Here is a 56759-nt window from a genome sequence, read left to right as displayed (position 1 = left end):
GCCCATCAGCGCATACTGCGCCAAATGCTCGGGCTTTGCGTCCATATTCGCGCCCAGATCCAGGGCCAGCACGCCAGCTTCGTCAAGCGTCGGGATCATGGGAGCCAGAGCCGGACGCTCAATCCCTTCCATCCGTCCGACAACCAGCAATCCGGTCGTCATCAGCGCTCCCGTGTTGCCTGCCGAAATCATGGCTTCCGCCTGCTTCTCCTTCAGCATCCGTCCCGCCACGACCATGGAAGCATCCTTTTTGCGCCGGACGGCTTTAACCGGTTCATCCTCGGCTTCGATTACTTCACCCGCATGATGGACCGTCAGATTGGAGGGAACCGTCCCTCCGCCTTGCTTCAGGAGCGGCAGCAACCGCTGCTCGTCCCCGACCAGAACGATCTGCGTATCTTTCCATTCGGCGGCGGCAGCCAAAGCTCCTTCCACGTTGCACTCCGGCGCATGGTCACCGCCCATGGCATCAATGGCGATCCGCATACTGTACTCCTCCTTCGCTGTTATCCTCGCCCGTCGATCTGTATATCAGAAAGTTCCCCTGGAACACCATTTCCTCGCCCACATACGTGAACACCTCAACCTTGGCCTTCCCCTTCTGGCCGGCCATAGACCGGACATAAGCTTTGGCGATGCACTTCTCTCCCAGATGTACCTGCCGCAGAAACCGGATGTCTGCCGATGCGGTCAAGGCAATCTCGTCGTTAATGAGAGCAACTGCCAGCGAGTTGGCCTGGGCGAACACATAATGTCCGCGGGCGATATGGTTTCGGGTGAACACATGTTCTTCCCGTATTTCAAAAATGGAAATGCCGCTCTTGTCCAGCTGCAGATCCACGACATCCCCGACAACCTCATCAAGCTGCAAGGAGCGAACTTGATCATAGGAGTGCTCTGCCATCTGCTTCATTCGTTCCCGCAGTTCCGGGATGCCTAGCTCCATCCGGTCAAGCCGGATCGTCTGAATGCTGACCTTCAGCTCACGCGTCAGTTCGCGGTCGGTCACAAACGGATTTTGTTCGATAATCTTCAAAAGCTGCTGATGCCGCTGCTTCTTGGGCAACCGTTCGATGTGAGGCACCTCCCTGTCATGTCTTGTCCGTCCATGAATGTGGAACACAAACAGTCTATGAAGTTCGTCAATAGAATTCACAGGAAAAAAGAATCAATCCGGACAGTTTTCATTAGAACCTGGTACTAATGTAGTATAAAGCATGACGGGTCAAAAAGAAAGTGACAAAAAAAATAGCACCTCACCAAAGATGAAGTACTACTTGATTGTTTTTGGCATTACTGCGAAATGATTTCTCTTGATTTATACGTTCCGCACACTTTGCATACGTGGTGAGCAAGCTTCAATTCTCCGCATTGTTCACATTTCACCATGCCCGGCACTGCCAGTTTAAAGTGAGTACGACGCTTGTCACGACGTGTCTTGGACGTTCTCCGTTGAGGTACTGCCATGTTCCCACCTCCTTATTTCAATCAACCGGGGTCCCGAAGGGCCCGGAGGAATGCATTCATGCTCATTTGAAAAAGTCTTTTAGCGCTGCAAGCCGTGGATCTACCACTTCATTGTTACAGCCGCAGGCACCTTCGTTCAAGTCTCTTCCGCACGTAGGGCACAGGCCTTTGCAGGATTCCTTGCACACGACGGTCATCGGAAGATTCAGGATAAAGGATTCCTCCACGTAAGGGACGAGCTCCACAGTCTCGTTGTCCACATATATGGTTTCATCTTCTTCGTCCTCGGCTTCCTCAGGCTGCTTCTTAAGCTTGAACTGCTCGTGGAATGGAATATCCAAATGCTCATGCACCGGTGTCAGACAGCGTGAACAGGACATGTCCAGCTGTACGGATAACTCGCCTTGAACATCCACTGTATCGGGACCGACATACGAGGCTGTAAGTTCCGCTGTGAGCGGTCCGTCGGCCTTGATGTCACCCAGTCCTTTAAGCAGCGGACTTACATCCACTTGCTGACGGAGCTGCAGCGGCTCGCTGCTGGCTGCCATTTTCCTGAATTGAAAGTGCATATACATCACTCCAAACAAACAAAAATTATTATACCGATTTCCGGGGAACTTTGTCAATAGTTTCACCTTGACCTTACGTTCCCCCTTATTGTGACTGGATGCCATTCGTTTTATGATATATTTTATAACAGCCGTTAACCACGGGTGCCCAAAATGAAACGATGGAGCTGAAGACCATGTCCGCAGTCGGCCTGATTGTCGAATATAATCCTTTACATAACGGCCACGTCCACCATTATACCAGAGCCAAGGAAGTGACGGGTGCCGAGCATGCCGTCGCGGTGCTGAGCGGGCCGTTCCTGCAGCGGGGCGAGCCGGGGCTCGTCAGCAAATACGCCCGCGCCGAAATGGCGCTGGCCATGGGTGCCGACCTGGTAATCGAGCTGCCGGCCGCATATGCCGTTCAGCCTGCCGAATGGTTTGCCTACGGCGCCGTCGCGCTGCTGAACGCCACCGGTGTCGTCGACAGCGTCTGCTTCGGAACCGAAAGCGGGACGCTGGAAGTGCTGCAGCCGCTGGCCCGCATGCTGGCGCATGAAAGCGAAGAGCTTCAAGGCCATATCGCGCACTATTTGGGCCAGGGGATGAGCTACCCTTCCGCCTACGCGGCAGCCGCCGAGGCTCTGGCGGGAAGCGGCGGCTGGAAGGAGGATATTCTCCAGCTGCTCCATAAGCCGAACCATACGCTCGGCCTGCATTATTTGATCGCGCTCGAGCGCCTTGGCAGCCGTATGCGCCCCTACACCATCCCGCGCATCCACGCGGGATATCACGATGAAGTGCCTGGGCATACGAATATAGCCAGCGCCACCGCGGTGCGCCGCATGCTGCTCGGCCCGGCCCCTGACGAGGCGGCTCCGTATGTGCCGGCCACGACGCTCGCGATTTTGAAGCGGGAATTTGCCGCCGGACGCGGGCCGATCACCTGGGAATCGTTCCGGCAGCCGCTTCTGCACCTGCTGCTCACCACGCCTCCCGAGCAGCTCGCGGCCCTGCACGAAGTGACGGAAGGGCTCGAGCATCGCCTGGGCAAGCTGCTGCCGGCCCTGACGGGAGCCGATGTGGCCGGCCTGCTCGCCGCCTTAAAGACAAAGCGCTATACCCATACGAAGCTGCAGCGGATGCTGGTGCATATTTTGCTTCGACACTCGAAGGAGCAGCTCGCTCCTGCGCGTCTTGCGGAAGGCCCCGGCTATTTAAGGATCCTGGGATTCAACAAGACGGGACAGGCTCTGCTCAAGCAGATGAAAAAGACGGCCTCCCTACCGGTGGTAATGAAGCCGTCCGCCTTCTCCCATGACCAGCTGGACCTGGACCTCCGGGCGGCGGCAGCATATGCGAACGCGTACGACGCGCCGTCGCCGGACGATTGGTACCGCGACTATAGGCAGCCGCCGGTCATGATTTAGCCTGCAGCTGGTTCATATAGTCCATCGCCTGCTCGAGGGTATTGACCTGAACCAGCTTCATTTTCGTTTTAATCTGATCCGCTTTGGCTTTCGCCTCGTTATAGTTATCTTTCGGAACGAAGAAAATATCAGCATTCTCCCGATCCGCCGCCACAATCTTATGCTGGACGCCTCCGATCGCCCCGACCGTACCGTTCTTGTCGATCGTGCCTGTGCCTGCGACCCGGTAGCCCTTGGTCAGATCCCCGGGCGTCAGCTGGTTGACGATTTCCATCGAGAACATAAGGCCGGCGGAAGGCCCTCCGATCCGCGTATCCTTGAACTGGACCTGATGGCCCGGATCCTTCGTCTTGACCGCCTGCATCGTCGCTATGGTGACCCCGAGGCCGGCCCGGGTGCTTCCCGTTTTCTGATCCTTGATCGGAATCAGCTTCAGCTTCTGCTCCAGCGTTTTGCCGCTCCGAAGCAGCTTGACGGTGACCTCATCGCCCACGTTCATCGGTTTCAGAATGCCGGCGAGCGCCGTATTGTCCGGGACCGGCTTGCCGTTGACTTCCTCAATGCGGTCGCCGGGCTTGAAGTATTTGTTGTTCACCGAATCGTCCGGCGTCGAGAACACAAACAAATACTCAGGAACGATGCTGAACGGCACCTTGGCTTCCCGGTAAGCCGCCTCCATCGCGGAGGACTGGGAGTCGCTCATCATGTAGACCTGCTCCGCCGCATACTCATCCTCGCTCATATCCCCGAGTCTCGCCTGCTTCTTGGCGACCTCATCGTTCGGGTTGAACACCGACATGACGAGCATGGCGATATTGGCATAACTTGCCGCCACCGTCGTCATCATGAAGGTTCCGCGCTCCTCCGTATCCCCTTTGGCAATCGACAGCATCGGCTTCACCTCGTTGGCGCTGCCCGGCTGATAAATAATGTATGGTGTCGGCATATATACGCACACGTACACCATGACCGCCACCACGAAAATGTACAGCAGAAGGCGCAAGCCCTCTCTTCTGCGCGGCCGTCTCATATTGTTGCCATCTTTCATTCCCATCCCTGCTCCCTGGTCTTATGGTTGTCTTCCCCGCATAGATTGGGTACTAGCTATGTTTACTCTTAAGAGGTGAAAATCATGAAAAAAACGACGCAGCGTCCTTCTCCCAAAGCCATGACGCTTATGCTGGGAGCGTGCGCAGCAGCTCTCGTGGCCGGTATCGTCAGTTCCCCTGCCCCCGCTTTTCAGGCTTCCCTTCAAGGCCTGAACCTATGGTGGAAAATCGTGTTTCCCGGGCTTTTGCCTTTTCTCGTCCTGTCGGAAATTCTGATCGCTTACGGCTGGGTGAGTGCCCTAGGCGCTTTTCTGGAGCCGCTGATGAAGAAGCTGTTCCGGCTGCCCGGCACCGGCGGATGGGTCATGGCTATGGGGCTGACCACCGGTTTTCCGGGCGGTGCCCAGGCGGTCCAGCAGCTTCATGCCCAGGGCAGTCTTCAGGCCGAAGAAGCGGGCAAGCTCGCGGCCCTATCCCACTTCTGCAACCCGGTGATGATTCTCGTCGTGGTAGCCACCGGTCTGATGCACGATCCGGCCCTGGGCTACGGCTTGATCGCCGTTCATTGGATCGCCGGCATCCTGGCCTATCTGACCGTCCACCGGCGCATCAGAACGAAAGGAGCCGCCCCTGCGTCAGACAAGCCTCGGCAGCAGCGGCTGGAGGGCAAGCCTGCCCCGCTGCCTGCCCGCGTTCTTCAAGCGGCGGAGGAAGCCCGCGCCAAAGACGGACGCAGCTTCGGCCGGCTGCTTGGCGACTCCGTCACGCATGCCGTCCAGGTGCTGATGATGATCGGCGGCTACATCATTATTTTCTCCGTTGTCATCCAAATTGCCGGCCGGGTGACGACCGCCCGGCTTCCGATTCCGGATTACGCATTATCAAGCCTCTTCGAGGTTCATTTGGGCGCCCGGGACATCAGTGCCGCCGCGTTTGCTTCCGGGGGGCTGCAGTGGTCCGTTCTGTCTGCTCTCCTCGGATTCAGCGGCATCAGCGCCCTGCTGCAGTCCATGTCCCTGATCCGCAAAACCGGGGCTCCGCTTATGCCCATGGTCTGGACCCGGATTCTTCATGGGGCGTATGCCTTTGCCCTGACATGGTTGACCTGGGCTCCGCTCGCCGCATTGTTGGGCCGTATTCATCCCGTTTATTCCGAGAACGGCCCGTTCAGCGGCAGCCGCGGCCCGATAGAGGATCTGTGGGTACTGATGCCCCAGGTGCTGAAGTGGCAGGGACTCTTGCTCGCCTCCATCCTCGGCGCCTTGATCGTCCTTCTGATTGTGGTTCCCCGTCGCGCCAAAACGGTCCGGCGTTAAAATTTACTGCGCAGCGCCTTCTCCACTTCCGGCGGAACCAGATCCGTCACGTCTCCGTGATAGGCGGCGATCTCCTTGACGATGCTTGAGCTGAGATAGGAGTACTTCGGATTCGTCATCATAAAGACGGTCTCCGCCTCCGGGTTCAGCTTATGATTGGTCGACGCCATCTGCATCTCGTATTCAAAATCGGTGACGGAGCGAATGCCGCGCATGATAGCCTGGGCATTTTTCTGCCGCACATAGTTGGCCGTCAGGTCGCGGAAGCTGTCCACTTCGATATTCGGGATATGCCCGGTTACCTGCCGGATCAAATCCATCCGCTCTTCTACCGTAAACAGCGGGTTTTTGCTCCGGTTGTTGAGTACAGCAACGATCAGCACGTCAAACTGCTTCGCAGCCCGCTGGATGATGTCGAGATGCCCCATGGTTACCGGATCGAAGCTGCCCGGATATACGGCAATGCGCTGCTTGCTATTCGTTTCGCTCATCTTGCCCTCCTGCCCGCGAATCGTCGTCGGACGAATCCGCTGTATGTTCTTCGTATCTATAGATCGATACGGCCGTTTCACCGTACACCGCATGCCGGACGCAGGTAAACGAGCCGAACTCGGCGGGGTATTCGTAGCCTGACTCATGCTCCAGAACAATGACCGCGCCTTGCCGCAGCATATGCTTGTCCTGCATAAGGAGCATGAGCTCGTCCCCATTCTTCATCCGGTACGGCGGATCCAGAAAAACAGCGTCCAGGACCAGCCCCCGCTTTTCCAAAGCCTTCAGCGCCCGGACCGCATCGTTCCGGTACACTTCCGCTTGTCCCTCCATCTTGGTCGCCTTGAGATTCGCCCGAATCGTCTCAATGCTCTTCAGGTCCATGTCGACGAGCACCGCCCGTTCCATGCCCCGGCTGAGCGCCTCGATCGCCAGTCCCCCGGTTCCCGCAAATAAATCGAGAACGGTCCCTCCGTCAAAATAAGGCCCGATCATGCTGAAAATCGCTTCCTTGACCTTGTCGGTCGTCGGGCGGGTACCCATGCCCGGCACCGCCTTCAGCGGCCTGCCCTTTGCGCTTCCCGAAACAACTCTCACTTGCTTTTCACCCATTCTATCGATGAAACCGCAGTTTCACTTGATCTTGTCCGTATTCCGTTATTCTTCATCCTATGGCGTCATATCATGCCCGAATTTCGCGAGGGATATCGAATTTTGCGGAATACGCAATTATGACGATATCGTACCACAATCCCCGCAAGTTTGAAAAATGGCCCTTGAGGGATTTTTCATCTTTTTTGGAAAAGCAATGTATAAAACATCTCTGCCTGGGAATGCTTAAATTATCGACATCAAACGAATGTCGTAGACAACCGCGGAGTAAGCTTACGTTTCCCCATAAGCTCTTCGTCCGGTTTCTCCTCTCCCATGAGGGCGTCCCGCAAGGGGCGCCCAATTTTATTTGGTTAACATCCGATAGGATTTGTATCTGGACGTGCTGCACTTGTACGGTTTGTTCCTGATCATAAAAAAGCACCCCGTCAGATCACAGAATCTGCAAGGGTGCTTTTGCTTGATTATGGGATACCGAGTCGCTTAGGAGTGCTCGCGGTTTCTGCCGCGGAGTCCAATCAATCCAAGCAGGCCAAGAAGTCCAAGCCATCCCCAGTCCACGTCGTTGTTGTCATTTGCTGCGTTGGTACGGATCGTGTTGTTATATCCGTTGTTGGTACCGTAGGTGCCGTAAGTATTGTTCATACCGTTGGTGCCATAGGTTCCGTTCGTGTTGTTGGTGTTGTATGTTCCTGTGGTTCCCGTAGTGCCGGTGCCAGTACCATTGCCATACGCAAATGCAGGTACGGCAACACTCATGGAAATGCAGGCTGTGAGCAGGGCTGCAGCGATACGCTTCTTCATCATTTTCACCTCCAGGTATAAGACTTCAATCGTAAGTTTCCCAAATGAGATATCACCTATGCAGTCCGCAGCCCGTATCTATTTCATCCCATGGAATATTTTGTATTTCCCGTTTTACGCAAAAAAATGACCCTGTCTCAGCGCCAAGGCCGTCAGGGTCCATTCCGTACTATATATATCAAAGGGGGTTATATATATAAATATACAAACCAATTGTGAATGAAACATTAAAACAGCATTATGCCAGTATTAATTTTTGATGTCTGTTTGGTTACGGGGCATGCGCCCATTTTTACAGGGCACTTATCACGATTTTCGCCTTCCGGCATACGCTGTTTCCATAGTTGAAAATGGGAGGCGTTAGAATGTCTTTAACTACTGGATCCCCTTATTCCTATTATCCTTATCCCTATCCTTATCCCTATCCCTATTATCCTTATTATCCTTATCCATACTACTCTCCTTATCCATATCCCTATCCTTATGCCGGATATCCCTATTTTGGCGGATACGGGGGATACGGCGGATACGGGCATGGCGGCCATGGAGGCTACCCGGGTATTGGAGGTCATGGAGGTTATCACGGTGGCGGAGGCTATGGTGGCCCTGGTGGAGGACACGGCGGGGGACCTGGCGGCCATCGCGAACCATATGGCAGTGTGCAGGATGACGGCGAATACTTCATCCCGCCTTTCAGCCAATGAAGGAGTCCGGGGCAAGGATACGCTTTTCTAGGATCCAACTGACTCCAGATGTTAATTTGTGCAGCAGGTCATGAACTGGAATTATTTGCATATGATTTTTACGTATCCTGATGTTGGCAATTTATAACCGGAGGTGTGTGTATGAAGCTCAGAAGCGTAGACAACACGATTGTCGCTCTGATTGGCATTTGGTTTATTATCGCTCCCTGGATTTTCGGGTTCTCTGACGATAACGGCGCATTGTGGACCAGCGTCATTATCGGTGCCGTTCAGCTGATCGTCTCATTGTGGGCGTTCTCCAGTTCGGGATGGGGCTCCTGGCAAAATTGGATTTCGCTTCTTGCCGGAGTTTGGTTCATCGTATTCCCTTTCGTTTATTCCGTAGATACAAGCGCATTATGGACCAGCATTATTCTTGGTGCCGTAACGGTGCTTCTCAATTTGATCACCATGGGCGCCAAAGATTAAACCCGAAGCAGAAAAGCCGCGGATCAGCGTACCTTAGAACAGCCCTTGTTACAATCAACTTAAGTTCTTGTTTCTTCTTACTAAAAAATAAAAGCCAGATCAGCCAACACCAGGCACCATGAGCAAATGACTGCAGCCGAGAGCATAGCAAAGCGCAGGCTTGTCCCATATAGGGAGAAACCTGCGCTTTTTCTTTTCCTGATCCTGTCCGTAAGGAAAGCCGGGCTGTTACGGTCGATATTTCTTTTCGCTGGAGGAGGAATCTTTGGTGTGCTCTTTATTCTGCTCGTCCTTCATATTTTCGGTTAATTCCTCCACGGGGATCGGATCCACGTTGCGTTCGCTTTCATAGCGGTCGAACAGGCTTTCGCGCTCGGTGGCATACTGTTCCGGATGATCCATGCGTGCATGTTTTTCGTTTTCATCACGATTCACGGGCTCCTGCCGGTCCTTGTACTCCTTGTCCATGTTCATCACCTCTTGGAGTACAAATACCCGGCTGCTCAAAAATGAATCACGCCCGAAAGTATGTACAGGCTATAGCATCCAAAGTAAGCCACCTGTCTCCGGCAGGACGCCGAAAACAGGTGAGCAAACTATATTTCTGTAGTCGTTATATCCAGAAAGAACGGGTAATGATGACCAACAAAATAAAGAGGACCAAAATTGCACCTGTCGATGCGAAAGGATTTACGCCGCAGCCATAACCTCCAACGACTCCGCTCATTTCATTCCCTCCCTCCGGGTTCATACTCTTATGGTATGAAAGCCCGCTCCTCATGGTCTGGTCAAAGACCCAATTTTCATGGCGAGAGCACAGCCTATTTTGCGCGAAAGGTACGTTAAGCCAATCAGGATTGCTTCTTGCCCAGGACATTCTGGGTATACTTGAGCAAAATGCTGCCCAGCGTCCCGATATCAACCGGATCTTCGGCCTTCCAGTCGGGACTGATTCCCACCTGGTCGATCAGCCATTGTCTTCCCGACTCTTTCCACTGCGGAGCAGTTTCGCTGGTGTTCGGCGCTGGATTGCTGTATGCTGCCATTAATTCCGCCTCGCTTCCTTTATACTCGTTCAGGTCAACGTCGCCGCTGATCCCCGGCACTTTTCCCTTGTTGGTATACTGGATAAATTCCCAAGCTTTCCAGCCGGCCTTGTTGGCCGGCGTACCGCTGGCGTAATAGGCATACCACAGCGGGTAAGAGCCGAGCGACGAATCCAGGTAAGAATCGATAAAGCTTGGAAACGTATAGATCATCAGGGTACGACCAGTCCGCTGCTTGAATTGGGTTCCCCACGTATTCACGATCTGGCTGATCCGCGCCTTGGTCTGGCCTTCCTTCGTTTCGATATCCAGCACAAACGGCAGCTTGAAAGCGGACAGCCCCCCGGCGCTTTCAATCACCTGAAGGAAATGATCCACTTCGTTCTTGACATCATCCGGTGAGGCCGCACGGGTAAAATGGTATGCCCCGACAAGAAGCCCCGCGTTTTTGGCGTCCTGCGCGTTGGCCCGGAAGCGGTCGTCTACGATCCGGGATCCCTCTGTCGCTTTAAGAAAGGCAAACGAATATCCCGCGCCGCGGACCTTCTTCCAATCGATGATGCCCTGCCAATGCGACACATCGATGCCTTTGGCGTGGGTTGCGCTCCGGCTTTGCACTGACAACACCTCCATTCGGATTACCTTTGCGGCATATAGTGCTGATTGTAAGGTTATTTTATCCATATGTCATAAATGCACAAACGGTTGGACAATCCAGACCCATTTGCAAAATGTGCTCCGGCCCGGCCTCTTCCCGCGAAAAAAAGAAGAAGCCCGTCAAATCAGAGCTTCTTCCCCGAAATTTAATGCTGAACCGGTTCCGCCAAAGGCCGATCGATCGTCAGCGATTCCCTTGAGCGGCCTCGTTGATCCATGAGCCCGGATTCCCCGTGCTCGCGGTATTTCCTCATCCATACCTTTAACCGGCCGATGTCGGCGATGCCTAATGCGGCAGCCACTTCTTTTTTGGTCATCCCCTGAAGACGCATATGTACGGCCTTCCGTTTGGTATCCAGGCTGTATGAGCTAAAAACTTGCCCCTTCTTGGCCATCCGTATCACCTCAACCTATATATCGGAAGGCAGGGCAACTTTTTCAATATTAACTTACCAGCTGAAGCCGACCGCTTTCAAAAATTCCCTCGCCAGCGTCATATGTCCGCGGGATCCCGGGTGGACACGGTCCCAGTTCGTAGCGAGCGAAGACAGGTAGACATGCTCCGACAACGCGTCGAAAGCAGCCTGCGTATCGACAAAGATGGCGTCAAATTCCTCGGCGACCTTTTTCACAACGGCCCCATAGACGTCCATCGTTGCCCGCATCGGGTCATTCACATTCGGATCGAGGTAATATGGAGTCATCAAGACGAGCCCCTTCAGCCTCGGCCGTGTCGCTTGTACCAGTTCCCTCAGCGTCGCTTCATATTCGTCCAAATACACATGCTGATCCGGATTCTGCGGGCGGTCGAATTGGCGCCACACATCGTTGGTTCCGATCATGATCGAAAGCCAGTCCGGCTTCAGGTCGAGCACGTCGCTCTCCCAGCGCTCCTTCAAATGGCGGACGGTATTTCCGCTGATTCCCGTATTCAGCACCCGGATGTTAAGCTGCGGGTATACCGCGCTCAGCAGCGCGTCGACTTGTGCGACGTAACCGCTGCCCAGCTGGCCGAAGCCGCCTTCCCCGACCGGCCGGACGCGGCCGCAATCCGTAATGGAATCCCCAATAAAGAGTAATGTATCATTTTGGCTCAGCTTCATCGCTTTAGTCCCTCTCCTTTTTGCGTTCAGGCAAGTAATATGTAGATCGCAGTTCGCTTAGCAGTTACTATCATTCTATCACATTGGCGGGGACCGTCTATACTGAAAAGTCCCTGATTCTGTTCGGTATCAGGGGCGGAGATACCCCTGTTTGACCGCGTCGTCGATCAAGTGCTGAACCAGCGAATACAGGTCCGGGAGGTCCTCCTGCAAAAAAACGATCCGCGCCCGGACGCGGTCTGCCGCAACTCCGTGTTCCTGCCACGCTTTTCCCCCGGTAAAATAATTGTGAAGCAATGGCTGAATCCGGTCCATGGCCGCCGCATAGCGCGATTCCAGGGTTTCCCGCTGCTCGAATTCGAGCCACAGGGCCAGCATTTCATCACGCTGATCGACGGGCAGAAGCCCGAAAATCCGCTTGGCCGCGGCCATTTCCCGCTCGAATTTCCTCTCCTGGCCCTTCTCATCATAAGCGAAGGTGTCACCTGCATCGATTTCAACCAAATCGTGCACCAGGAGCATTTTCATGACGCGGAGCAGGTTTACCTTCCGCTGATCCAGATGTTCCTCGAGCAGCCAGGCCATGAGCGTAATATGCCAGGTGTGCTCCGCATCATTTTCGTGCCGGGATTTATCCATCAGGTACGACTGGCGGTAGATCGTCTTCAGCTTGTCGATTTCCCTGATAAATTCGATCTGCCGGTTCAAACGTTCATTCATGAATAACAACCTCCTATACGTTAGGACGAACATATCATATCCAGCAGCCCATGACAAAACGGACACAATTCGGGCATTCCCGGCATTTCTTTTCTCCCCTAAACAAAAAAGTTCCCGGCCATGGCCGGGACGCTTTCCTTCATCGCGAGAGTACGTTCTGAGAAGTCTGTTCATTGAGAAGTCTGTTCATTGAGAAGTCTGTTCTTTGAGCAGCCGGACATTACGTGAACATCCGGTAGACTCTTGCCTCATAAGGGCGCAGCCGCTCGGTTTCCATTCCGTCCTCGGGATAGTTGCCGATGATCAGCTCCCGTTTCATGCCGCTGTACCTGTCGTCTAGTTCAAGGATTGCAGCCGATTCCGAAAAATTCAAAGCGATAAGCCATATCACCTCGCCCAAAGTACGGGTATACGCATAAATCTGCTCGTGATCCTGCAGCAAGAGCTGGTAATCCCCGTATACCATCACGGGATTCTGCTTGCGCGAAGCGATCAGGCGCTGATAATAGCGGAAGACCGAATCCGGATCGCTCATCGACGCTTCCGCGTTGATTTCCTTGTAATTGGGATTAATCCGGATCCAAGGCATACCTGTCGTAAACCCCGCATTGGGCCCGGCGTTCCACTGCATCGGCGTTCTCGCATTGTCCCTTCCCTTGACATGGATTGCCTCCATGATCGTTCCCGGATCCGCATTCCCCTGCGTGACCCGCTCCTCGTACATGTTCAAAATTTCAATATCCCGGTAATCTTCAATGCTGGAAAATTGGATGTTCGTCATGCCGAGCTCCTCACCCTGATAAATGTAAGGCGTGCCTTTAAGGGTGTGCAGCAGCGTAGCGAGCATTTTAGCCGATGGAACCCGGTATTCACCGTCATTGCCGAATCTCGACACCATCCGCGGCTGGTCATGATTGTTGAGATACAGGCTGTTCCACCCGTCCTCCGCCAGCCCGGTCTGCCATTTATGCAGCACGCCGCACAGCTTCTGCAGCGTCCATGGGACAACGGTCCATTTGTCGCCGTCGCCCGCATCGACGTCCATATGCTCAAATTGAAACACCATTTGCAGCTCTTTCCTGTCCGCTCCGGTATATTTCAGAGCTTCTTCCACCGATACGCCCGGTGTCTCTCCAACCGTCATCACATCGTATTTCGACAGCACCTGCTCGTTCATCTCCCGCAAATAGTCATGCACATACGGGCCGTTCATAAAATAAGGGCTGCCGTCTCCAAGTCCGTCCTCCCCGTCGTCTGGAAGTCCCGGAACTTTGGAAATCAGGTTGATGACGTCCATGCGGAAGCCATCCACGCCTTTATCCAGCCAAAAGGTCATCATCTCGTACACCGACTGCCTGAGCTTCGGATTGTCCCAGTTCAGGTCGGGCTGTTTCTTTGAAAACAGATGTAAATAGTATTCTCCGGTCGTGTCATCATACTTCCAGGCCGACCCGCTGAAAAAGGACCTCCAGTTGTTCGGCGGCATATTCCCGCCTTTACCTGGGCGCCAGATATAATAGTCGCGGTATGGGTTGTCCCGGGATGAGCGGGACTCCGCAAACCAGGCATGCTCATCCGAGGTATGATTGACGACCAGATCCATAAGCAGCTTCATTCCGCGTTCGTGCAAGCCGTCCAGCAGCTGCGTCCAATCCTGCATCGTGCCGAATTCGTCCATGATCTCGAAGTAATCGCTGATATCGTAACCGTTATCGTCATTCGGCGACTTGTAGACCGGAGAGAGCCAGATGACGTCTACCCCGAGCTCCTGCAAATAGTCCAGCTTCGACACGATCCCTTGAATATCGCCGACCCCGTTGCCGTCACTGTCTTTAAAGCTGCGGGGATAGATCTGATACACGACGGCTTCTTTCCACCACGTGCGTTCCATATTCGACATTCCTCCCATTTTGCATATACACCGCCAATGCCATACTCGCGGCAGCAGAATTCCATCCTTTTATGCTTACCCCAACCAGGGCGGCCTATAACGAAACAGCGTGTAAACCGTTATCCGCTGATTTCCCAAATTGCATATGGAACAATTTAACAAAAGGGGTTATAGTACGATAGGGGTCTACCTTATTAAAAGAAGTTCTATATGGACTAGAGCGAAAGGCGGTACACAATGGATTCATTCATCAAAAAATTAGGCTTATGGATCACTGCCGTTCTGTTGATCGTGGTTGTCGGCGCTACACCTGCCTTGGCTGCATCCGCTTCCGGCTGGAATGTCAAACTGGTGAGCGTTCAGTTGGTTAAGAACGAGCATGTTGGCAATGAGTGGTATTACACGGCTTCTGTGAATGGTAAGGAAGTGGAGGAGGGCAGTTCCGTCACCGTCAAAAACGTGAGTTCGATCAACCTGTACGCCTACGCCGAAGAACAGGACAAGATCCCGGACGAAGGCAAAGCTCAGAAATCGATTAAAGTCAGCACGCTGACAAAGAAAACCCAGCTGGTGGAGATGAAAGTGACGGTCACGGAGAACCGGGGCCGATATTCGGGAAACCAGGCCGTATGGAAATTCACTTTTCAACTCTCGAAAAAATAAAACGTTTTGCAATCTTTCGGAGTCCTTGAATTCGCGCGAAAAGGGCTGCGGATCGTTCCCCCATGCTATAATAGAGTCACTATAATCCGAAGCATACGGGGTGGCATCAGCGCTATGACGACCAAAGAAACGAGAAACATCGGCATTTTTGCCCATATCGACGCAGGTAAAACGACCACGACCGAGCATATGCTCTTTGAGAGCGGCACGATCCGCACATTGGGCAGCGTGGATCAAGGAACGGCGCTGACCGATTCGCTCGAAGTCGAGCGGGAGCGGGGCATCTCCGTGCGTGCCGCCGCGACCACGCTCCATTGGAAAGGCATACATATCAACGTCATCGACACGCCGGGCCACGTCGATTTTCTATCCGAGGTGGAGCGGTCAATGCGCGTTATGGATGGGGCCATCCTCATCGTTTCCGCGGCCGAAGGCGTTCAATCCCAGACGGAAACGGTGTGGCATGCGCTCCGATCCTTAAACATCCCGACGTTAATTTACGTGAACAAAATGGACCGGACCGGCGTGTCCGCCGCTTCCGTCCTGGATGAAATCAAACGGCTCCTCTCTCCTCACGCCGTCCCGCTTCAAATTCCGATAGGTGAAGCAGAGGACTTTGCCGGCATGCATTCCATTCTGGACCCCGCCAAGGATGGGGAGCTTGAACGTCCGGAGTACGTACAGTTGGTGGAGGCCTGCGCAGATGTGGATGAAGAGCTGCTTTTGCGGGTTATCGAAGGGGAGCCGGTTGCACCGGAAGAGCTGCGGAGTATGCTCGCCCGGCTGACCCGTCTGGGCCGGTTATTCCCCGTCCTCTTCGGCTCATCACAGAGGGGCATCGGCATCCGGGAGCTGCTTGATCATGCCGCAACATATTTGCCCGGGCCAACCGGCGATAATGAAGGAGAGCTGTCGGGCGTCGTGTTCAAAATCGAACGGGACAAAACGATGGGACGCGCCGCCTACGTCCGGCTCTATAATGGCACTCTGAGAAACAGAGACGCCGTCCGTAATCTGACGCAGGACGTTCAGGAAAAGGTAACCCAAATCCGGAAAATGGACGGGCGCAAATTCGCAGATTTGGGAGAGCTTCATGCCGGAGATATCGCCGCGGTATACGGCCTGTCCCAATCCAAGATCGGCGATATACTGGGCAGCAGCGAGCTCATCCCCCCTTCCCCTTCCATCGCCGTACCGCTGCTAACCGTTCAGGTGCAGCCCGAGGAAAAAGCGCGCTATCAGGACTTGGTAGAGGCGCTACAGGAGCTCACCGACGAGGATCCGCTGCTTGATCTGCAGTGGCTTCCTAGCGAGCGGGAGCTCCATCTTAAAGTGATGGGCTCCATCCAGCTCGAAATTTTGTCCAGCCAGCTGGAGAGCCGTTTCGGCCTGAAGGTCCGGTTTGGCCAGCCTTCCGTAATTTATAAGGAAACGCCGAGCCAATCCGGTGAAGGCTTTATCGCCTATACGATGCCCAAGCCGTGCTGGGCCGTGCTCCGGTTCACGATCGAACCGCTCCCCCGCGGGAGCGGCCTCGTATACAGCGCCCAGGTACGGAGCGAAGATCTGCTGACGAGCTACCAGAACGAGGTGGAGCGGCGCGTGCCGGAGGCCCTGCAGCAGGGGCTGCTGGGTTGGGAGGTCACCGACCTCAGGGTAACCCTCGTTGAAGGAGAGCATCATGTATGGCATACGCACCCGCTCGATTTTGTCGTCGCCACGCCGATGGGCATCATGAACGGCTTGGCCGCGACGGGCACGACCCTGCTGGAGCCGATGCTTCGGTTCCGCATCACCACCCCTGAGGAATACGGGGGCAAAATCCTCAGCGACCTGGTGCAGATGCGCGCGGAATTTGAGCCGCCTTCCATCCTGCACGGACGCTTTATAGTCGAAGGCATCATTCCGGCGGCGACTTCGCTCGAATTTCCGGTGAAGCTGCGGTCCATGACCGGCGGCCGCGGCGTGATGGCTTCCTCTTTTGCCGGATATCAGGAAGCCCCGCCGGAAACCAATGCCGCCCGCCAGAGACGGGGCGTCAATCCGCTGGATCAATCGAAATACATTTTAAGCGTACGAAGCGCACTGTCGAGCCAATAGGCTGCTCGCTGCAGCCTGGCCCGGCGTTTTTCATAAGGAGGCTTTATGTTTATTAAAATCGCCCTGTTTTTCATACTGGCCCGGCTGCTCGGAAACCCCTTCCTGGCCATCCTTGTCCTGCTGATCATCGTCTACTTGCTGGACAGAAAATTTGTGGGCATTTTTCCGAGCGTGACCAAGCCCTTTAAACGGATGAACCGGATATCCAAGCTGAGAGCCCACGTGACGATGAGCCCCAGCGATGTCTCCTCCAAGCACGAGCTCGCCCGCCTGCTGATCGAACGGAAAAAGTATCCTGAGGCGCTACGCCTGCTGGAATCCATCGAAACCCAGTCCGAGGATTCCGCCGAATATTGGGATGACATCGGTACCGTCAAGCTCAAGCTTGGGCGTATCCAGGAGGGTGAGCAGCACATCTTGCGCGCGCTTGAGCTGAACCCCCGCGTCAAATACGGCCGCCCTTATCTGAGGCTGGCGGATATTTATAAGAGCACCGACCAGGCCAAGGCCGTGAGCTACGTGCAGGAATTCCAGCAGATCCAGTCCTCCTCCTGTGAAGGCTACTACCTGCTCGGGATGATGTACAAATCCCTTGGCCGGACCCAGGAAGCCAAAGCGGCGTTCCAGGAATCGATCGATCTGTACCGGGCGCTGCCCAAGTACAAAAAGCGCCAGGAACGAAAGTGGGCCGTCCTCAGCATGCTTCGCAAGTGAGTGCGGGGCCGGAGCAGCAAAAAAACAGACCCGATTGCCGGGTCTGTTTTTTGGTGCCGGGCTGCTTTAGGCCAAAGGCCGGTACCCCAACCCGTTAAGCTGTTCCGCAATCACTCGGTACCCCCTGCCGTTGGGATGCAGATGGTCAAGCGACAGCAGTTCCCTTTCCCTTCCCTGAAAGGAACCGTAAATGTTGGCCACCCCCAGGTTTCCGCCGACGTATCCGTTTAAAAAACGGTTATACTGCTGTACCCAGTAACCCGCCTCTTCAACCTGCGGGTACGGGTTGTACAAGCCTACGGCGCGAATAATGTAAGGGCCCTGGCCCCCGCCTTTTAATTGGTTGATCGTGCGAAGAATTCCCGACACATTCGTTTTGCACTGGCTCAGCGCTTGGTTGAAATGCTGGGAAGCCTTCGAGCCGAACGGTGCGCTTTTGGCCGCCCGAATCAGATCGTTGCCGCCAATTGAAATCGTAATGATCTCCGCCTGCTTGATCGCCTGCCGCATCGCCCCATTTCTGGAGATGTGCTCATACAAGCCTGACGTCGTCAACCCGTTTACGCCAAAATTTTCATAAGATACAAAAGCTCTTACATGCTGCTCCGCCATCCCCCGATACACTGGAACAAAACCGTTTCCCGGCAAGGCTCCAAAACCGACGGTCAATGAATCCCCTATCGCAGTGTATGAATACACCAAAGCCTTCGCCCCCCTTCTGACTCATAAGCTGCTTACTGCAGTATATGTATCCGGGCCCGGGAGCGAAACGGGACCATGCGCGGGATTTTTGATTTTCAGGGAGAAGGGACTCCGAATATTTCACTCGCTGTTCTGAAGGGCTTGAATAAATGCCCTCAGAGCCAGGTACGATGGATCCCTTTTTCGCAGCCATGCGTCCAACAGTTCCTGCTGATCCTGAAGGTACCATCCAAGATACTTGTGTATAGCTTTGTCATAATCAGCATTGGAAGCTGCCTCTTCTTCCATACTCTCCACCATGCGCTCCCAATCGTTTGACTCGTTTGAAGCTAGGTCAGGGTACGAACCGGCTAGCTGCCTAGCCGTTTTAAAGGAATATTCCCGGTACAGAATCAGGGAAAGGTACTGTCCGACCCTTCGATGCGAGGGATCATCCTCCATCGATTGAACCAATAATGCCTCCGCGTCCTTCAGCTTCCCCTGTCTCATCAAGGCCATCGCATGGGTCGACAGATCAACATCCCATGGGTCTCCCGCCGCCACTTTTTCATAAAGTTTGTAATAGGCATTGTAGGCCTGCCAATCCTTTTTCTTATAGTAATAGTCTGTCAGTCTCGACAAATATCCGAAGGTCGGATGAAGCAGAACCATTTCCTTCAAATAAGTCTCTTGCTGTTTTTCGGCGTTTTCTCGGTCGAAGGAATCCGATCCGTTGGATCGGTGTTCGGATATTTGTGCATCGATCATCACGATCAGCATATGAAGGCTGTGCGTATCGGCCGGATCGTCCTTGTATGACTGCTCATATTGTTTCATGGCCTCATCCAGATTCCCTGCCAGGAGTGTGCGGTCCGCCAGTGTCAATTCTCTCTCCTTCAGATAAAAGAATGGCAGGTTTCCGATTTTGTCGTTTCCGACGCGATACCCGTCACTTCGGGTGAGCAGATGGCCATCTTTGTCATATGCATTCACGGTCCAGAAGAAGCGGTTCTCCGGATTGGAGAACCCGAGCAGGGACAGCGGATCCGTGATCATCTTCCCGTCCTGATCTGAATAGGATGTAATACCGCTTAGCAGATGATAGAGTTCCTCGGTCTTTATCGTTGTTCGGGTTGTGTCAACCTTCGTCTTCACCGGCTGGCTGAACGAACCTGAATGAATCTGCACTCCGAGGTATACATCGTAATAAGCGGCCCTCGGTACAGGCTCCCATGCAAAGGTGATCCGATCTTCGCGGACCGTCGTCTGGTTAACAGGAAAATCCAATTCCAGTAGCGGCTGTAAAACGGCATCCCGGATTACATCCTGAAGTCCAACACGAATCCATTCATTGGATTCCGCAGGCCAAGTCCACCCGCTGATCTGGTCCAATTCAAGCCCCAAATACAGCTGGTAGCTTCCTGGAAGCACCCCTTTGATCGTATATTCTCCCTTCCCGTTGGTCATCGTTTGGTAAGGTTCGTCCGACTGGAGGCTTCCATGCACGCTATCCTTCGTCCGCAAATAAACGCCAGCATAGGCGATCGGTGAACCGTCGCTTCTCTTCAGCGTACCGGATACTTCAGGCAGCCGATCCGATCTTGAGTCAGCAAGCTTTTGCAATCCCTGTTTCAGCAGAGCGGGCTGCTCCAAGATCAACGTTGGTTGTTTTCCGCTTCCATCGACCAGGGATCCTTCCCATTTTTTTAGTGCTTTCAAATATTGCTGAATGTTTTCGTTTCCGCCCAGATATCTGGTCTGAAGCCAGCTGAACTTCTCCAAGATGCGAGTGTCTGGATTTTGTTTAAGCTCGCGGGATAAATCGGCGCTGATCTGACGAAAAAGATCCATGTCTCCATGGTTTCCCGCGACCTCGGCCATTCTTATTTTCACCTTCTGAGCGGCATACAATTGTGAAGCAGGCAGCCGTTCTTCGGTACGTTCCAGCAGCTCGATCGTTTTTTTCCATTGCCCCGCTCCTTCGTAATAGTACGAAAGAAGCAACGCCGCTCCAGCCAAATGAAAATCAGCGGGTCCCGATTCTACATAAGCCTCCAAATAGGGGAATTTTTCCTTCAACGTGATGGGGGGCAGCTGCCCCTGTCCCTCATCCGTTACCGAGCTCCATTCCGATGTTCCCGGCCCGACATATATGTCGTAGCTGTTTGTTAGCTCGGCTCCCTCCCTGCCGATCAGGTAATTGCGAATATATGTCCACTTCTGTTCATCCTCCGATTCCCGAATCCGCTTGAAAACCTCCTGCTTGCTCCAGCTGCTCCCCGCCGCCTGATCAGTGTTTTGAGACGGCGGGCTTTGACGGGAAAGGGCGACCAGAGATCCAGATACGAGCAGGAGAAAGACAACAGCGGACAAAATCAAATGCTTAACTTTGATGGTCACCTTCAAGCCTATTCACCTTCCGCTCATATTCGTCTTTCCAATAATAGCTTCCGCCTTCTTCAATCAATTCACGAAGATGCTGCTGTGGCCCGCCAGGATGAGTTTTCGGCTGCTCGGCCAAATGGTATACGAACAACGCAGCCAGAAAGAACAATGAGGCTGTCCCCAGCGGCACAAGCGGCAGTTCCAGTTCTTTGTTCAAAAAAGCCCGCACCCGGTCTCTCCAGTTCCGTGGATGGGTTGCTCTCAGTACTTCCGCAGCTTGGGTAAACCGAATTTCGGATAGCTCCTGCTCCAAAGTCCGTTTAATCAAAAGCTGTTCTGTTTCTCGCATCAAGCTCCTGCTCCTCCTGTTCCAGCATCTGCTGCAATTGTTGGCGTCCGCGGGCCAATCGAGCCTTGACGGTGTTCTCGCTAAGCTGTAGGTAACCGGCAATGTCGGACACGCTCATCTCATTAAAATAGTAAAGCGTAATGCTTTCGCGGTAGATGTATTTCAGCCTATGAATGGCTTGGCTCAGAACCTCGTTCCTCCACTTCGTCAGGAGCTTCTCTTCCGGGCCGGGGGTAGGAAATCCTCCCATCATTTCCTCCATCCGCGGCGAGGGCAAGAACCGTCTCCACGACCAGGCACGCTGCTTCATTCTGCATCTGTTTACAACAATGCGGATCAGCCAGTTCCTAAGCTTGCTCTCATCCTGAAGCTGTTCGATATGCCGAAAGGCTTGAATAAAACTGTCCTGGACCGCTTCCTCGGCATCATACCTGTCACGGAGCAGAAGAAACGCCGTTCGCAACAGCTCGTCACCGAATTGACGCATAATCCATTGAAGTGCCGCCTCATCTTTTTGCTTCAGTCTCCCGATTACGTCCAGTACGGCTACCTCCCCTCTACTATAAAGATGCACCCAAAACCATTCAGGTTGCAAAAAAAGGAAAAACGCCAAAAAACCGGTCCCTTTCCGGAACCGGCTCTCGTTATTTTCATCTGATTTGCCGTTTTATTCCTCATCCTCTTCGGCTTCGTAAACGCAGCGGAAACGCTCCACACCCGGGAACAGTTCGCCCAGGCTGTGCACCTCAAATCCGATGCTGCGGTAAAAGTCGACCGCCTCCTCATCCGTCTCCGCTACGACCCTGGCGGGCTTTTCCTGCGTCAGCACTTCCAGGATCATGCCCCTTCCGTATCCGAGCCCGCGGTTTTCCGGAATGACCGAAATATGGCGGATCAGCAAGGTATCATCCATCTTTTCAAAACCGATCAACCCGACTAGAAGTTCCCCGTCTTCAAAACCGTACAGCTGCCAGGCGTCGTTGGCCTCGTACTGCTGGATCGCCTGCTCAATCGACCGGTCATCGGGAAAAACCGCATAGGAGATGAGCTCCATCGTCTCCGGCTTGCGTATGTAATTTTTGATATTTAACAGCATAGGTTCTGCCTCCTGTAAATTCACATTCACTGCTCTGCCCTATCATGGCAAAAAGAATTCTGTTTCGTTACTGTACCTTGTCTGCGCGTAAATTTCAACCGGACCGAATCTGCAGGGTGGCCCTGGAGCAAGCAGAACTCCTCCTGACGTCTCCATGACATCGCGTTTCCAACCCTAGCGTATTTGGAGCAAAAAAAGCCCCGTCAGCCGCTGGCTGTCATGGGGCAAAGGTTTGATAGATCTCATATCTTGATCAGACAGTTAAGCGTCTTAGGAGGGCTGCAGCTGCACGCACATCGGTTTTATCGGATCTTCTGTGCGGCAAACGTGATCAGGGAACAGCGAAAATCGATGCTGCGCCCATCCTTCACTTCCTCGATGCTCTGCGGTACCGCCCGTTCGATCAGGATGTTCCAATCCCGGTAATGCTGCTGAAGCAGAGCCATAGCTTCCTGCTGCGCCAAATTGGTCTCGATTAATCCCTTCCGAACTTCTCCGGTTACCCGGTCAACTTCCTCTACGTCCGTGCTCACGGTGATACAGTGGATTCCGCCGGTCCGCGTCCCGCGCTTCATCCGGTCCAGCACCCGTTCCAGGGCGTCACGTGATGACGTATGCTCCAGTGCCGAGCACGCAATGATGTAATCGTAGGCATTCGCCTCGATCGCGTAATGCTCCACATCGGCGGCCACAGATTCAACCAGCTCCTGTACACCGAATTCCACTGCGTTTTCCATAAGCTTGGCAGCGGCATCCTCCAATAGATCCACCCCGACCACCCGGCTCCGGGTTCCGCGCAACCGCTCGGCGACCGGAATCGTGTTGCGGCCGACGCCGCAGCCGAGATCCAGCACCTGCGCATCCTCGCGATGCTGGAGCAGCCGCTCCAGCATTTCCATGACGACCGCTCCCGGCTGAGCCATCCAGGTACCCTGTTCAAACAGATCGTTATCTTCGTAAAAGCGCTGATGGTACTCCGCTTCCGAAGCCCTTGCTGCTTCAAAATGTTCTTTGTTCATCGGCCAGCCTCCTAAGTTAACAAGCTTCTACTTAAGATATACCCAAGGCAGGAGCCCCCGACCAGGCTGGCAGCCGAATTTATTCTAGAAAATGATGGCGACTCATTAAAAAAAGTACTTCACCGCAATCACAATCAGCCCGAGAACCATTAAAAGCTGCCCGGTGATCCGTTTATCCGGATCGCCGAGAACGACGGCCACCCCGCCTATAATGAGACCGGCCGGAGGAAACACCACCGTCGCCAGAATCAGCAAAATGATCGACACCGCGCTTGGTCTAAACGGATCTTCATTCGGTTCATCATAAATCGGTGCAGCGGGCTTCTTATAGATCGTCGTCCCGCAAAACTTGCACTTTCTCGCCCCCGGCTCGAGCTGTTCACCACATGCAGGGCAGATTTTCTCATCGCGTCCGAGCGATATGCCCGCCCTTTTGTCGGCATCCGGAGTTCCGGCCACTTCGGCATTCTGCAGGGAACTGCCGCAGCGTACGCAGGTCCACGCCTGCTCCGGATTGGATTCCCCGCACTTCGGACAAATTTTGACGGCCAATTCTCATCCCCTCCAGTTATGGGTTTCTGACTATGAATAGATATCCCCATCATACCATATCGGTCCAGACGACCGGGACTCGAGGGATTGGCCGCCAAAGAGAAGCCCGGGGGAAGGGGTACGCTCCTGGTTACGCTTCGAATCGCTTCAAAACGATGACGGCGTTATGACCGCCAAAACCGAAGGAATTGGACATGCCGATTTTGACTTCCGCACTGCGCGCGGTATTCGGAACATAATCCAGGTCGCAATCCGGGTCCGCTTCCCGCAGATTGATCGTCGGTGGTATCACGCCTTCCAGCAGCATCTGTACCAAAGCGATGGCCTGAGCGCCACCGGAAGCTCCAAACATATGTCCGAGCATCGATTTGTTCGCCGTCACCGGCACACGGTAAGCCGCCTCGCCGAACAAGCGCTTGATGGCCTGCGTCTCGGACTTGTCCCCGACTTCCGTACTCGTGGCATGAGCACTGACCACATCGATGTCCTCCGGACGGACGGCGGCTTCCTGAAGAGCAAGCCTCATCGCGTTGTAGGCTCCGATGCCTTCCGGATGGGAAGCGACAATATGATAGGCATCCGAAGTCGCCCCATATCCGGCTACCTCCGCATATATGCGGGCGTTCCGGCTGCGGGCGTGGGATAACGACTCCAGCACCAGGATGCCCGCGCCTTCGCCCATAACGAACCCGTCGCGGCCCGCATCGAACGGGCGGCTTGCCAGCTTCGGATCCCCGTCCCATGCCGACAGGGCCGTAGCATTGCCGAAGCTCGCCATCGAAATTTCGGAAATGGCCGCTTCCGCGCCGCCGGCAATCATGACGTCCGCACCGCCCGAGCGGATCAGCCGGAACGCCTCTCCGATGCTTGTATTGCCGATCGAGCACGCCGTAACCGGCGACATCGTAGGTCCGGTGAAGCCGAACCGGATGCTGATCGTCGCCGCGGCCATATTCGAGATGATCATCGGGACGAGCAGCGGGCTGACCCGTTCCGGTCCCCGGGAACGAAGAACGTCCCCCTGCTCCATCAATGACCCAATGCCTCCGATACCGGAGCCGACGTACACACCCGTCCGCTCCTTATCCAGGCGGTCCATGTCCAGTTCCGCATCCTTGAGCGCGTCCTCGGCCGCCGCCAGCGCAAACTGGCAGAAACGGTCCATCCGCCGGGCTTCCTTGCGGCCAAACCTCGCCTCCGCATCAAAGTCCCGCACGATGCCGGCGACGGAAGCCTTCATGTGCGACGTATCAAACGCATCGATCCGGGATATTCCCGACTCGCCTCGGATCATGGCATTCCAAAAGCCGGGCACCGTGCTGCCCAACGGTGAAACAAGCCCCATTCCTGTAACGACAACCTTTTCCATCTGGTATTCCTCCCAAACTCAAATTATGATATCATTTTTCCATAGCATTTATCCTATTACAAGTTATAGTTTATCCTAGTATAAGCAACACCATCATAATGAACACCATCATAAGAAACACCCGGATGGCAGCGGAACCTACGATGGAACTTATCATTGGATGTGCAAACAGATCTGCAAATAGAACTCAATCTAGACCTGCAAATGGGTCTTAACTTTGAAAGAGGTGCAAGAACAGATGAACCAGCAGGCAAGGCTTAATGCGCTTTCCGCTTTTCTGAAAAACCAGCGGGCCAAGCTGCAGCCGGAAACGGTCGGACTTCCGCAGGGCACCCGCCGGCGGACGCCCGGACTCCGGCGGGAAGAAGTGGCACAGCTCGCCGGGGTCAGCAGCACCTGGTATACTTGGCTTGAACAGGGACGGGACATCAAAGTGTCCGCCTCAGTGCTTGACTGCGTCGCGTCCGCGCTCCGGCTGACAGCGGACGAGCGGAAATATTTGTTTTCGCTCGCCCTGGAGAGCGGCTCCGCTGCCGCCCCGATTCAGCAGGAGCACCCGCAGATCAGTCCGGCGCTGCAAAAAATCGTGGACGAGCTCCACTACTGTCCAACGATCATCTCCGACCGGCGTTTCCAGATTGTCGGCTGGAATGAAGCGGCCGCGCACGTGTTTCTCGACTTTACCCAGATTCCGCCCGAGGAGCGGAACCTGATTCGCCTTCTGTTTACCCGCAAAGAGATGCGGAGGCTGGCGGTTAACTGGGAGCATTTTATTATGGGGTTTTTGTCGATTTTTCGCGCGTATTACGGGCAGTACGTCGATGACGAATGGTATGAGCAGTTTCTGCGGGAAATGGAGAATACCGATCCCGAATTCCTGACGCTGTGGAAACAGAGCCAGGTCAGCTCGGCGCCGGAGGTACTGATTGAGTTCAGGCATGCCAAAGCCGGAAAGATGCTGTTCGATTTAACGTCGCTGCAAGTACAGGGCGGAAGCGATTTGCGCTGCAGCATCTATACGCCATGCGCCGGATCTCCGACCGAAACCAAGCTGAAGCGTCTGATGCAGCGTACGGCAGACGCTTAATCGGCAAGCAGGAATTTGCTAGGCGGAATAACTGGAAATGTGCGAAGACGTACGAATCATATCCGAAGACGAATGACGAAATAGATGGGGATGAATACAGGATGGCTTTTGGAATTAACCGCATTGAACTGAACCGGTGGAAGGAGGCGGTCAGCCGGGGAGAAATCGCGTATTTGACGCACTACTGGCTGGACCCGCGTTTTCCCGGGATGACGACGGTGACCAAGGTCGGCTGCTCGGATTTGGACCGGCTCGCCGGCTGGTGCGTCAGCCACGGACTTTCACCGAAATATATACACAACCGCTCTCCTTTTCCCCATTTTGACCTGATCGGGCCAAAACAGCGCGAAATTTTGCGCAAAGAAAAGCAGTGGGATCAGGTTGAACGGTTTCATCTGTGACCGCCCGAGGGGTCACCAATACAAAAAGAAAAACAGCCGCTCCCGCCCTTCCGGCGGGCAGCGGCTGTTTTTCATGCTTCAGCACGACTGCCAAAATTGTTCCGTTCCTAACACTTTATGGCGTGATGATTTCCTGCACCCGGCCGACCTGCCCGTCCGTCAGCCTGACCTTAATGCCGTGCGGATGCTGGGCGGAATTGGTCAGGATATCCTTCACGATGCCGCGTGTTCTTTTGCCTGTACGCTGGTCCTGCTTCAGTACGATATCGACCTCGAGTCCGGGCCTGATGTTTGCGCGAAGCTGTCCGTTCATATAGCCCCACTCTCCTTGAATTTCCGCTCTGCCGACAATCCGAGCTTGCGCAGAAGCTGAATCGCCTGCATCTTCTCTTCGCTGTCCAGATCTTCCACCGCGCGGACCAGAACCTGCTGATGCTGAGGAAAAATACTTTGGAAGAATGCTCTCCCCTCATCCGTCAGATCTGCAAATATGACCCGTCGGTCGTCCGGCGACGCCTTGCGGACAAGCAGATTCTTTTTCTGCAGCTTATCCGCCACGTACGTAATGTTCCCGCTGGATATCAATACCTTCTCCCCGATTTTTTGCAGTGGTTGGGGCCCTTTGTGATACAGCAGATCCAGGACTCCAAATTCCGTTGAATTCAAACCGTGGCTTTGAATATCACGAATGGAGTGGGCAACTACTGAATTATAGGCGCGGGCAAGGACAATAAATAAATCCAGGGACAATTCATCGTTGCTAGTTTTACCAGCCATGTAAAAACCTCCAAACGCGCTATCTTAATGCTAAGATAATCGAAAGACGCGATGATGTCAAACCTTTGTTCCTCTTTTTATGCCGATCCGTTCCCGCCAAATGCTGGAGATCAACCATCCGATCCACACGCCCGCCGTATTCAGGATCACGTCATCCACGTCAAAGCTGCCGACCCGCAGCAGCATCTGCGCCCATTCCACGACCAGGATGGACGGAACGAAGACGGCCGTAAGCACAAGCCACGACTGCAGCTTCCGGATCAGCTGCGGCAGCAGGAGGCCGAAAGGGACGAACACCGCCATATTGCCGAACAAATTGATGATCCATATTTTCGGGGACATGGTCCAGCCATACTGAATGTACAGCCGGATCGTCCGCAAAGGAATCACATTATAATGAAAGGATGAACCCGGGCTCCGTCCGAACCCCAGGAACATCCAATAGAGGAGAAGAAGCGTATAAACGACGATCAACACGGTCAGCAGATTTCGCCGTGCAGCGGACAATACCGGTTGTTTCATGAAATGCGCCTGACCTACCGGTTTAACGGACGCTCCATGATTTTCACCGTTCCGTCGCTGCCGGCGATGACCGCCCGGTCCGCCATTCCAATGAACAACCCGTTGTCCACCACGCCCGGAATGTATAACAGCTGCTGATGCAGCTTTGCAGGGTCGGCAATCTCCCCGAAGCGGCAATCGGCGATATAGTTCCCGTTGTCGGTGACGTACAGCTGGTCGTTATCGGTGCGCAGCTGCGGGCTGCATCCGAGCTTCTCCAGCGATCCCAGCGTCCATTCATGCGCAAACGGGATGATCTCCACCGGGAGGGGAAATGCGCCCAGCGTATTCACTACTTTGTGCTCATCGGCAATAATGATCAGCTGCTTGCTGTGGTAGGCAACGATTTTTTCCCGCAGCAGCGCTCCGCCCCCGCCTTTAATCAGGCTCAGTTCCGGATTGACTTCGTCTGCACCGTCAATAGTCAGGTCCAGCCCGTCCAATTGGTGAAAAGGCAACAGCGGAATCCCTTCTTCGGCCGCCAGCTTCTCCGAAGCCTTGGAGGTCGCCACGGCCTGTATCGTCATCCCTTCCCTGACGCGTTCACCGATTCTCTTGATCGCCCAGTAAGCGGTAGAGCCTGTCCCCAGACCGACACGCATGCCGTCCTCAACGTATTCAACTGCTTTTTCCGCAGCCATTTTCTTCAGATTCATCTTCCTCATCATCTCCTTGGTATAGTGGACGGGCCGATTCGGTTATGGACCTGCCCTTCAAGACTGGTATAATCATCATGGTACCGCAACAACTGCACATGGAGGTATAACAATGAGAACCGAAAACCAGGTTAAATCCAAAATGAACGAACTGCTGATGCAAAAAAAGTCGCTGCTCTCCCGCATCGAATCGGCTGAACCGGACACGCCGGTCCACGCTTCGCTGTCTGCCCAGCTGCTCCGCATCGAAGACATGCTGACCATGCTGGAATGGGTCTTAAACGAACCCACAGGCAGCTATCATATGTAACTATTCGCCCGTCCGGTCGAATACATACACGATGGAATCCGCCGCCGGCTCGTAGCCGATATTCATGTAAATATGGTTGGACACCGGATTGCTGAGATCCGTGTACAGGCAGGTGAACTCGTAATCACTGCTTAGGAGCCGCCGGGTCAGTTCGGCTACGGATGAGCTTGCATAACCCCTGCCGCGCAGCTCAGGAGGCGTGTAAACCAGCGTGACCACGATACCGCGTTGGGTCGGGCGCGATTTTTGGACCATGGAGACCGGTCCCCCATCATCCCAAATATAGAGGGAAGACAAGCTGACTCCCCTTCTGGCAATCCGCTCGGCGTCCTCCTGCGGGATCGGCTCCAGCGCTTCGCGGCTGAATTCCAGCACCCAATTCGTAATGAGCGGTATATCGTCAGGTCCCGCTTCCCTCAACTGTCCTCCGCTTTCAGAAATAGGGTTAACATTCGTACAGCGGTATATCCGCTGATTCATTCCGACATGGTAGGAAATGCCGGTCTTGTCGCGCCACACCTCCGCAAACACTTGAGCGGTTGACGTTAACCCAATAATGCTGGGGATCTGGGATACCTCACCCTGACGGATGATATAGTCCACCGCCTCGCTGCAGCAAGCCCGAAGCTGATCCGAGCCGCCGACCTCACCGCTTGCGTACAGAATCAGATGCGACAGCGTCTGGATGAGTATGAGCAGGGGCTGCTCTCCGCTTTGAACCGTCGCCAGAAACAGCCGGCTGCTTCCCTCCCCATGCCGCGGAATGCCGCCTTCTTCTTTCATCGTGCTTACCAACCGGTACAGAATGCCAAGCGGAAAATTGTTCAGCAGTTCATTCTCAAGCAGCACCGGCTCCGTATGCTCCAAAAATGCTTCCGGATCCTGAAATTGAACGACGTGCATTCGCCTTCCCTCCTTCGCCACTTGATTTTATCCTTTGCCCTGATTTAATCTGCCGATCAGCTCCGCCACTTGAAGCGGTGAGGTGAACCGATAATCGGGAGCCGGAAGAAGATTGCTGCTCTGAATCGTTTCAAACCACATTGCACCGCCGATCCGGGTGCCTGCCGCCCGCCCGGCTGCCATATCGGCGTTGCTGTCCCCGATAAACAGCGTATCTTCCGGCATTACGCCGAGCACGGTCAACGCCCGGTCGATGCCTTCCCGATCCGGCTTGGGACGGGTAAGCTCATCCCCGGCAAAGCCTACGGTGAAATAAGACCCCATAGCGAGCTTTGCCGAAGAAATGTCGAGCGATCTGCGGCTTTTGCCTGTGATGATGCCCATCGGAATGGACATGTCCTGCAGCCGGTTCAGCATGCCGCGGATTTCTTCCGAAAGCGAGAGCATCCGGTCGTGATATGCGTCGTAGATCCGATAGTAGTCGTCAATAGCTTCCGGCAGTGACTCGTGAGATTTCAAAACCTGGCTGATAATGCCTTCCTCTGTCGGTCCAAACCAGGCCATGATCTCTTCGTTGCTGTACTCCTTCGCGGTATACTTGCGGAATACTTCCTGAAACGCGTAAAAAGACAAGGGCAGCGTATCCGCCAGCGTGCCGTCGAAATCAAACAACACCGCCCGAATCGGCCGCTTTGTCAAGTCATCCACTGACCAGCCCCCCTGACGCATTTAACTTGTGGTCCAAACGGGCGACAGCCTCCTTCTCCTCTTCGCCGATGACCGCTTCCATGACAGGAGACGCCGTCTTGAGCCGGCCCTTCGCGAGCACGTCCGCCAGCTTAGTCTCCATGATGCCGGCTGCTTCGGACAGCTTCAGCTCCCTTTCACCGGTTACCCTGCTTAAGTACGCATACATCGTTCCTTGAGAATCCTCATACGAAATTCGATAAATCGGGGTGAAGCGGCTGTTCTCCTCTTCATCTAAGCGGCTTGTCACCTGCACCGTATAGGTGTAGTGAATCGGACTGGGGCCAGGCTGCTTCTTCTGTTCCGCGATGATTTTGGAATTTTTCCAAGCGAGCACGCCCGCCCCGATCATGATGAGAATACCTACTCCGAATGCAAAATACACGAACACTGCCCGTTCACCTCTATTTCCTCTGTCTTACAGCTTCTTGAGCATATGAATGTCTTCCGGCTCCTGCTGATACAGCTCCTCATCCACTTCCTCGGTGAGGTTTCCGCCGTTGGCACGGTAGAAGCCGACCGCCGATTCCGTTTCCGTCGAGGATATGTATAAATAGCTCGCTCCGCGCTCCTTGGCCACGCGGCTCAGCTCGTTCATGATCCGGGTAGCCAGCCCTTGTCTCCGGTATGGCCGGCTGACATACATCAGATCCACTTGCAGCTGGTCTTGGTTGCGGCCTCTAAACCGGTGTCCGAGCACGCCAAAGCCGGCGAGCACTTCGCCGTCGAACGCCCCGTATGCCGTGCCTCCCTGCTCCAGCTCATGCCGGAATCGGTTGACCATTTCATCTGTGTGTTCCTCATCCCAGGTCGGACATTCATGTCCCATCGGAACGGTTTCAAGCTGCCCGCCGTTCATTTTGTAAATCCGGTCGATCTGTTCGGACCGGTCGATTTGGCGGATCTTGTCCGCCTCGTTCACATGCATTTGTCTGATAATCATAAGAAATGACCTCCATATTTTTAATGAAATCGAAGCTTTCTTTGATTACCCTAAACAGAAAATGCAGTCATTGCATGAATAATTGCAAATCAACCCCCTTCTCACTGATTCCATTATACAAAAAAAACAGCCTGCGGCTACGCGCCGAGGCTAAAATAAGAAGAGATGTCTACATGTTTACATTACCCTGTACCGTAATGCTTAATCTCGCGGCCCGTCAAAAAGCTAAAGATGTGCGGCGCTTTCCGGTCGTTCATACATCGGCGGGCTTTGCTTCCTTGAAAAGCGGATTTGCGGGATGGCAATGCCGATGAAAATAAGCACGATCCCGAGCCACTGCAGACTGCTCACATGCTCGTGAACCAGCAGGACGGAAGCGACGACCGCCGCAGGCAATTCTGCAGCTCCCAGGATCGCCCCCGTGCCGGATCCCACCTTCGGCATACCGATCGCGAAAAAGAGCACCGGGATCAAGATGCCTAGAATGCCAAGAATCAGACCGTATTTCCATAATCCGGCGACTAAAGCCCCATCCCACAAAAAGGCGGGAGAAAAGACGGACAATACGATGACGCCCGAGCCCGTGGTCATGAAGAAGCTTTTATTAAAGGCAGGAACCGTCGTTCCGACGCGTCCGCTGACAAACATATATAGCGCAAACGTAAAAGCGGACAGCAGACCGTATATGACGCCTCTAGTGTCCAGCGGTCCGGTACTTTCGCCGATGACGCCTCCAGCGAGCAGCGTCCCCAGGATCAAAATCACGATCGAAATGATCTTGCTGCGGCTTGGAATGCGACGATCCGCGGCAGCTTCCATTAATACGCCGATCCATGTGAACTGGAACAGCAGCACAACGGCAATCGATGCGGGCAGCCGCTCAACGGCCTTGCCGTAAAAGACCGACGTGCCGCTCATGGTAATTCCGACCGCCAGCAATGCAAGCCACTGCTTGGGCGCAATCTTTTTACGGGAAAAAATAAGCATCAGCACCAGCAGCAATGACCAACCGAAAATATATTGGCCGCCAAGCATTTGGCTGACTGTAAAACCTTCCTTCATGCCGACCTTCATAATGGAGGAAAGCACGCCGTAGCTGCATGCACCGATCAGTATGAGCAGCGAGTATTTGAGCTTGTTCAAATGGATAACCTCCTGATGCCAGTACCCGCGCAACAACCAAAAGCCCCCTGTCGGTTAGGACAGGGGGCGAACGAAACCGATGACACTACGAAGTCTTCGTTAAAATTTCGCCACTCGCGAACGAATCGGAGTTTAAAAGCGGATGCTGCACGAACTTGATGTAGAAATGTTGAACTGAACCTTTCGAAAAGAAATTCTAAATCATTATGCTGTGAGCGTCAATGAGTTACGGTAGCAGGATAAAGCAGATGGCCCGATCAAGTTATGGAAAATATGCCGGACGCTCCTTCCCAGTTCCCCATGCTTTGCTTCCAGATGCGCTGGTTGCGGCTTCTCAACCAAACATGGTCATGGTCGAAATAAACAGAGGACCAGGCATAAATCCAAGTTGAAAGCACAAGGACTCATGGGGGTGTCCATGCATGGCACGAATCCGCAGCAGCGGCAGCCCCTGTTTTTTTAACATCGTCAGCGCTTTTTGCACCATCTGGGTCGCCAGCCCACGGCCTCTGTAAGCCTTCATGACGGTGAGCTCCTGAATCGTGGGACAGCCCGCCAGCATCCCAATGATACAGACACCGATCAATGCGCGGGTCGACGTATCATACAACAGGCTTGAAGCCGTTGTTGTTTCCTCTGTCATATGCGCAGCAACGAGCCTGAGCTTGGACAGCACGTCAGCAAAAGAAGCTTCCTCCAGCTTACTGCCCTCTTCATGCCATGCATGCTTGAACAAAAACAATCCGATCTCCCGTTCAAGCACGAGCCTGCGTTCTCCGCCCTCATGTTGGATTTCTATGGATTGAAAAGCTGATCCGCCGTTTCCGTGGGAATCATATTCGGCCGTTGGCCGCTGCATCCAGCGATGCCTATGGGGTGCCGGGAAAAAGCCTGCCCGCATATAGGCATCTTCCTGATCCGCAAAGACTTCATAGGCGCGGATCGTACGCGTTCCCCCTCCTGCTTCCGTCTCCCGGATCGCCTCGACGACAGCAAGGATGAATCGGTGATCCACCTGATGGGGAGGAATCGTGAACAAATCCCGGATCGCACTGCCCGAAAGAGCAGTACCGCCGATCACCTTTCCGTTTTTTTTCAGCCAATAAGGCATGAAGCCCGCAGGCAGAAATGAATCGGTATGAAGCGGCAGCTTGATCCCTGCAGCCATCTGTTTATCATATATGCGCAGGTACCACTCCCATTCTGCCGGCTCGGCTTCGCGAATACTTACGGATTCAGGCGTTTCCCCATGTGGGCTTGCTTCCAGCCGGTCCTCTCTGTTCATGCCAGACCTCCTTGGGCTCAGACAGATAGATTTTCTATTAGTCTACGGTCCGGTCATCCGATTTCATGCCAGATCAGCCCGGAGAAATTCCCCGGAGCTTAAACGTTACCCCATGCTGTATTTTTAGACCTTCTCATTCATGATGCTGCTCATCACGTTTCTCCTCTTCCTACCCAATATAGGTTGATTAAAAAAAGACCGCCCGAAGTAATTTTTACTTCGTTACGGTCCTCTTGTTAGGAGAGCTGTTCTATTTGTGTCCATTTGCTATGTAATGGTGGATCTGATCCATATGATGGCGGTCATGCCAGTAAAAATCGGCCAGATACTCGTCTACGGACAGCTTGCCGCTTCCGGTACTGTATTCGGTGGCATACTCTTCTTCAGGTATCCGCTTCAGCTCTCCGATGATCTGCTCCCGCCAGTGCACCGTCTGATCGATCAGCTCCTGGCGTCCTTGGCTGCGCGCATACGCGGCCGCTTTCCGGTTGAATTCGTCAAGCTCCACCTTTGGCATATCCATCGGTTCTTTGGCCGCCATCGGCCGGATCGCGTGCTCCAGGAAATGCTTGTCCCACAGCATCATGTGCCCGATGATTTCCTGCGGCGACCACTTGCCTTCGGCAATCGCTCCCGTCCACTGATCTTCCGGAATATCCGCCAGTGCCTTCACCCCATCGATCAGTTCGCACATCGGCGCAAGTTTCTCCGGCATGTCGTTCATCCTCATCTCTCCCAATCCAAGTCAATCTGTCATGGCGCTGGCCATGCCACTCTATGATACCCGGGAATGGCATTTGAAACAAGAACAAACATTCGCCCAATTCCATTATTTAAGCACTCTGTACCAATAAGAGTAAACATGGCGATAACCAAGCTTGTCGTATAACCGGCATGCCGCCTCATTGGCCTGAACGACCTGAAGAAACGACGAATGCGCGCCCTGCTCCCGGCCCCATGCCAGCATGCGCTGGATCAGCTGGAATCCAAACCCCCGCTCCCGGAAATCAGGATGTGTCACGATATCGTACAGGCCCAGCCATCCCTCTTGAATGACGCCGAGTCCGGCGGCTACCGTCTCACACCCTTGCTGTAACAGGAAAAATCCCTGCTTGAGCGGAGTGGAGGCCAGCGTGTGCGCCAGGACCGATTGTCCGTTGCCCGGTATTCCGTTCATGAGGGACATTTGCTCGAGCCAGCCGGTATCCAGCCTGTCCCGGAACACGACATGAAGCCCGGGGTCAGCCGCCGGTGCCGTTTCTCGCTGAAGATCCAGAATCCACACGCTGGATAGGTCCACCTGAACATATCCCCGCCCGGCGAGACGTTCATCCAGATCGGACGGCATAACATAAGGAGTCATCTTGAAAATGACCGGCTGACCGGCATCCCTGTAAAACCGTTCGGCGGCTGCGATGCTGCCTTCCACATCGCAGCCCGGGTTCAGGTAAATCGGACTGACCGAATTCGCCCGCTTCGTGTATCCGTCTGCATAGCGGACCAGCCAACCGTTCATCTGAGCGGAATACTTGGCCGGCCACGTGTTGATCGTGATTTCCTCCAAAAATTTATACATGTATATCGCTCCTTCAGCATCATTGGAATAAATATACATGTATACTCATAAATATTCAATTCCCAAACAGAGTTGTATAATTCTCCGTCACCTTTCGGTAAGCCTCCGGCGTCCCGATGTCATAACTCGTTCCCCGTGCCCGGTATGCGGCCATCTCCTTGCGCTGGCACAGCCACTCAGGGAAATATCCCGGGGCATCCGGCTGATTCCCTTCATTCAGATATTCGTCAATGAGAGGAAGCGTGTCTTTGCGGTAAATGTACACGGCGAGCACGCCGAGATTCGTCCGGGGATGCACCGGCTTTTCCTCGAAAGACAGGACGGTGTCCCCCTCATCAAGCTGGACGACGCCGACCCGCTGCAAGTCCTCCTTGCGCTCCATCCGCTGAACGAGGATGCAGTCGCGCCGCCGTTTGTAATAAAAGTCAACATACTCCTGCAGATCGAACGTAAACACGTTGTCCCCGGCCATAACCAGAAGGTCTTCTTCCATTCCCATTTCCTTTACGGCAAACGCCATGTCGCCGACCGCTCCGAGCCGGTTCCCTTCATGTGTGGAACCATCGTCGAGCACGCGCACCGGTACGCTACATTCGCGCGACTCAGCCCATCCCCGAAACGCGGAGGCAAACCTGTGGTTGCTGACCAGTACGATTTCCGAAATGCCGCTGACCCGCTCCACTTTGCGGACGATATGATCGAGAATGGTGCCGGGCCCGAGGGGGAGCAGGGCTTTGGGCACATCCCGCGTCAGCGGGTACAGCCTCGTGGCGTAGCCAGCCGCCAATATGAGTGCTTTCATCGTGACCTCCTTGATCGGTCTCTTGATCGGTATACCTGCTCCCCCTAGTATAGCTTGATTTACAGCGGCAGGCTTCTTTTCCGGAAAATAATCATGCCGGCGGCGAAGGCTACCGCGCCCAGGCCGGCCAGAACCGCGATAGACACCGGCCAATCCGCCGTTTTGCCGACGATCTCGCCGGGATCAAATAAGGAAAAGACCGAAATATGCCGCATCCAGCTGAGCTGCCCGCTGATTTTGCCGATCAGGTTCAGGCTGAAAAATCCGATGATGATCACGCCCGAGAGCGTCAGCGCCCGCTTCTCGTCATTGCAGCAGGCGGAAATCAAGTAAGAAATGCCTCCGATGCAAAAGAACAGCAGCAGGGCGCCTGCATTCAGCAGCACAAAGCCGGTGCCGTCGAAATCCCCCAGATCCCCGATAAACCAGGCGTACCCGGCAAACCCGGCCAGTGTCGTGACCGCGCAAATCAGCACCAGCCCGGAGAGCAGCACGGCCGCCTGGGTCAGGGCTACCTTCGTGCGGGTGGTGGGCGCCGACAACAGGTACGCCATCGAGCCCTGGTCGACAAGCTTGGCGATCAGCTGCGTGGATACGAGAATGCAGAAGATGGACAGAATCAGCAGATACAACAGGCCGTAATACTCACCGGATATAAACGTGCCGATGCTGCTGAAGCCGTTTTCCAGGCCGAACGCCTTGCCCAAGCCCTCCGGCATCCCATCGATCAGCGAATTCAAGCTGCTGCTGTTTTTGGCGATTCCCGGATAAATCCAAAACATCAACAATATATAAAAGGCCGATCCGACGGCATAATTCATGAACATTTTGAGGTTAATCGCAAGCATTTGTCTGTACAGCGGCATATTCATGGCGTTTGACCCTCCCGATCGTAATAATCCATAAAAATGTCCTCCAGGTTCTGCGTGAACACATCGATATTGCGGACGTGAAAGCGGGCGGTTTCGCGGATAAACCGGTCCACGTCGCCCTGAACGGCCACCCGCACGCGGTTTCCTTCCCGGGAATCGATCATCAGGCCGCATTTCATGAAATCGTCCAGCTCCTGCTCCGTCTCAAACGTCACTTCGAACAGCTTGCGCTGCATCGACTGCAGCTCATGGATATCCTTGACCGCAATAATCACGCCGTCCTTGATGATCGCTGCCCTATCGCAGGTCCGTTCGATTTCCGGAAAATTATGCGAGGACATCAGGAAGGTCGTCCCCCTTGCCTTCTCCTCCAGCACGAGCTCGATGAACACTTTTTGCATGAGCGGATCCAGCCCTGACGTCGGCTCATCCAGGATAATGACCTCCGGCCGGTGCATGAAGGCGGCAACGATCCCGACCTTCTGCTTCATTCCCTTGGACATTTTCCGGATCGGCGTCCGGACGTCAAACTGCAGCCGGCGGATGAGCTCGTCGCGCCAAACCGGATCGACGCCGCCCTGCATGCCTGCCATAAAATCCAGAAACGCTTTGCCGGTCATCCCCTCGATAAACGCGATTTCGCCGGGAAGGTAGCCGATATATTTTTGAAACCGTCCCTGTTCCTTCCACGTGTCGCAGCCGCATACCTTTACGGAGCCTTGATCCGGCTTCAAAAAGCCCATGATATGCCGGATCGTCGTCGATTTGCCGGCTCCATTCGGTCCCAGAAAACCGAACACCTCGCCGCGGCGGACCGAAAAGGTCACGTCCCGGATGCCTCTCCCGTTCGGAAAAATTTTAGTTACATGTTCAACGCTCAGCATGCCAGCGCCTCCAATGCATATTTAAATTTATGAAATATTCTTGTTCCGATATTTCATAATCGGATCATACGCCTGCCGCTTTCCATCGTCAATACATTTTATGAAATATTTTTGTGGTATAATTTCATTAATTGGATCGAACCGGCGAGAACCGATATTCTTCGTTCATTCGATCAAGCCGATGACCTATTTTAAAATAGTTAGGATGGTTCGAAAGAAATGAATGGATTTGAGAAGCGGGCAGTGCAGATTAAACAAAAGATCAAACAAACGGTATTGGAAATGCTGGGCGAATGGGAACCCCGGCAAATCCGCATTAAGGATATCGCAGCCAAGGCGGAAGTGTCGCAGGTCACCATTTACAACTATTTTGGCAGCAAAGAAGCGCTGCTCCGCGAAGTGTTTAAGGAATTTGTCGCCATGCTGATGGAGGAGTATGAGCGCGTGCTGACGGGCGATGCGCCGCTGAAGGAAAAAATCGAATACATTATTTTTCAAAAAAGCCGGTTAAAACTGCCCTTCACCCCATCCGCACTCAAGCAGCTGATCGAAGCCGACCCGGAAATCAACCGGTTTATCCAGCAGCAGTATGAGGAACGTGCCATTCCCTTGATCACCAATTTTGTGCAGAAGGGCAAGCAGCGCGGAGAAATTTCAGAAAAAGTGTCCGTCCAAATGGTGCTTCTTTATGTAGGCATGATGACGGAGCAGTACGAAAAAATGCTGGATCTGGTCAATCAGAGTGAGGATCCCGAGGCGTTTACAGAGGATATGATTCATGTGTTCTTTTATGGTATTTGTGGTCCGCAATACCAAAAATGATTAACAGCGCGCCCTTTTTGTGTTAATTTAGTGTTCGCGGTATGTAAAATCGGGTTTAACATGACTATACTTGTAAATACCAACGAACACTGTAATGAAACAGAAAGGAGCAGGTATGATCGACTTCCGTTCCACTTATTCCAGACCGAAGACGCCCTTTATCGCCGTTTTCGTCGTCCTGCTGCTCAAGCTGCTGCTCCTCCGGTACTTTTTCTTCCATGATATTCTGTGGAGCCGGATCACCGCTGACGCCGCTGCGCTGCTGGTGCTGCTGTGCATCATTGAGCTGATTACCCCCGCGAAAGCGAAGGGATGGGTCTATTGGATTTTTAACGCCATTTTCTCGATTCTCATGTTTGCCTCGGCGCTGTATTTTCAGCATTTCAATTCGGTGCCGACCTATACGGCGCTGTCCGAGCTGAAGCAGGTGCTGCAGATCAAGGAAAGCGTTCAGTCAACGATCGAAACGGAGAACTATTTATTTTTTGCCGACGTCGTGATCGTCGCGCTCTTGTGGCTGATCGGCCGCTGGGTACCGCTCCGGATTTCGCTGCGCACGCGGCTTCGTAAAATTTGGCCGGCAGCCCTCGGCGTCATCGGCCTGATCGTCTCGGCGCTGTACATTCATGCGGACCGCTCCATCACCAATGAGCTGATGCAGGCAGAGCATCTCGGCTTCCTGGATTACCAGGTCGCTGCCGGGATCCGCGCCAGCGAGGAGAACAGCATGATCGCCTCCGGCAATCTGGACGAGACCGTGCAAAAGGTCAGCCAGGCCGAGCAGTCATACCCGTACGCAAGTAGGACTGCACAAGACAAACCGGCGATGTTTGGAGCTGCCAAAGGCAAAAACGTCATCGTCATTCAAATGGAGGCGTTCCAGAACTTCCCGATCCATTTGTCGACGGGCGGCCAGGAACTGACCCCCGTGCTGAACCAACTGGCTGACGGCGGCCTGTACTTTCCGCATGTCTTCCAGCAGATCGGGCAAGGCAATACGTCAGACGCCGAATTTATGAGCAATACGTCGATCTACCCGACCGGCACCGTTGCGATGTCGAGCGGCTTCGGCGACCGGGAGCTCCCGAGCATGCCACGTCTGCTCGGGCAGCTCGGTTACACGGCCGATACGTTTCACGTTAACGACGTGAAATTCTGGGACCGAGACCAGCTTTACCCGGCGCTGAACTTTACGAATTATTACGACAAAAAGTCGTACAAAAACGATCACTTCAACGATTTTGGCGCTTCGGATGAGGAGCTGTACCGGGTCGGTCTGGACAAGCTGTCCGAGCTGCATGAGCAGGGCAAGCCGTTTTACGCCCAGTTCGTCACGGCTTCCAGCCATTTTCCGTTCAAGGTGCCGGAGGACCGCAAAAAAATCAAGGTCCCCGATTCCATCCAGGGAACCCAGTTGGGGGACTACCTGACGGCTGTGAATTACACGGACTATGCAATCGGTACCCTGATCGACGGTCTGAAAGCAAAAGGCATGTGGGACGATACCGTGCTCGTCATTTACGGCGACCATTTCGGGCTTCAGCCGCAGGACAACGATCCGGCGGTCATCAAGCAGGCGCTCGGCATCACCTATGACCAGCGGATTACCCGCTTCAACATCCCGCTGATCATGCATATTCCTGGCAAACAGGGCAAGGTCGTCGACCAGGTCGGCGGTCAGCTCGACATCATGCCGACGCTGGCGAACCTGCTGGGCATTTCGCTCAAGGACAAGCATTTTACCACATTTGGCCACGACTTGCTCAACATCGACAAGAACGTCGTCGGTATGCGGTATTATCTGCCGACAGGCTCCTTCTTCAACAATGACATTTTGTTTGTGCCGGGCAAAAGCTTTGAGGATGGCACCGCCATCTCCCTGAAAACGATGCAGCCTGTCGCCGACTTCTCGAAATACCGGAAGGATTACGACTATATTTTGAACCTGATGAAGCTGTCGGACGAATACGTAAGGCTGCTTCCAAGACGGTAACGGCCCATGGCAAAAGCCGGCTGCTTCCATTCCATACGGGATGGGAGCAGCCGGCTTTTTTAGTTGTTGTGTCTTGTAGTTATGTGTTCAAGAGACCCGTTAATTCGGGGCGGGCGAACCGCCTTTACCCGCGAGATCGATCAATACGCGCAAAATATCCGTTTTGGTGACCCGGCCGACCATCATGCTGTCTCCCTCGCCGGAAACGACCGGCAGGCAGTTCACCTGATGCTTCACCAGCTTGTCGGCCGCATCCAGCACGGTCTCCTCAGGCGTCAGGGCCGCCATGTGCGCCCGGCGGGTCATCGCCAGACCGACGGGAATCGTGCTCAAATCCGCATGCCCCATCGTCAGCTTCAGCACGTCTTTGCGGGAGACGACCCCTTTCAGCTCACCGGACTCTCCGGTCACCATCAGCGTGCCCGTATTCTCACACAGCAGCTGCACTACGGCATCATAGGCCGTCGCATGCTCGGAGATGGTCACGGGAGTGCTGTATATATCCTTCACGTATATTTGCTGCAATCTTTGTTCAAACTCACCTTGGGAGCTTGGCGTTTCGGCGGGAAAATACCCCACCTTTGGCTTGGCGCTGATCAAGCCCAGCATCGTGAGCAGGGACAGGTCCGCGCGCAGGGTCGGGCGGCTGAGGCCGATCATCTCAGCGATCTGATCGCCTGTAACGGGCGCATGCTCCCGCACAAGTTCCACGATATCCAGCTGTCTCGGAGTTAGTTGAATGGGAATCCTCTCCTTTGAGAAAAATCACCTGAAGCTGCAATTTCATTGTTATATCACGGGCAGCATGGTTTAAATAATTATTGTGTCATAAATCAGTTATGATACACACTATTATAAATTTTATTTTAACCGATAGCCATATCTTTTCATAACCGAAGGAGGAATCAGTGATATGAAGTTTTTCCTGGATACGGGCAACATCGACGAAATCAAACGGATCTCCCGCCTGGGACTGGTGGACGGGGTAACGACCAACCCTTCCCTGATCGCCAAAGAAGGCCGGGACTTCAAAGAGGTCATTCAGGAGATTTGCAGCATCGTCTCCGGCCCGGTCAGCGCCGAAGTCATCGGCACCAAAGCCGAGGACATGCTGAAAGAAGCGTACGAGATTGCCGAATGGGCGCCAAACGTCGTCATCAAGGTGCCGATGACCGAAGACGGATTGTATGCATGTCATGAGCTGACCAAAAAGGGCATTAAAACGAATGTGACGCTGATCTTTTCCGCCGCACAGGGCCTGATGGCCGCCAAGGCCGGGGCTACGTACGTCAGCCCGTTCGTCGGACGCCTGGACGATATCGGGGTCGAGGGCATGAAGCTGATTCGCGAGCTGAAGCAAATCCTCGAAAACTACGGCATGACGTCCGAAATCATCGCGGCCAGCATCCGCAACATCAAGCATGTTGAGGACGCGGCCATCGCCGGCGCCCACATCGCGACCATTCCGGGCTCGCTGCTGCCGTCTCTGTGGAAGCATCCGCTGACCGACAGCGGGATCGAGCGTTTCCTTGCCGACTGGGAGAAAGTGCCGCAAGCGGCCAAAAGCCAGGCGAAGGCCGGCGAGTAACGTTCGAACAGCACACTTATAAAAGCAGCCCGGCTGGGAGTTTCCCGGCAGGGCTGCTTTTAACGTAGGAGTCTTATGAAATTTTCGCCGCCATTATTTCAGCTGCTTCTTTTTTCTTTATCAAAATCAAACCCTCCCGCAATCGCTGGAAGCCAGCACTGCGGGAGGGTTCTTACTGCTCCTATTGGTGATCGGGCGGTGGTACGGACTATCCTGCAGCGCTATCTGTCTGCCCTGCAATGATCAGCTCGATCGATTTCTCCCGGAGCAGCAATGCGTCCTTCTCGTCAACATGGCCGTCGGTGATAAGCACGTCCACCTCGGCCCAATCGGCCAGATGGGTGAACGCCTGCACGCCGATTTTGCTCGCGTCGGCCAGGATATACACCGTCTTCGCCTGCCGGATCATCCGGTGCTTGACCATCGCCTGCAGCTCGTTGGATTCGCTGATTCCGCGGTCCAAATGCACGCCTTTGCAGGAAATAAACGCCTTATCCACATAATAGGATTCCAGGCCGCGTTCGGCGAGCGGGCCGACGTAAGACAAGGAATGGGCTGCCAGCATGCCGCCCGTCGATATGACCTCGATCTTCTCCTTGGAGGACAGCTCCAGGGCAACCTTGATGGAATTGGTAACCACGGTCAAAGGAATGTCCGGCAGGATCGAAGCCATATACCACGCTGTCGAGCTGGCATCCAGGGCGATGCGGTCCCGCGGCTCGATCCGCCGCACCGCCTCTTCAGCAATCCGCCTCTTCTCGTCCTGATGGATGACCTCCCGCTCGAAATACGGGGTCTCCGCCTGGGTCTCCTTGACGCTGACGGCGCCGCCGTGGCTCCGCCGCAGCTTGCCCTGCTGCTCCAGCCGGTCCAGATCGCGGCGGATCGTCTCTTCGGTCACGCCGCACAGCTCGCTCAGCTCCGACACCCGGATGCTGCCCCGCTCATTAACCAGCCGCACGATGGTATCATAACGTTCCGCAACTAACATAGCTTCCCTCTTTCGTTCTATCGTACACCCATTATATAGATTTGCCCGTTCCCGGACAACGTGTCATCCCCATGCCCTTATGAGCGGGGACATTCCCGAATCGGATTATCCGACAATCAAAGCGTAGGCGATCCCCGGCCCGTGAACGCCGATGGTCAGGTCGTTCTCGATGTCCGAGGAGCGGCTCGGCCCCGAGATAAAGTGCACCCCTGCCGGCAGCCCCTCCCCGGCGCTGCGGGACAGGCGGCCCATAACCTCGCCGAGCCGCGTCTTCATGCGCTCCGCCGGGACGATGGCGATCAGCAAATTAGGCAGGAGGGACACCGACCGTCCCTTCTCCGCCGAAGATGTGACCACGAGTGAGCCGGTATACGCCACCGCGTCATCAACAAGCGCGATCCCGGCATCCGTATAGGCCGCAGAGGCCAGGGAGGCGTCCGGATCCTGCCCGTTCCACACCCGGTGCGCAAGCTCCGGCAAATGCTGTTCCAGCCGGAGTCCGGCCAGCTCCGGAAGGTCCTGGCGGATCGTTGACTGTGCCCCGTGCTCCTGCAGGATGCGGGTCACGACGCCGGACAGCTCCTCCCAGCCGGCCACCCGCTCGGTATGACCGCCGGCGGCACGCCAGTTCCCCATAAAGCGCTCGATCCGCTCTTCATGTGTCAGCTCGTAGCGGTTCCAAAAATCCGGTGCGCCCCGATACGGATGCTCCGGCTTGCGGGATTCAGAAGCGCCCCCACGACCGAGACGGCTGGCGATATGGCCGATGAACCGCTTCTGCTGCTCCCGGGACTCCCGCTCCATTTTCTCCAAAAATGCCGGATCGGATGTGCTCATCGTTTCATCCCCCTTTCCTTCCGGCCGGCGACGATGCTCTCCATGCGGGACTTCATCGCTTCCGGCATCGGCGGGAGGCTGGCCCCGACCTCGGCGTCCAGCTGCGGCCAGCGTTCCCGGAACGATTTGCTAGGCAGTGCCGGAATGTGCCGGTACGCCGTCCAGCCCTTGAGCGGGCCGAATTGAGAACGGATATATCCGTCCCGGACCAGCAGCTTTTGGCCCGTCTGCCCGAGCTTCACCGCCTGCTTAAAGCGGCCCGAGCTTTTCATCAGCATCTTGAAGCCTTTCATCGCCAGCTTTTCGCCGGCTGCGGTATAACCCCTCTCGACCTTCCGGTTGCGCAAATAGACAAGCATGTCGTGCAGCGGAATTTTGACCGGACAGGCTTCATAGCAGGCGCCGCATAGACTGGAGGCGTTAGCGATGTCCTGCCACTCCTCGGTATTCTTGTTCAGCGCCGGCGTCAGTACCGCACCGATCGGCCCGCTGTACGTTCCGGGGTACGAATGCCCCCCGATATGGCGGTACACCGGGCAGGCGTTCAGGCATGCCCCGCACCGGATGCAGTTCAAGAGCTCCTGGAAATCCGGATCCCCAAGCTGCAGTGAGCGGCCGTTGTCCACGATGATGATATGCATCTCCTCCGGGCCGTCTCCATCCGCTGTCCGGCGCGGCCCCGTGATGCCCGACATGTATACGGTCAGCTTCTGTCCGGTCGCCGAGCGCGGCAGAAGCGTCGCCATCACTTCGAGGTCATCCCAGGTCGGAATAAGCCGCTCCATCCCCATCAGCGTAATTTGCGTTTTCGGCACCGTGCTCACCATGCGGGCGTTGCCCTCGTTTTCAAAAATGACGATCGATCCGCTCTCGGCAATGCCGAAGTTGGCCCCGGTTAGCCCGATATCAGCTTCCAGAAACTTGTCGCGGAGCTTCCGCCGCGCAAATCCCGCCAAAATTTTCGTGTCCGGTGCCAGCGTCTCTCCCGCTTCCTTCGACAGCAGGTCGGCGATTTGATACCGGTTTTTGTGTATGGCCGGGATAATGATATGGGAAGGCGGTTCATTCGCCAGCTGGATGATGTACTCGCCCAGGTCGCTTTCAATCGATTCGATGCCGATGTCCTCAAACGCTTCGTTGATATGAACTTCCTCGGAAACCATCGATTTGGACTTGACCACTGACTTGGCCTGCTTGTGCTTGGCAATCTCCACCGCGATTCGGGCGGCGTCCTTCGCCTCGGGAGCAAAATGCACATGCACGCCCTGCTCCCTGGCATTATTCACAAACTCGTTCAAATAGTAGTCGAGGTGAGCGATCGTATGGGCCCGGATCTGCCGCCCCCGCTCCCTCCATTCCTCCCAGTTGCCGTGTTCCGCCGTCGCCGCCTTCTTGCCGTTTTTCAGCTTTTCGGTCGTAAACTTGACGGCGTTAACGAGAAATTCGTCCTTTAGTGCGGTCTCCGCCCGCTCCTTTACGCTAGACCCCTGCGGTTTGCTCACGGTGCTTCACTCCCTCATACAGCAGTTCCGCCAGATGCATGACCCGGACCGGCTTGCCCTGATAATGCAGATTGCCGCCGATGTTCAGCAGGCAGCCCATGTCCAGCCCGACCAGCACCTCGGCCTCCGTCTCCAGCACGTGCTGGGTTTTCTCTTCGACCATCGCGCCCGAGATGTCGCTCATCTTGATGGCGAACGTTCCGCCGAAGCCGCAGCAGTCTTCCGCATAAGGGAGCGGAATCAGCTCCATGCCCTGGACGCTGGCCATCAGCTGCATCGGTTCGTCTTTGATGCCGAGCAGCCGGGAGCCGTGGCAGGACGGGTGATAAGTGACTCTATGGGGAAAAACAGCCCCCACATCCGTCACGCCCAGCACCTGGACGAGAAATTGGGTGAACTCGTACGTCTTCTCCTTCAGCGCCAGCGCTTTTTCCTGAAGCTGAGGCTCATGTTCAAACAGCTTGGGGTAATAATGATGGATCATACCGGTGCAGGAGCCCGAAGGGGCGATCACAAAATCGCTGTCGTCAAACGCTTCCAGAATCGTCCGCGCCGAAGCTCTGGCTTCATCCCAATAGCCGCTGTTAAAGGCCGGCTGGCCGCAGCAGGTCTGCACCTGCGGAAAATCGAGCCGGACGCCGTACCGCGCCAGCAGGCGGGCCATCGCTTCGCCGATGGGCGGAAACAGCGCGTCGCTGATGCAGGTAATGAATAGCGAAACCTTCACGGTGTAATACCTCCTTTGCGGTTAACCTTCAAAGTCTGGCAGAGCGCCGGCAGCGAGCCGGTGTCTGCCGTGTGTTATGGCAAGAGAGGGAGCGGCTCCCGCCAAACATGCCTGTTCAGCTGGTACCTGCTCCCTTCTATCAGACGTGCAATCTCCGCCAGATTCCCCTGTAAGACCGACTGCCTACCGGGTAAATGCCGCCGGTACGCCGCCGTCGATCGTCAGCATGCAGCCGGTCGTCTTCTCCGACTTGGAGGAAGCGAAGTAGGCAATCCCTTCGGCCACGTCCTTCGGATAAATGTTGACCAGCAGCGTCGTTCTCTTGCGGTAATGCTCTTCCAGCTGATCCGGTTCGATGCCGTAGGACGCAGCCCGCTCGTTCCGCCAGTTGGAGTTCCAGATGGCCGATCCCTGCAGGATCGCATCCGGTAAAATCGTGTTGACACGGATGCCGTACTCTCCACCCTCAGCCGCGATGCAGCGGGCCAAGTGGGCTTCCAGCGCCTTGACGGAGCTGTAGGCCGTCACATTCTTGCCGGCATACACCGAATTTTTCGAGCCGACAAACACCATGCTGCCGCCGATCCCCTGCTCCTTCATCTGCTTGAACGCTTCTCTGGCTACCAGGAAGTAGCCCGTGCCGAGGACGTTCATGTTCAGATTCCATTCCTTCAGGGAAGTTTCGTCAAACGGACTCGAAGTGGCAAGCCCGGCATTGTTGACGATGATGTCCACGCCGCCGTAGGTCAAAGCCGTTTCGGCCAATGCGTCCCTTACCATGTCCTCCTGGGTTACGTCCATCTTGACAGCCTTGGCCCGGCCTTCGCCGTATTTGGCATTGATCTCGGAGGCCACTTTTTCGGCGCCTTCCAGGTTCAGGTCGGCCAGGACGACATGAGCTCCCTCCGACACAAAGCGGCGTGCCGTTTCGCTGCCGATGCCGCCTGCGCCGCCGGTAATAAAGGCGACCTTGCGGGAGAACTCCGCTTCCGCCGGAGCCAGGGACAGCTTGTAAAGCTCAAGCGGCCAATATTCCACGTTGTAGGATTCGTTCTCGCTTAAGGATACGAATTGTCCCAAGGCTGTAGAACCTTTCATCACCGCGATCGCCCGGTGGTACAGAGCGCCGCTGACCCCCGCCATATCCAGGCTCTTGCCGGTGTTGACCATGCCGATCCCCGGAATGAGGATGACGCGCGGAGCTGCCTCGGACATAACATCGCCCTCATTTTTGTTCCGTTCAAAATAGGCCTTGTACTCTTCCTTATAGGCTTCGACGCCTTGACGCACAGCCGCTTTGAGGGAATCGGCATCGCCGTTAGCCGGATCCCAGTCGATATACAGCGGAACCCGCTTCGTATGCACCAGGTGATCCGGGCAAGCCGCTCCCACCTGGGAGAGCTCCTTCGCATCACGGCTGTTGACGAATTGCAGCACGTCTTCGGCATCGTCGTAGGTGACGATCATTTTTTTGCTGTCGCTGACCGCGCCGCGGATCACAGGCAGCACTTCGGCCAGAAGGGCTTTGCGCTTCACAGGCGCCAGCGCCGCCGTCTTTTGCCCGCCAAACACCTTCTCTTCCTGTACTTTTGCGGCAATATACGCTTCCGCTTTTTGGATCATGGCGATCGTCTGGTTGTAGGATTCCTCGGACGTCTGGCCCCATGTCACCAGACCGTGCTTCTCCATCAGCACCAGCTGGGCATTCGGATTGTTCCGGACGCCTTCGGCGATCATTTTGGACAGCGTAAACCCGGGACGGATATACGGCACCCATACGAACGTATCGCCGTAGATTTCTTGGGCGATTTCTTTGCCGTTATCCGCGCAGCACAAGCTGATAATCGCATCCGGGTGGGTATGGTCGACGTGCGGATACGGAAGAAATGCATGCAGCAGCGTCTCGATCGACGCTCTCGGATGCTTGCTGTCGATCATGCAGTGGGACAGGTAAGCCACCATCTCCTCATCCGACATTTCATCACGCTCCATCAGCGGACGAATATCCTCAAGCCGCAGGCCGGTAAAATGCTGCGCTCTCATCGTCGCCAGGTCCGAACCGCTCCCTTTTACCCACATGACCTCTACATCACGGCCGCGAAAGTCCTGCTCCACCGTCTTTAGCGACGTGTTGCCACCGCCCCAGTTGCAGACACTGCGGTCACTGCCGATCAGGTTGGACCGGTACACCAGCTGGTCGACGCCGGCTTTCTGCCGGGAAGCTTCATCGGAATTCCATCGATTTTGTACCATGATAAGGATAACCTCCAATAAGTTCTTTTGTTTTTGTTTGTTTGTATTTGTATTGGTTTGATTATAGCAGACCTTGTTTTGTTTTTATACCCCTTTTTCTTCAAAAAACAAATAAAAACGCAGCAGATCCGAAAAATACAAACATTTTCCGAATCTGCCGCGTTCATTGGGCCAAGCATCATCCATATTCATTTGTTATTCCAAGATCTCCCTCAGCGGGCACCAACCCGTCTGCTCAACCCGATTCCGCGCCGCCCCTTGCTTCGGGAGCTGCGGCCCGAATCCTCCGGCTTGCTGCTGTTTTCCTTCGGCTTCACGGCAAGCAGGGTCAGCAGAACGCCAATCGCCGCTACGACAGCCATCGTACCAAACAGGATCCAGTGGGTACTCTTCATGAGCAGGGATACTACCGGAGGGCCGAGAGATACCCCGATATACCTCATGCTGCTGTATAGAGAAGTGATCGTTCCGCGCTGCTTTTCCTCAATCCCTTCAGTGATCAGTGCGTCCATGCAGGGAAGGGTGGTGCCGATGCCCGCTCCGCAGACCGAGAAAAAGATCAGGAGAAACGTAATCTGGCTGCTGAAACCGGCAATAACGAGTCCGGCCGTCAGCAGCACCATACCTGCAAAGCCGGTCCATTTCATACGCTTTTTGTTTTTGCCGATGACTTTCCCGGCGATAAACGAGCACAGACATAACACTGCGAGCGGTATCGCCAGCACGAGGCCTTTAACGATTCCGTGCATGCCGTACTTGGTTTCCAGCGTTTCCGATAAAAAAAACAGCACGCCGAACGTAATAAACATGCTGATCCCGCCAATGGCGAAAATGGCGTACAGCCAGCGCCCTTTTTCACGCAAAATGTCCTTCGAATCAGACAGAAATTCCTTGATTGACGTTTTGTTTTCGTTTTTCTTCTTAGGCGTTTTCACTAAAAAAGCGACCATGATCAGCGAAATGATGCAGAGAACGGGGATCGCGAGAAAAGGCAAAAACCAAACCAGCAGAGCCAGTGCGGATCCGAGAATCGGACTGACCACTTTGCCGAACGTATTCGAAGTTTCGATGATTCCCAAGCTTTTGCTGACATCGTCTTCATCATCAAACATATCGCCTACAAGCGGAAGCACGATCGGGAAAGCCCCCGCTGCACCAATCCCCTGCAGGAATCTGCCTGCAAGAATAATCCAGTAAGCGGTGGCTCCGTCCGTCCACCAGGCGGCTGCCCCCGATATCGCTCCTCCCGCCGCGGCAATAATCAAGCTGGGGATAATGACGGTTTTGCGCCCGAACCGGTCCGATAAATATCCCGCAATCGGAATCAGCACGATCGCCACAACGCCAAACACCGTGATCAGCATACTGACTTGAAAGGCGCTGACGTGCAGTTTTTTCGATATCTCGGGCAAAATGGGAATTAACATGGAGTTGCCAAGCGTCATAATGAGCGGTATCGAGGCAAGGGCCACCAGATCCCATTTTTTGTCTTCCATGACAAAACCACCTTTACGTTCGATGATAAATCATGTTTTATTGTGGTTCTTTTCAGTCATGGATATGCATGCGCTCCCAGTTCAGGCTTGGTAATTACAACCCCTCGATTCGGCTTAAAACACAGCTAATGCTCTGATCTCTAAAAACCGGACCGCAGCCATCTGCGGTCCGGTTCTATCACTAAGCTGCCTCAGCAGCCCGTTACTTTAATGTGATTGTGACGGAAGAAGCGCCGGCCGCAGGTGTAATGACTGCACCGTGTTCGCCGCTTGCCGCCGTGCCCTGATCTACGGAAGCCACTTCGCCGATACCGCGGAGCACGAGCGTCCAAGGCTTGCCGGCCCCGGAGGCCTTCACTTCGATGACATTGCCGCTGCGGGATGCGGTTACGCTGAGCTCTTGTTCGGCCAGCGTATTCACGATGTCGGCCTGCGCCGAAGCGCCATCGCCGAGCTCGTACAGATGCAGCGAGACGCCGTCGGCATAATCGTAGTCCGGTCTGCTGTCTTCTTTACCCACCGCAAGGAGGGTGTTCGGCTTAATCATCATCGGCAGGGTCATGTATCCGTGGTTCTCGCTGTACCACCGGTTACCTTCCAGCACCTCGCCTGTCAGGTAGTTCGTCCACTTGCCTTCCGGCAGGTAATATTGGACGTCGCCTTCTTTATTGAAGATCGGCGCCACCAGAATCGAATCGCCCAGCATGTACTGCGTATCCAGTGTGAAGCAGGTCGGATCCTGCGGATACTCCAGCACCATGGCTCTCATCATCGGCAGGCCGCGTTCCGTGGATTCCACCGCCGAGTTGTAGAGGTAAGGCATGATGCTGCATTTTAGCTTCGTGAACTTGCGCACCACGTCGACCGCCTCTTCGTCAAACAGCCAAGGCACCCGGTACGATGTGCTGCCGTGCAGGCGGCTGTGGGACGAGAGCAGGCCGAACTGCACCCAGCGCTTGTAGATATCCGGCGGAGCCGTATTTTCGAAGCCGCTGATGTCATGGCTCCAGAAGCCGAAGCCGGACAGGCCGAGCGACAGGCCGCCGCGGACCGTCTCCGCCATCGATTCGTACGTTGCGGAGCAGTCGCCGCCCCAGTGAACCGGGAACTGCTGGCCGCCAACCGTGGCCGAACGGGCGAACAAAGCGGCTTCCCCTTTACCCAGCTTGTCTTCCAGCACTTCAAATACCGCCTTGTTGTACAGGAAGGTATAGTAATTGTGCATTTTCACCGGATCGGATCCGTCGAAATAAACGACGTTGGTCGGAATTCTTTCGCCGAAGTCGGTTTTGAAGCAGTCGACGCCCTGGTCGATCAGCACTTCGAGCTTGCTCTTGTACCATTTCACCGCATCGGGATTCGTGAAGTCCACCAGACCCATGCCGGCCTGCCACAAATCCCACTGCCATACAGAACCGTCCGGCGTTTTCACCAGGTACCCGTTCTCCATGCCTTCATCGAACAGGTACGATTTTTCCGCGATATATGGGTTGATCCAGGCGCAGATTTTGAGCCCCTTGTCTTTCAGCCGTCTCAGCATGCCTTCCGGATCCGGGAACATATCCTTGTCCCACTCAAAATCGCACCACTGGTATTCCTTCATCCAGAAGCAGTCGAAGTGGAAGACGGAGAGCGGCAGATCGCGCTCGGCCATGCCGTCCACGAAGTGGTTGACGGTCGCTTCGTCGTAATCCGTCGTAAAGGATGTCGTCAGCCACAAACCGAACGTCCAGGCCGGCGGAAGCGCAGGCTTACCCGTCAGCTTCGTATAGTTGTCCAGCACGTCCTTCGGCGTGGCGCCGCCGATGATGAAGTATTCCAGATATTCGCCTTCGACGCTGAACTGCACTCTGGATACGTTTTCAGAAGCAATCTCATAAGATACCTTTTCCGGATGGTTGACGAACACGCCGTAGCCCTTGTTGGACAAATAAAACGGAATGTTTTTGTACGACTGCTCGCTGCTCGTGCCGCCGTCCTCGTTCCAGATTTCCACCACTTGGCCGTTCTTTACAAACGGGGTGAAGCGTTCGCCAAGGCCGTAAATGTACTCACCGACGCCCAGGTCAAGCTGCTCGCGGTAGTATGCTTTTTTATCCGGATCCTGGATATACGCAGGCGCTCTCCAGCCGCTGCCGGTAATCCGCTTGCCCGCATAGTTGAAATCGATGTTCCAGCCCTGCTTGCGGTTGACCTGCACGCTGAGCTGGCCGCTGGTCAGCACCGCAGTCTCTTCGTCCACCGAAATTTGCACGTCGGTATCGCTTGGGAACAATTCGAACGCAGGTCCTTTGTTTATTTTCCCTTTATGATGAAACAGCTTGACGCGGATCACATCCGGCATCGGGGAGCTGAAGTCGGCCTTGAGTAGCGTACCGTTCAGCGTGTCGCCCTTGGTCGCAATGATTTTTGTCGCCGCGAAAACCGTCATGGAGTCGCTTGTATGGGTAATATCGCGGATATCCGCAGGGTTTTGTACGTTGTAGCCTTCCCGGATCAACCAGTAACCGTCCGTGAATTTCATGTTTCGTCCCTCCTAGAGTTTATACTATAATAATATTGATCTAATGAAGAGATTTCTTACGTTATTTTGACCAAATATATTAATATATTGATATTCGCTAGGAATGGAAGTGACATCCTATGAATCGAGAAACGCTCAGGGAGAACCGCGTGCACGGACATCCTCTGTATCCCGTCAGCATCTACCCTAGAGTCGAGCAGCTCAACGGGCAGAGCATTCTGGACTGCCACTGGCATGATGAAATGGAGTTTATCGTTCTGCATCAAGGCAGCGCCGTCTTTCAGCTCGATATGACGTATGTGGAGGTCAGGGAAGGCGAAGCATTATTCGTCAACAGCGGGGAAATTCACTCCGGGATGCTGGCCTCGGAAGAACCGTGCATCTTTTCAGCGGTCGTGTTCAGCGCCGATCTGCTCAGCAGCCGGGACTTTGACATCATTCAGGAGAAATATATCGATCCCTTGATGAAAAAAAGCTTGATGCCGCGTCAGCACATCACCGGAAACTCGGGATGGGAAAAGGATATTTTGGAAGCGCTGCACCGGATTATCTGCGAAAACGAAGCCAAAGTGCCGGCTTACGAGCTGTCGACGAAAGCGCATCTGCTCCGGATCTTCGCCCTGCTGTCGGCCCAGGCGCCGCTGGGAGAAAACGGCAAAAGCCGCCCCACCGGAAGCCATGACAAGGTGGAGCGGCTGAAGACCGCGCTTCATTATATACATGATCATTACGCCGAGCCGCTTAAGCTCAAAGAGCTGGCGGGACAGATCAACATGAGCGAAGGGCATTTCTGCCGTTTTTTCAAACAGATGACCCAGAAGAGCCCGGTGGAATACGTCAACCATTACCGGGTGCTCAAGGCATGTAAGCTGCTGGAGAACACCGACAAAAAAATCGTCGAGGTCGCCATGGATGTCGGCTTTGACAACCTCAGCTACTTCATTACCGTCTTCAAGCATCATAAAGGCTGTACCCCGTCCAAATACCGCAAGCCGTTCGAGGAACAGGCTTACGTGCTGACGGAACCCGTGTGAACCCGCCGGATTTGCCGGGACTACCGGTCCACGCCTGACTCTAGGCCAAAACGTATTTATCTTCCGCCACATCCGTGATGAAGCGGCTGGGCTCGCCCAGGCTGTATACATGGAGCTGGTGCATCGCCCGGGTACAGGCCGTATAGAACAGCTTCCGTTCGGACTCCCGGCTGTATTCGCCTTCCGACGCGTCATAGATGATGACCGCATCAAACTCGACCCCTTTTGCCAAGTAGGATGGAATGACCAGCGTCCCGTTCGCGAAGGAAGGGGTCGTTTTCGTGATCTTTTTCAGCGGCAGGCGGTTCTTCAGCGCTTCGTAGACCGACTCGGACTCCTCCGCCGTTTTGCAGATGATGGCCGTGTGCTCATAGCCTTTGGCGTTCAGCTCCATAATGTCCGTGACGATCCGGTCATGAAGCTCTTCCCGGTCCTGCTGAATCCGTACGAGTGGCTTCTCCCCGTTCCGGTTAAACGGCACGATCGCTTCCCCGCCCGGCATCATGCTCCGGGTAAAATCCACGATCTCATACGTCGAACGGTAGCTGCGGGTCAGCGAAATGACCTCCGTCTCTTCCGGGCCGTACAGCTCCTGCAGAGAGGCTAGACTGCCGCCGAGAACCCCGGTGTGCGGGTAGATTCCCTGGTTCAGGTCGCCCAGCGCCGTCATGCGCGCCCGCGGGAACAGCCGCTTGAGGTATTCCAGCTGGAACGGTGAATAATCCTGAACTTCGTCGATGAACACGTGCCGGATCATGCTGTTAACCTGAAAGCCTTTCATCAGCTCCTGCATGTACAGATATGGCGTCGCATCCTCGTAGGACAGCCTTCCCTCCATGAGATCCTGAACCGTCTGGGCGCCGATCTCATGATACCGCTCCGGCAAATCGCCTGTACCGCTGACCCGGGCAAACAGCTCCTCATTGACGAACAGCTCTCGGTACAGCGCCTTGACGTCGACGAACCGCTTGCGCTTGATCCATTTGCGGACCGGCTTCAGCCACTCGTTGACGATCATTTTGGCCAGCAAATTCCGTTCGCGCTCGTGATCGTCGAAGGTGTCTTTCTTGGACGCAAGCTTTCTGCGGACATGGGTGTACGCCTTTTGGTATTCCTCCGCGCTGAGCAGCTCAATCTGGTCATCGACCCAAGCCGCCTTCCGCTCCTGCTTTGCAAAAGCGGCAAGCTCCTTCTGCAGCCACTCCCGCATCAGCTCGATCCGGTTGGCCAGGCGGACCGCAGGGTCATAGCTGTAAAATTTCTCTTTCATCGCTTCAGCCGAAACGATAAGATGCCCCTTGAAGCGGATCGGCTTAAAGATCATGCCGTCATGCTCCAGATAATCCTTGTAGCTGCGGATGATATTCAGGAACGCCGGCGAGGCCTTGAAGGCGATCGACGCCTTTTTATTCTCCAGCCACTCCCCTTCCTCCGCATTCAGAATCGACTCCATTTGCGAAAACACGTCTTCCAGGTCGAATTCCTTGCTGAGCCGGTGTTCCAGGTACGCCTGGAACGTCGTCTGCATCATGTTCTCCTCGCCCAGCTCCGGCAGGACGGTGGAGACATAGCTGTTAAACAGCGGGTTGGGGGAAAACAGAAGCACCTGGTCGGCCTTCAGAATTTCCCTGTATTTATAGAGCAGATAGGCGACGCGCTGCAGAGCTGCAGACGTCTTGCCGCTCCCGGCCGCCCCCTGCACGACCAGCATCCGGCTCTTGTCGTTGCGGATCACGGCGTTCTGCTCCTTCTGAATCGTCGCCACGATGCTTTTCATCTGGCTGTCGGAGCTGTGGCTGAGCACCTGCTGCAGCAGCTCGTCGCCGATTGTGACGCCGGTGTCGAACATGACGTCGATCCGGCCGTCCTTAATGACGAACTGACGCTTCAGTTCCATCGTCCCTTCAATTTCGCCGCCAGGTGTCAGGTAGGAAGCCTGCCCGGGTGCGCCGTCGTAGTACAGGCTGGAGACGGGAGCCCGCCAGTCGTACACGAGGAAGGTCTCCTGGTCATCATCCAGGAACGAAGCGATGCCAAGGTAAATCTGTTCCGTCTGCTTCTGTCCCTTTTCCGTAAAATCAATCCGGCCGAAATACGGCGATTTCTCCAGCAGCCGCAGCTTCTTCAAGGATTCAAAAGCCTGCAGATGGCTGCGCTCGCGCTCCGACAGCACCTGGGACTGCTGCCGCAAGCTGGTCGAGGTCTCTCCGAGGTCGTCGGCGCTGCTGAAGTTGACGCGGACCTCATCCCAGAAATCCTTTCTCAGCTCCACGACATCTTCCCGGACCGTTCCGACCTCCGCTTCAAGCGCTTTTTTGCGGCGGGCAATTTTGCCGGTGACCTGAGTAACCCGGTCCTGCTCCTGCTGCCAGTCCTGATCGTTTAAATCCATGCCGATATCCATCCCCTTTTTAATGTTTGACAAACCCATCCCAATGTGATAAAATCCGTATAGGATTATTATTTTTATTTGTTTCGTTTTAGAGTCACAAGTTCTATATTACCAACTTTTAAATTGTAAATCAATGCAGGATAAGGGGAGCCGAAGGCTCCCCTTTTTGGCGTACCTCGTCCTTCCAGGAGGGCTGTGGCATCGCCCCGATTTTCTTCGTGACTCAACCTGTATCTTATTATAATTCGCGGACGGCCCGTCCGTTTCCTTTTACTTTACCCAATCTTTGCCTCACCAAAAAAGACCGGCGGGGCATATATGGCGCCCGCCGGTTCGGATGTTGTCCGCCCTCTTCAAATTCCTTGCTTAGCTCCGGAACAGCGGCACGATCTCAATGCCATCCGCCGAAATTCGG

Annotated in this window: 62 protein-coding genes (2 of these 62 running past the window's edge); 14 read left to right on the top strand and 48 right to left on the bottom strand. The window is 54.7% G+C overall.

The genetic code is table 11. The features are described from left to right. The 4 genes from plsX to KI379_RS07240 all read right to left on the bottom strand — a co-directional run. A protein-coding gene (gene plsX, locus KI379_RS07255) for a phosphate acyltransferase PlsX (protein WP_212983193.1) crosses the window boundary here: on the bottom strand, positions 1-486 show its start. The gene continues 513 nt to the left of window position 1, outside the view; only the first 486 of its 999 coding nucleotides appear in the window; its start codon is at positions 484-486; the stop codon falls past the left edge of the window. Next, positions 470-1066: a transcription factor FapR gene (gene fapR / locus KI379_RS07250; protein ID WP_076168257.1), complete on the bottom strand. Its 597-nt coding sequence runs from the start codon at positions 1064-1066 to the stop codon at positions 470-472. Before fapR ends, plsX begins: the two co-directional genes overlap by 17 nt. A gap of 227 nt (positions 1067-1293) precedes the next feature. Next, positions 1294-1467: a 50S ribosomal protein L32 gene (rpmF, locus tag KI379_RS07245; protein WP_036645943.1), complete on the bottom strand. Its 174-nt coding sequence runs from the start codon at positions 1465-1467 to the stop codon at positions 1294-1296. Positions 1468-1529: 62 nt separating this feature from the next. Next, positions 1530-2039, bottom strand: coding sequence for a YceD family protein (locus KI379_RS07240; RefSeq protein WP_076168259.1), 510 nt, complete (start codon positions 2037-2039; stop codon positions 1530-1532). A 176-nt stretch (positions 2040-2215) separates the two neighbouring features. Here KI379_RS07240 and KI379_RS07235 point away from each other — a divergent pair, with 176 nt between their 5' ends. Then, a complete protein-coding gene (locus KI379_RS07235; protein ID WP_212983192.1) occupies positions 2216-3448 on the top strand; it encodes a nucleotidyltransferase in 1233 nt (410 codons plus the stop codon). Here the strand turns inward: KI379_RS07235 and KI379_RS07230 are convergent. Next, positions 3438-4478 carry a SepM family pheromone-processing serine protease gene (locus KI379_RS07230; RefSeq protein ID WP_212984634.1) on the bottom strand — a complete coding sequence of 347 codons (1041 nt, stop codon included), beginning with the start codon at positions 4476-4478 and terminating at the stop codon, positions 3438-3440. The two genes, KI379_RS07235 and KI379_RS07230, sit on opposite strands and share 11 nt — an antisense overlap. Positions 4479-4580: 102 nt before the next feature. On the opposite strand from KI379_RS07230, the gene KI379_RS07225 reads away from it, so the two are divergent. Beyond that, a complete protein-coding gene (locus tag KI379_RS07225) occupies positions 4581-5813 on the top strand; it encodes a nucleoside recognition domain-containing protein (RefSeq protein ID WP_212983191.1) in 1233 nt (410 codons plus the stop codon). Here KI379_RS07225 and coaD read toward each other — a convergent pair. From coaD to KI379_RS07210, 3 genes are all read right to left on the bottom strand, one after another. After that, a complete protein-coding gene (gene coaD, locus KI379_RS07220) occupies positions 5810-6304 on the bottom strand; it encodes a pantetheine-phosphate adenylyltransferase (RefSeq protein WP_076168267.1) in 495 nt (164 codons plus the stop codon). The two genes, KI379_RS07225 and coaD, sit on opposite strands and share 4 nt — an antisense overlap. After that, positions 6288-6902: a 16S rRNA (guanine(966)-N(2))-methyltransferase RsmD gene (gene rsmD, locus KI379_RS07215; RefSeq protein WP_212983190.1), complete on the bottom strand. Its 615-nt coding sequence runs from the start codon at positions 6900-6902 to the stop codon at positions 6288-6290. Before rsmD ends, coaD begins: the two co-directional genes overlap by 17 nt. 498 nt (positions 6903-7400) lie before the next feature. Then, entirely contained in the window at positions 7401-7724 is a 324-nt protein-coding gene (locus KI379_RS07210) for a WGxxGxxG family protein (protein WP_244169200.1), read from the bottom strand. Positions 7725-8222: 498 nt separating this feature from the next. Between KI379_RS07210 and KI379_RS07205 the strand changes: the two genes are divergently transcribed. Both KI379_RS07205 and KI379_RS07200 read left to right on the top strand, forming a co-directional pair. After that, complete coding sequence (locus KI379_RS07205) at positions 8223-8456, top strand: hypothetical protein (protein WP_076168339.1); 234 nt, start codon at positions 8223-8225, stop codon at positions 8454-8456. Positions 8457-8566: 110 nt separating this feature from the next. Further along, positions 8567-8893: an SPW repeat protein gene (locus KI379_RS07200; protein ID WP_076168342.1), complete on the top strand. Its 327-nt coding sequence runs from the start codon at positions 8567-8569 to the stop codon at positions 8891-8893. Between the two features lie 228 nt (positions 8894-9121). Here the strand turns inward: KI379_RS07200 and KI379_RS07195 are convergent, their stop codons facing one another. From KI379_RS07195 to KI379_RS07165, 7 genes are all read right to left on the bottom strand, one after another. Next, positions 9122-9361 carry a hypothetical protein gene (locus KI379_RS07195; protein WP_212984810.1) on the bottom strand — a complete coding sequence of 80 codons (240 nt, stop codon included), beginning with the start codon at positions 9359-9361 and terminating at the stop codon, positions 9122-9124. 145 nt (positions 9362-9506) lie between these two features. Beyond that, complete coding sequence (locus KI379_RS07190; RefSeq protein ID WP_192714767.1) at positions 9507-9620, bottom strand: sporulation protein YjcZ; 114 nt, start codon at positions 9618-9620, stop codon at positions 9507-9509. Between the two features lie 124 nt (positions 9621-9744). Further along, entirely contained in the window at positions 9745-10557 is an 813-nt protein-coding gene (locus KI379_RS07185) for a glycoside hydrolase family 25 protein (RefSeq protein WP_212983189.1), read from the bottom strand. 185 nt (positions 10558-10742) lie between these two features. Next, on the bottom strand, positions 10743-10991 hold the full coding sequence (locus KI379_RS07180; protein WP_089546511.1) for a helix-turn-helix domain-containing protein: 249 nt from the start codon (positions 10989-10991) through the stop codon (positions 10743-10745). 54 nt (positions 10992-11045) lie between these two features. Next, complete coding sequence (locus KI379_RS07175) at positions 11046-11699, bottom strand: SGNH/GDSL hydrolase family protein (protein ID WP_076168351.1); 654 nt, start codon at positions 11697-11699, stop codon at positions 11046-11048. Between the two features lie 129 nt (positions 11700-11828). Continuing rightward, complete coding sequence (locus tag KI379_RS07170) at positions 11829-12419, bottom strand: HD domain-containing protein (protein ID WP_212983188.1); 591 nt, start codon at positions 12417-12419, stop codon at positions 11829-11831. Positions 12420-12639: 220 nt separating this feature from the next. After that, complete coding sequence (locus KI379_RS07165; protein ID WP_212983187.1) at positions 12640-14310, bottom strand: glycoside hydrolase family 13 protein; 1671 nt, start codon at positions 14308-14310, stop codon at positions 12640-12642. 237 nt (positions 14311-14547) lie between these two features. On the opposite strand from KI379_RS07165, the gene KI379_RS07160 reads away from it, so the two are divergent. The 3 genes from KI379_RS07160 (at position 14548) to KI379_RS07150 (ending at position 17787) form a co-directional block, all read left to right on the top strand. Continuing rightward, a complete protein-coding gene (locus KI379_RS07160) occupies positions 14548-14973 on the top strand; it encodes a hypothetical protein (RefSeq protein ID WP_212983186.1) in 426 nt (141 codons plus the stop codon). A gap of 114 nt (positions 14974-15087) precedes the next feature. Beyond that, the gene (locus tag KI379_RS07155; RefSeq protein ID WP_212983185.1) at positions 15088-17073 is read left to right on the top strand and encodes a GTP-binding protein; all 1986 of its coding nucleotides are present in this window, start codon (positions 15088-15090) and stop codon (positions 17071-17073) included. A 45-nt stretch (positions 17074-17118) separates the two neighbouring features. Further along, positions 17119-17787 carry a tetratricopeptide repeat protein gene (locus KI379_RS07150; protein WP_076168368.1) on the top strand — a complete coding sequence of 223 codons (669 nt, stop codon included), beginning with the start codon at positions 17119-17121 and terminating at the stop codon, positions 17785-17787. 66 nt (positions 17788-17853) lie between these two features. Here the strand turns inward: KI379_RS07150 and KI379_RS07145 are convergent, their stop codons facing one another. The 8 genes from KI379_RS07145 to fabF all read right to left on the bottom strand — a co-directional run bounded on the left by KI379_RS07145 (position 17854) and on the right by fabF (position 25238). Beyond that, on the bottom strand, positions 17854-18489 hold the full coding sequence (locus tag KI379_RS07145; RefSeq protein WP_212983184.1) for a GDSL-type esterase/lipase family protein: 636 nt from the start codon (positions 18487-18489) through the stop codon (positions 17854-17856). Positions 18490-18609: 120 nt separating this feature from the next. Beyond that, the gene (locus KI379_RS07140) at positions 18610-20868 is read right to left on the bottom strand and encodes a carboxypeptidase-like regulatory domain-containing protein (RefSeq protein ID WP_212983183.1); all 2259 of its coding nucleotides are present in this window, start codon (positions 20866-20868) and stop codon (positions 18610-18612) included. After that, entirely contained in the window at positions 20852-21205 is a 354-nt protein-coding gene (locus KI379_RS07135) for a hypothetical protein (protein WP_212983182.1), read from the bottom strand. Before KI379_RS07135 ends, KI379_RS07140 begins: the two co-directional genes overlap by 17 nt. Next, the gene (locus tag KI379_RS07130) at positions 21174-21689 is read right to left on the bottom strand and encodes a sigma-70 family RNA polymerase sigma factor (protein ID WP_212983181.1); all 516 of its coding nucleotides are present in this window, start codon (positions 21687-21689) and stop codon (positions 21174-21176) included. The genes KI379_RS07135 and KI379_RS07130 overlap by 32 nt, the downstream gene beginning before the upstream one ends. A gap of 180 nt (positions 21690-21869) precedes the next feature. Further along, positions 21870-22298, bottom strand: a complete 429-nt coding sequence (locus KI379_RS07125) for a GNAT family N-acetyltransferase (RefSeq protein WP_089546505.1) — start codon at positions 22296-22298, stop codon at positions 21870-21872. Between the two features lie 302 nt (positions 22299-22600). Continuing rightward, the gene (locus KI379_RS07120; RefSeq protein ID WP_212983180.1) at positions 22601-23317 is read right to left on the bottom strand and encodes a class I SAM-dependent methyltransferase; all 717 of its coding nucleotides are present in this window, start codon (positions 23315-23317) and stop codon (positions 22601-22603) included. A 105-nt stretch (positions 23318-23422) separates the two neighbouring features. Continuing rightward, positions 23423-23869 carry a double zinc ribbon domain-containing protein gene (locus tag KI379_RS07115; RefSeq protein ID WP_212983179.1) on the bottom strand — a complete coding sequence of 149 codons (447 nt, stop codon included), beginning with the start codon at positions 23867-23869 and terminating at the stop codon, positions 23423-23425. A 130-nt stretch (positions 23870-23999) separates the two neighbouring features. After that, the gene (fabF, locus tag KI379_RS07110; RefSeq protein WP_212983178.1) at positions 24000-25238 is read right to left on the bottom strand and encodes a beta-ketoacyl-ACP synthase II; all 1239 of its coding nucleotides are present in this window, start codon (positions 25236-25238) and stop codon (positions 24000-24002) included. Between the two features lie 238 nt (positions 25239-25476). Between fabF and KI379_RS07105 the strand changes: the two genes are divergently transcribed. Beyond that, the gene (locus KI379_RS07105) at positions 25477-26325 is read left to right on the top strand and encodes a helix-turn-helix transcriptional regulator (protein WP_076168387.1); all 849 of its coding nucleotides are present in this window, start codon (positions 25477-25479) and stop codon (positions 26323-26325) included. 101 nt (positions 26326-26426) lie between these two features. Then, the gene (locus tag KI379_RS07100) at positions 26427-26726 is read left to right on the top strand and encodes a hypothetical protein (protein WP_105443693.1); all 300 of its coding nucleotides are present in this window, start codon (positions 26427-26429) and stop codon (positions 26724-26726) included. Positions 26727-26841: 115 nt separating this feature from the next. Here the strand turns inward: KI379_RS07100 and KI379_RS07095 are convergent, their stop codons facing one another. Genes KI379_RS07095 through rpiA form a run of 4 tightly spaced genes read right to left on the bottom strand, consistent with a single transcriptional unit; the run spans position 26842 to position 28720 of the window. Continuing rightward, positions 26842-27039, bottom strand: coding sequence for a YwbE family protein (locus tag KI379_RS07095; protein ID WP_076168389.1), 198 nt, complete (start codon positions 27037-27039; stop codon positions 26842-26844). Beyond that, positions 27036-27503 (bottom strand): MarR family winged helix-turn-helix transcriptional regulator, encoded by a 468-nt coding sequence (locus tag KI379_RS07090; protein ID WP_076168391.1) that lies wholly within the window; start codon positions 27501-27503, stop codon positions 27036-27038. Before KI379_RS07090 ends, KI379_RS07095 begins: the two co-directional genes overlap by 4 nt. A gap of 57 nt (positions 27504-27560) precedes the next feature. After that, the gene (locus tag KI379_RS07085) at positions 27561-28025 is read right to left on the bottom strand and encodes a VanZ family protein (RefSeq protein WP_212983177.1); all 465 of its coding nucleotides are present in this window, start codon (positions 28023-28025) and stop codon (positions 27561-27563) included. Between the two features lie 14 nt (positions 28026-28039). Continuing rightward, complete coding sequence (gene rpiA, locus KI379_RS07080) at positions 28040-28720, bottom strand: ribose-5-phosphate isomerase RpiA (protein ID WP_208837080.1); 681 nt, start codon at positions 28718-28720, stop codon at positions 28040-28042. A gap of 112 nt (positions 28721-28832) precedes the next feature. Here rpiA and KI379_RS07075 point away from each other — a divergent pair, with 112 nt between their 5' ends. Beyond that, positions 28833-29030: a hypothetical protein gene (locus KI379_RS07075; protein WP_076168395.1), complete on the top strand. Its 198-nt coding sequence runs from the start codon at positions 28833-28835 to the stop codon at positions 29028-29030. Here the strand turns inward: KI379_RS07075 and KI379_RS07070 are convergent, their stop codons facing one another. The 11 genes from KI379_RS07070 to KI379_RS07020 all read right to left on the bottom strand — a co-directional run bounded on the left by KI379_RS07070 (position 29031) and on the right by KI379_RS07020 (position 38185). Continuing rightward, positions 29031-29933 carry a GNAT family N-acetyltransferase gene (locus KI379_RS07070; RefSeq protein ID WP_212983176.1) on the bottom strand — a complete coding sequence of 301 codons (903 nt, stop codon included), beginning with the start codon at positions 29931-29933 and terminating at the stop codon, positions 29031-29033. It lies immediately after the preceding gene. Between the two features lie 27 nt (positions 29934-29960). Continuing rightward, positions 29961-30641 carry an HAD family hydrolase gene (locus KI379_RS07065; RefSeq protein ID WP_212983175.1) on the bottom strand — a complete coding sequence of 227 codons (681 nt, stop codon included), beginning with the start codon at positions 30639-30641 and terminating at the stop codon, positions 29961-29963. Continuing rightward, the gene (locus KI379_RS07060) at positions 30634-31071 is read right to left on the bottom strand and encodes a hypothetical protein (protein WP_212983174.1); all 438 of its coding nucleotides are present in this window, start codon (positions 31069-31071) and stop codon (positions 30634-30636) included. Before KI379_RS07060 ends, KI379_RS07065 begins: the two co-directional genes overlap by 8 nt. 27 nt (positions 31072-31098) lie before the next feature. Beyond that, positions 31099-31623, bottom strand: coding sequence for a GNAT family N-acetyltransferase (locus KI379_RS07055; RefSeq protein ID WP_089546495.1), 525 nt, complete (start codon positions 31621-31623; stop codon positions 31099-31101). Between the two features lie 225 nt (positions 31624-31848). After that, a complete protein-coding gene (locus tag KI379_RS07050; RefSeq protein ID WP_076169570.1) occupies positions 31849-32766 on the bottom strand; it encodes an EamA family transporter in 918 nt (305 codons plus the stop codon). Between the two features lie 334 nt (positions 32767-33100). Then, a complete protein-coding gene (locus KI379_RS07045; protein ID WP_212983173.1) occupies positions 33101-34051 on the bottom strand; it encodes a GNAT family N-acetyltransferase in 951 nt (316 codons plus the stop codon). A 250-nt stretch (positions 34052-34301) separates the two neighbouring features. Then, entirely contained in the window at positions 34302-34775 is a 474-nt protein-coding gene (locus tag KI379_RS07040) for a DinB family protein (protein WP_212983172.1), read from the bottom strand. Between the two features lie 105 nt (positions 34776-34880). Beyond that, positions 34881-35627 carry a GNAT family N-acetyltransferase gene (locus tag KI379_RS07035; protein ID WP_212983171.1) on the bottom strand — a complete coding sequence of 249 codons (747 nt, stop codon included), beginning with the start codon at positions 35625-35627 and terminating at the stop codon, positions 34881-34883. A gap of 55 nt (positions 35628-35682) precedes the next feature. Next, the gene (locus KI379_RS07030) at positions 35683-36429 is read right to left on the bottom strand and encodes a nucleotidyltransferase family protein (RefSeq protein WP_212983170.1); all 747 of its coding nucleotides are present in this window, start codon (positions 36427-36429) and stop codon (positions 35683-35685) included. A 59-nt stretch (positions 36430-36488) separates the two neighbouring features. Beyond that, a complete protein-coding gene (locus tag KI379_RS07025) occupies positions 36489-37301 on the bottom strand; it encodes an ABC transporter permease subunit (protein WP_212983169.1) in 813 nt (270 codons plus the stop codon). After that, on the bottom strand, positions 37298-38185 hold the full coding sequence (locus KI379_RS07020) for an ABC transporter ATP-binding protein (RefSeq protein ID WP_076168414.1): 888 nt from the start codon (positions 38183-38185) through the stop codon (positions 37298-37300). Before KI379_RS07020 ends, KI379_RS07025 begins: the two co-directional genes overlap by 4 nt. 219 nt (positions 38186-38404) lie before the next feature. Here KI379_RS07020 and KI379_RS07015 point away from each other — a divergent pair, with 219 nt between their 5' ends. Together KI379_RS07015 and KI379_RS07010 are read left to right on the top strand one after the other, a co-directional pair. Beyond that, positions 38405-39007 carry a TetR/AcrR family transcriptional regulator gene (locus KI379_RS07015; protein WP_076168416.1) on the top strand — a complete coding sequence of 201 codons (603 nt, stop codon included), beginning with the start codon at positions 38405-38407 and terminating at the stop codon, positions 39005-39007. A gap of 115 nt (positions 39008-39122) precedes the next feature. Beyond that, positions 39123-41000 carry an LTA synthase family protein gene (locus KI379_RS07010; protein WP_212983168.1) on the top strand — a complete coding sequence of 626 codons (1878 nt, stop codon included), beginning with the start codon at positions 39123-39125 and terminating at the stop codon, positions 40998-41000. A 99-nt stretch (positions 41001-41099) separates the two neighbouring features. Here KI379_RS07010 and KI379_RS07005 read toward each other — a convergent pair whose 3' ends face one another. After that, the gene (locus tag KI379_RS07005; RefSeq protein ID WP_076168420.1) at positions 41100-41747 is read right to left on the bottom strand and encodes a helix-turn-helix transcriptional regulator; all 648 of its coding nucleotides are present in this window, start codon (positions 41745-41747) and stop codon (positions 41100-41102) included. A gap of 166 nt (positions 41748-41913) precedes the next feature. Between KI379_RS07005 and fsa the strand changes: the two genes are divergently transcribed. Further along, positions 41914-42588, top strand: coding sequence for a fructose-6-phosphate aldolase (gene fsa / locus KI379_RS07000; protein ID WP_076168422.1), 675 nt, complete (start codon positions 41914-41916; stop codon positions 42586-42588). Positions 42589-42796: 208 nt separating this feature from the next. On the opposite strand, the gene KI379_RS06995 is transcribed toward fsa, so the two are convergent. The 7 genes from KI379_RS06995 to yicI all read right to left on the bottom strand — a co-directional run bounded on the left by KI379_RS06995 (position 42797) and on the right by yicI (position 52918). Continuing rightward, positions 42797-43579: a DeoR/GlpR family DNA-binding transcription regulator gene (locus KI379_RS06995; protein WP_212983167.1), complete on the bottom strand. Its 783-nt coding sequence runs from the start codon at positions 43577-43579 to the stop codon at positions 42797-42799. 105 nt (positions 43580-43684) lie between these two features. Then, complete coding sequence (locus KI379_RS06990; protein WP_212983166.1) at positions 43685-44416, bottom strand: LutC/YkgG family protein; 732 nt, start codon at positions 44414-44416, stop codon at positions 43685-43687. Next, positions 44413-45918 (bottom strand): LutB/LldF family L-lactate oxidation iron-sulfur protein, encoded by a 1506-nt coding sequence (locus KI379_RS06985; protein WP_212983165.1) that lies wholly within the window; start codon positions 45916-45918, stop codon positions 44413-44415. The genes KI379_RS06990 and KI379_RS06985 overlap by 4 nt, the downstream gene beginning before the upstream one ends. Further along, entirely contained in the window at positions 45896-46645 is a 750-nt protein-coding gene (locus tag KI379_RS06980) for a (Fe-S)-binding protein (protein ID WP_076168430.1), read from the bottom strand. Before KI379_RS06980 ends, KI379_RS06985 begins: the two co-directional genes overlap by 23 nt. A gap of 183 nt (positions 46646-46828) precedes the next feature. Beyond that, entirely contained in the window at positions 46829-48898 is a 2070-nt protein-coding gene (locus KI379_RS06975) for a bifunctional aldolase/short-chain dehydrogenase (protein WP_212983164.1), read from the bottom strand. A gap of 212 nt (positions 48899-49110) precedes the next feature. After that, on the bottom strand, positions 49111-50394 hold the full coding sequence (locus KI379_RS06970) for an MFS transporter (RefSeq protein WP_212983163.1): 1284 nt from the start codon (positions 50392-50394) through the stop codon (positions 49111-49113). Positions 50395-50596: 202 nt separating this feature from the next. After that, positions 50597-52918: an alpha-xylosidase gene (gene yicI, locus KI379_RS06965; RefSeq protein ID WP_212983162.1), complete on the bottom strand. Its 2322-nt coding sequence runs from the start codon at positions 52916-52918 to the stop codon at positions 50597-50599. Between the two features lie 119 nt (positions 52919-53037). On the opposite strand from yicI, the gene KI379_RS06960 reads away from it, so the two are divergent. Further along, on the top strand, positions 53038-53952 hold the full coding sequence (locus KI379_RS06960; protein WP_212983161.1) for an AraC family transcriptional regulator: 915 nt from the start codon (positions 53038-53040) through the stop codon (positions 53950-53952). Positions 53953-53992: 40 nt separating this feature from the next. Here KI379_RS06960 and helD read toward each other — a convergent pair whose 3' ends face one another. Both helD and KI379_RS06950 read right to left on the bottom strand, forming a co-directional pair. After that, positions 53993-56344, bottom strand: a complete 2352-nt coding sequence (gene helD, locus KI379_RS06955) for an RNA polymerase recycling motor HelD (protein ID WP_212983160.1) — start codon at positions 56342-56344, stop codon at positions 53993-53995. A 366-nt stretch (positions 56345-56710) separates the two neighbouring features. Beyond that, positions 56711-56759, bottom strand: the 3' portion of a protein-coding gene (locus KI379_RS06950; RefSeq protein ID WP_212983159.1) for an adenine deaminase. 1772 nt of this gene lie beyond the right edge of the window; only the last 49 of its 1821 coding nucleotides appear in the window; the start codon falls outside the window, past its right edge; its stop codon occupies positions 56711-56713.

Source organism: Paenibacillus cineris (assembly GCF_018333335.1).
Taxonomy (GTDB): Bacteria; Bacillota; Bacilli; order Paenibacillales; family Paenibacillaceae; genus Paenibacillus_AQ; species Paenibacillus_AQ favisporus.
The sequence above is the reverse complement of the archived record's forward strand: the minus strand, read 5'-3'. Positions and strand labels throughout refer to the sequence as shown.

Bases quoted from the DNA above. Each gene is read 5' to 3' on its own strand.
- KI379_RS07025 (WP_212983169.1), bottom strand. From the start codon at position 37,301: ATGAATATGCCGCTGTACAGACAAATGCTTGCGATTAACCTCAAAATG.
- KI379_RS07235 (WP_212983192.1), top strand. From the start codon at position 2,216: ATGTCCGCAGTCGGCCTGATTGTCGAATATAATCCTTTACATAACGGC.
- KI379_RS07010 (WP_212983168.1), top strand. From the start codon at position 39,123: ATGATCGACTTCCGTTCCACTTATTCCAGACCGAAGACGCCCTTTATC.
- fsa (WP_076168422.1), top strand. From the start codon at position 41,914: ATGAAGTTTTTCCTGGATACGGGCAACATCGACGAAATCAAACGGATC.
- KI379_RS07200 (WP_076168342.1), top strand. From the start codon at position 8,567: ATGAAGCTCAGAAGCGTAGACAACACGATTGTCGCTCTGATTGGCATT.
- KI379_RS06990 (WP_212983166.1), bottom strand. From the start codon at position 44,416: ATGAGCACATCCGATCCGGCATTTTTGGAGAAAATGGAGCGGGAGTCC.
- coaD (WP_076168267.1), bottom strand. From the start codon at position 6,304: ATGAGCGAAACGAATAGCAAGCAGCGCATTGCCGTATATCCGGGCAGC.
- fabF (WP_212983178.1), bottom strand. From the start codon at position 25,238: ATGGAAAAGGTTGTCGTTACAGGAATGGGGCTTGTTTCACCGTTGGGC.
- KI379_RS07230 (WP_212984634.1), bottom strand. From the start codon at position 4,478: ATGAGACGGCCGCGCAGAAGAGAGGGCTTGCGCCTTCTGCTGTACATT.
- KI379_RS07105 (WP_076168387.1), top strand. From the start codon at position 25,477: ATGAACCAGCAGGCAAGGCTTAATGCGCTTTCCGCTTTTCTGAAAAAC.
- yicI (WP_212983162.1), bottom strand. From the start codon at position 52,918: ATGAAATTCACGGACGGTTACTGGTTGATCCGGGAAGGCTACAACGTA.
- KI379_RS07130 (WP_212983181.1), bottom strand. From the start codon at position 21,689: ATGCGTCAATTCGGTGACGAGCTGTTGCGAACGGCGTTTCTTCTGCTC.
- KI379_RS07070 (WP_212983176.1), bottom strand. From the start codon at position 29,933: ATGCACGTCGTTCAATTTCAGGATCCGGAAGCATTTTTGGAGCATACG.
- KI379_RS07150 (WP_076168368.1), top strand. From the start codon at position 17,119: ATGTTTATTAAAATCGCCCTGTTTTTCATACTGGCCCGGCTGCTCGGA.
- KI379_RS07045 (WP_212983173.1), bottom strand. From the start codon at position 34,051: ATGAACAGAGAGGACCGGCTGGAAGCAAGCCCACATGGGGAAACGCCT.
- KI379_RS07125 (WP_089546505.1), bottom strand. From the start codon at position 22,298: ATGCTGTTAAATATCAAAAATTACATACGCAAGCCGGAGACGATGGAG.
- KI379_RS07240 (WP_076168259.1), bottom strand. From the start codon at position 2,039: ATGCACTTTCAATTCAGGAAAATGGCAGCCAGCAGCGAGCCGCTGCAG.
- KI379_RS06960 (WP_212983161.1), top strand. From the start codon at position 53,038: ATGAATCGAGAAACGCTCAGGGAGAACCGCGTGCACGGACATCCTCTG.
- KI379_RS07210 (WP_244169200.1), bottom strand. From the start codon at position 7,724: ATGATGAAGAAGCGTATCGCTGCAGCCCTGCTCACAGCCTGCATTTCC.
- KI379_RS06975 (WP_212983164.1), bottom strand. From the start codon at position 48,898: ATGGTACAAAATCGATGGAATTCCGATGAAGCTTCCCGGCAGAAAGCC.
- KI379_RS07020 (WP_076168414.1), bottom strand. From the start codon at position 38,185: ATGCTGAGCGTTGAACATGTAACTAAAATTTTTCCGAACGGGAGAGGC.
- KI379_RS07120 (WP_212983180.1), bottom strand. From the start codon at position 23,317: ATGAACAAAGAACATTTTGAAGCAGCAAGGGCTTCGGAAGCGGAGTAC.
- KI379_RS07075 (WP_076168395.1), top strand. From the start codon at position 28,833: ATGAGAACCGAAAACCAGGTTAAATCCAAAATGAACGAACTGCTGATG.
- KI379_RS07180 (WP_089546511.1), bottom strand. From the start codon at position 10,991: ATGGCCAAGAAGGGGCAAGTTTTTAGCTCATACAGCCTGGATACCAAA.
- KI379_RS07195 (WP_212984810.1), bottom strand. From the start codon at position 9,361: ATGGACAAGGAGTACAAGGACCGGCAGGAGCCCGTGAATCGTGATGAA.
- KI379_RS07015 (WP_076168416.1), top strand. From the start codon at position 38,405: ATGAATGGATTTGAGAAGCGGGCAGTGCAGATTAAACAAAAGATCAAA.
- KI379_RS07175 (WP_076168351.1), bottom strand. From the start codon at position 11,699: ATGAAGCTGAGCCAAAATGATACATTACTCTTTATTGGGGATTCCATT.
- KI379_RS07085 (WP_212983177.1), bottom strand. From the start codon at position 28,025: ATGAAACAACCGGTATTGTCCGCTGCACGGCGAAATCTGCTGACCGTG.
- KI379_RS07090 (WP_076168391.1), bottom strand. From the start codon at position 27,503: ATGGCTGGTAAAACTAGCAACGATGAATTGTCCCTGGATTTATTTATT.
- KI379_RS06970 (WP_212983163.1), bottom strand. From the start codon at position 50,394: ATGGAAGACAAAAAATGGGATCTGGTGGCCCTTGCCTCGATACCGCTC.
- KI379_RS07165 (WP_212983187.1), bottom strand. From the start codon at position 14,310: ATGGAACGCACGTGGTGGAAAGAAGCCGTCGTGTATCAGATCTATCCC.
- KI379_RS07040 (WP_212983172.1), bottom strand. From the start codon at position 34,775: ATGAACGACATGCCGGAGAAACTTGCGCCGATGTGCGAACTGATCGAT.
- KI379_RS07160 (WP_212983186.1), top strand. From the start codon at position 14,548: ATGGATTCATTCATCAAAAAATTAGGCTTATGGATCACTGCCGTTCTG.
- KI379_RS07095 (WP_076168389.1), bottom strand. From the start codon at position 27,039: ATGAACGGACAGCTTCGCGCAAACATCAGGCCCGGACTCGAGGTCGAT.
- KI379_RS06995 (WP_212983167.1), bottom strand. From the start codon at position 43,579: ATGTTAGTTGCGGAACGTTATGATACCATCGTGCGGCTGGTTAATGAG.
- KI379_RS07055 (WP_089546495.1), bottom strand. From the start codon at position 31,623: ATGATTATCAGACAAATGCATGTGAACGAGGCGGACAAGATCCGCCAA.
- KI379_RS07035 (WP_212983171.1), bottom strand. From the start codon at position 35,627: ATGTATAAATTTTTGGAGGAAATCACGATCAACACGTGGCCGGCCAAG.
- KI379_RS07190 (WP_192714767.1), bottom strand. From the start codon at position 9,620: ATGAGCGGAGTCGTTGGAGGTTATGGCTGCGGCGTAAATCCTTTCGCA.
- KI379_RS07100 (WP_105443693.1), top strand. From the start codon at position 26,427: ATGGCTTTTGGAATTAACCGCATTGAACTGAACCGGTGGAAGGAGGCG.
- KI379_RS07030 (WP_212983170.1), bottom strand. From the start codon at position 36,429: ATGAAAGCACTCATATTGGCGGCTGGCTACGCCACGAGGCTGTACCCG.
- KI379_RS07225 (WP_212983191.1), top strand. From the start codon at position 4,581: ATGAAAAAAACGACGCAGCGTCCTTCTCCCAAAGCCATGACGCTTATG.
- rpiA (WP_208837080.1), bottom strand. From the start codon at position 28,720: ATGAATCTGAAGAAAATGGCTGCGGAAAAAGCAGTTGAATACGTTGAG.
- KI379_RS07170 (WP_212983188.1), bottom strand. From the start codon at position 12,419: ATGAATGAACGTTTGAACCGGCAGATCGAATTTATCAGGGAAATCGAC.
- KI379_RS07155 (WP_212983185.1), top strand. From the start codon at position 15,088: ATGACGACCAAAGAAACGAGAAACATCGGCATTTTTGCCCATATCGAC.
- rpmF (WP_036645943.1), bottom strand. From the start codon at position 1,467: ATGGCAGTACCTCAACGGAGAACGTCCAAGACACGTCGTGACAAGCGT.
- helD (WP_212983160.1), bottom strand. From the start codon at position 56,344: ATGGATTTAAACGATCAGGACTGGCAGCAGGAGCAGGACCGGGTTACT.